General features: G+C 35.0%; 61 protein-coding genes (2 of these 61 cut by a window edge). 2 read left to right on the top strand and 59 right to left on the bottom strand.

Going from position 1 to position 57,671, the window contains the following annotated elements:
• The 38 genes from BUB45_RS00605 to BUB45_RS00790 all read right to left on the bottom strand — a co-directional run.
• A protein-coding gene (locus BUB45_RS00605) for a ReoY family proteolytic degradation factor (protein WP_073004838.1) crosses the window boundary here: on the bottom strand, positions 1–138 show its start. The gene continues 438 nt to the left of window position 1, outside the view; only the first 138 of its 576 coding nucleotides appear in the window; it begins with the start codon at positions 136–138; its stop codon lies beyond the left edge, outside the window.
• Between the two features lie 102 nt (positions 139–240).
• Complete coding sequence (locus BUB45_RS00610) at positions 241–1,509, bottom strand: tetratricopeptide repeat protein (protein WP_073004155.1); 1,269 nt, start codon at positions 1,507–1,509, stop codon at positions 241–243.
• A 439-nt stretch (positions 1,510–1,948) separates the two neighbouring features.
• Positions 1,949–3,238, bottom strand: a complete 1,290-nt coding sequence (aroA, locus tag BUB45_RS00615; RefSeq protein ID WP_073004156.1) for a 3-phosphoshikimate 1-carboxyvinyltransferase — start codon at positions 3,236–3,238, stop codon at positions 1,949–1,951.
• Positions 3,239–3,262: 24 nt separating this feature from the next.
• Positions 3,263–4,363 (bottom strand): prephenate dehydrogenase, encoded by a 1,101-nt coding sequence (locus tag BUB45_RS00620; RefSeq protein WP_073004158.1) that lies wholly within the window; start codon positions 4,361–4,363, stop codon positions 3,263–3,265.
• A 12-nt stretch (positions 4,364–4,375) separates the two neighbouring features.
• The gene (gene hisC, locus BUB45_RS00625; protein WP_073004160.1) at positions 4,376–5,467 is read right to left on the bottom strand and encodes a histidinol-phosphate transaminase; all 1,092 of its coding nucleotides are present in this window, start codon (positions 5,465–5,467) and stop codon (positions 4,376–4,378) included.
• A 2-nt stretch (positions 5,468–5,469) separates the two neighbouring features.
• Positions 5,470–5,850, bottom strand: a complete 381-nt coding sequence (gene aroH, locus BUB45_RS00630) for a chorismate mutase (protein ID WP_073004162.1) — start codon at positions 5,848–5,850, stop codon at positions 5,470–5,472.
• Positions 5,847–6,920: a 3-dehydroquinate synthase gene (aroB, locus tag BUB45_RS00635; protein ID WP_073004164.1), complete on the bottom strand. Its 1,074-nt coding sequence runs from the start codon at positions 6,918–6,920 to the stop codon at positions 5,847–5,849. The genes aroH and aroB overlap by 4 nt, the downstream gene beginning before the upstream one ends.
• Positions 6,921–8,090: a chorismate synthase gene (gene aroC, locus BUB45_RS00640; RefSeq protein WP_073004165.1), complete on the bottom strand. Its 1,170-nt coding sequence runs from the start codon at positions 8,088–8,090 to the stop codon at positions 6,921–6,923.
• Positions 8,091–8,427: 337 nt separating this feature from the next.
• On the bottom strand, positions 8,428–9,201 hold the full coding sequence (locus tag BUB45_RS00645) for a CheR family methyltransferase (RefSeq protein WP_073004167.1): 774 nt from the start codon (positions 9,199–9,201) through the stop codon (positions 8,428–8,430).
• Positions 9,202–9,347: 146 nt separating this feature from the next.
• Positions 9,348–9,794: a nucleoside-diphosphate kinase gene (gene ndk / locus BUB45_RS00650; protein WP_073004168.1), complete on the bottom strand. Its 447-nt coding sequence runs from the start codon at positions 9,792–9,794 to the stop codon at positions 9,348–9,350.
• A 73-nt stretch (positions 9,795–9,867) separates the two neighbouring features.
• On the bottom strand, positions 9,868–10,839 hold the full coding sequence (gene hepT, locus BUB45_RS00655; protein ID WP_073004170.1) for a heptaprenyl diphosphate synthase component II: 972 nt from the start codon (positions 10,837–10,839) through the stop codon (positions 9,868–9,870).
• A gap of 26 nt (positions 10,840–10,865) precedes the next feature.
• Entirely contained in the window at positions 10,866–11,582 is a 717-nt protein-coding gene (locus tag BUB45_RS00660) for a demethylmenaquinone methyltransferase (protein ID WP_073004171.1), read from the bottom strand.
• A gap of 3 nt (positions 11,583–11,585) precedes the next feature.
• Complete coding sequence (locus BUB45_RS00665; RefSeq protein WP_073004173.1) at positions 11,586–12,362, bottom strand: heptaprenyl diphosphate synthase component 1; 777 nt, start codon at positions 12,360–12,362, stop codon at positions 11,586–11,588.
• Positions 12,363–12,572: 210 nt separating this feature from the next.
• The gene (gene mtrB / locus BUB45_RS00670; RefSeq protein ID WP_073004174.1) at positions 12,573–12,794 is read right to left on the bottom strand and encodes a trp RNA-binding attenuation protein MtrB; all 222 of its coding nucleotides are present in this window, start codon (positions 12,792–12,794) and stop codon (positions 12,573–12,575) included.
• Between the two features lie 354 nt (positions 12,795–13,148).
• On the bottom strand, positions 13,149–13,421 hold the full coding sequence (locus tag BUB45_RS00675) for an HU family DNA-binding protein (RefSeq protein ID WP_073004176.1): 273 nt from the start codon (positions 13,419–13,421) through the stop codon (positions 13,149–13,151).
• A gap of 588 nt (positions 13,422–14,009) precedes the next feature.
• Positions 14,010–15,488, bottom strand: coding sequence for a stage IV sporulation protein A (spoIVA, locus tag BUB45_RS00680; protein WP_073004177.1), 1,479 nt, complete (start codon positions 15,486–15,488; stop codon positions 14,010–14,012).
• A gap of 314 nt (positions 15,489–15,802) precedes the next feature.
• Entirely contained in the window at positions 15,803–16,531 is a 729-nt protein-coding gene (locus BUB45_RS00685; RefSeq protein ID WP_073004179.1) for a hypothetical protein, read from the bottom strand.
• A gap of 18 nt (positions 16,532–16,549) precedes the next feature.
• Entirely contained in the window at positions 16,550–16,747 is a 198-nt protein-coding gene (locus tag BUB45_RS00690; protein WP_073004181.1) for a DUF2768 domain-containing protein, read from the bottom strand.
• 232 nt (positions 16,748–16,979) lie between these two features.
• Positions 16,980–17,240 carry a stage VI sporulation protein F gene (locus tag BUB45_RS00695; RefSeq protein ID WP_073004182.1) on the bottom strand — a complete coding sequence of 87 codons (261 nt, stop codon included), beginning with the start codon at positions 17,238–17,240 and terminating at the stop codon, positions 16,980–16,982.
• Between the two features lie 61 nt (positions 17,241–17,301).
• Positions 17,302–18,339: an NAD(P)H-dependent glycerol-3-phosphate dehydrogenase gene (locus BUB45_RS00700; RefSeq protein ID WP_073004184.1), complete on the bottom strand. Its 1,038-nt coding sequence runs from the start codon at positions 18,337–18,339 to the stop codon at positions 17,302–17,304.
• Positions 18,340–18,352: 13 nt separating this feature from the next.
• Complete coding sequence (der, locus tag BUB45_RS00705) at positions 18,353–19,663, bottom strand: ribosome biogenesis GTPase Der (RefSeq protein WP_073004186.1); 1,311 nt, start codon at positions 19,661–19,663, stop codon at positions 18,353–18,355.
• A gap of 410 nt (positions 19,664–20,073) precedes the next feature.
• Complete coding sequence (locus BUB45_RS00710; protein WP_073004188.1) at positions 20,074–20,259, bottom strand: capping complex subunit for YIEGIA; 186 nt, start codon at positions 20,257–20,259, stop codon at positions 20,074–20,076.
• Between the two features lie 92 nt (positions 20,260–20,351).
• Positions 20,352–21,236, bottom strand: coding sequence for a YIEGIA family protein (locus tag BUB45_RS00715; RefSeq protein WP_073004190.1), 885 nt, complete (start codon positions 21,234–21,236; stop codon positions 20,352–20,354).
• A gap of 378 nt (positions 21,237–21,614) precedes the next feature.
• Positions 21,615–22,751 (bottom strand): 30S ribosomal protein S1, encoded by a 1,137-nt coding sequence (rpsA, locus tag BUB45_RS00720; protein WP_084723496.1) that lies wholly within the window; start codon positions 22,749–22,751, stop codon positions 21,615–21,617.
• 162 nt (positions 22,752–22,913) lie between these two features.
• Entirely contained in the window at positions 22,914–23,498 is a 585-nt protein-coding gene (locus tag BUB45_RS00725; RefSeq protein ID WP_073004194.1) for a lysophospholipid acyltransferase family protein, read from the bottom strand.
• Positions 23,499–23,515: 17 nt separating this feature from the next.
• Positions 23,516–24,184 carry a (d)CMP kinase gene (gene cmk / locus BUB45_RS00730; protein WP_073004196.1) on the bottom strand — a complete coding sequence of 223 codons (669 nt, stop codon included), beginning with the start codon at positions 24,182–24,184 and terminating at the stop codon, positions 23,516–23,518.
• 271 nt (positions 24,185–24,455) lie between these two features.
• The gene (locus BUB45_RS00735) at positions 24,456–25,148 is read right to left on the bottom strand and encodes a flagellar brake protein (protein WP_073004198.1); all 693 of its coding nucleotides are present in this window, start codon (positions 25,146–25,148) and stop codon (positions 24,456–24,458) included.
• A 104-nt stretch (positions 25,149–25,252) separates the two neighbouring features.
• Positions 25,253–26,593 (bottom strand): germination protein YpeB, encoded by a 1,341-nt coding sequence (ypeB, locus tag BUB45_RS00740; RefSeq protein ID WP_073004200.1) that lies wholly within the window; start codon positions 26,591–26,593, stop codon positions 25,253–25,255.
• 16 nt (positions 26,594–26,609) lie between these two features.
• Entirely contained in the window at positions 26,610–27,437 is an 828-nt protein-coding gene (gene sleB / locus BUB45_RS00745) for a spore cortex-lytic enzyme (protein ID WP_116277049.1), read from the bottom strand.
• 181 nt (positions 27,438–27,618) lie between these two features.
• Positions 27,619–28,308: a glutamic-type intramembrane protease PrsW gene (prsW, locus tag BUB45_RS00750; protein WP_073004202.1), complete on the bottom strand. Its 690-nt coding sequence runs from the start codon at positions 28,306–28,308 to the stop codon at positions 27,619–27,621.
• Positions 28,309–28,481: 173 nt separating this feature from the next.
• The gene (locus BUB45_RS00755) at positions 28,482–29,456 is read right to left on the bottom strand and encodes an asparaginase (protein WP_240458796.1); all 975 of its coding nucleotides are present in this window, start codon (positions 29,454–29,456) and stop codon (positions 28,482–28,484) included.
• A gap of 192 nt (positions 29,457–29,648) precedes the next feature.
• Complete coding sequence (locus BUB45_RS00760) at positions 29,649–30,614, bottom strand: YpdA family putative bacillithiol disulfide reductase (protein WP_073004205.1); 966 nt, start codon at positions 30,612–30,614, stop codon at positions 29,649–29,651.
• Positions 30,615–30,844: 230 nt separating this feature from the next.
• Complete coding sequence (locus BUB45_RS00765; protein ID WP_073004207.1) at positions 30,845–32,125, bottom strand: Glu/Leu/Phe/Val family dehydrogenase; 1,281 nt, start codon at positions 32,123–32,125, stop codon at positions 30,845–30,847.
• A gap of 430 nt (positions 32,126–32,555) precedes the next feature.
• Positions 32,556–33,134, bottom strand: coding sequence for a genetic competence negative regulator (locus tag BUB45_RS00770; protein WP_073004209.1), 579 nt, complete (start codon positions 33,132–33,134; stop codon positions 32,556–32,558).
• Between the two features lie 234 nt (positions 33,135–33,368).
• A complete protein-coding gene (locus BUB45_RS00775; RefSeq protein ID WP_073004211.1) occupies positions 33,369–33,695 on the bottom strand; it encodes a hypothetical protein in 327 nt (108 codons plus the stop codon).
• Positions 33,692–34,276: a CPBP family intramembrane glutamic endopeptidase gene (locus tag BUB45_RS00780; RefSeq protein WP_073004213.1), complete on the bottom strand. Its 585-nt coding sequence runs from the start codon at positions 34,274–34,276 to the stop codon at positions 33,692–33,694. Before BUB45_RS00780 ends, BUB45_RS00775 begins: the two co-directional genes overlap by 4 nt.
• The gene (locus tag BUB45_RS00785) at positions 34,263–35,816 is read right to left on the bottom strand and encodes a RecQ family ATP-dependent DNA helicase (protein ID WP_139300071.1); all 1,554 of its coding nucleotides are present in this window, start codon (positions 35,814–35,816) and stop codon (positions 34,263–34,265) included. Before BUB45_RS00785 ends, BUB45_RS00780 begins: the two co-directional genes overlap by 14 nt.
• 1 nt (position 35,817) lies before the next feature.
• Positions 35,818–36,882: a YpbB family protein gene (locus tag BUB45_RS00790; RefSeq protein ID WP_073004224.1), complete on the bottom strand. Its 1,065-nt coding sequence runs from the start codon at positions 36,880–36,882 to the stop codon at positions 35,818–35,820.
• Positions 36,883–37,129: 247 nt separating this feature from the next.
• Between BUB45_RS00790 and BUB45_RS00795 the strand changes: the two genes are divergently transcribed.
• Positions 37,130–37,354: a ferredoxin gene (locus BUB45_RS00795; protein WP_073004226.1), complete on the top strand. Its 225-nt coding sequence runs from the start codon at positions 37,130–37,132 to the stop codon at positions 37,352–37,354.
• A gap of 79 nt (positions 37,355–37,433) precedes the next feature.
• On the opposite strand, the gene BUB45_RS00800 is transcribed toward BUB45_RS00795, so the two are convergent.
• From BUB45_RS00800 to BUB45_RS00860, 13 genes are all read right to left on the bottom strand, one after another.
• A complete protein-coding gene (locus tag BUB45_RS00800; RefSeq protein ID WP_073004228.1) occupies positions 37,434–37,949 on the bottom strand; it encodes an ECF transporter S component in 516 nt (171 codons plus the stop codon).
• Between the two features lie 8 nt (positions 37,950–37,957).
• Complete coding sequence (locus BUB45_RS00805; RefSeq protein ID WP_073004229.1) at positions 37,958–38,392, bottom strand: DUF4430 domain-containing protein; 435 nt, start codon at positions 38,390–38,392, stop codon at positions 37,958–37,960.
• Between the two features lie 283 nt (positions 38,393–38,675).
• A complete protein-coding gene (locus BUB45_RS00810) occupies positions 38,676–40,433 on the bottom strand; it encodes an ATP-binding protein (RefSeq protein WP_073004231.1) in 1,758 nt (585 codons plus the stop codon).
• Positions 40,433–41,149: a response regulator transcription factor gene (locus BUB45_RS00815; protein WP_073004232.1), complete on the bottom strand. Its 717-nt coding sequence runs from the start codon at positions 41,147–41,149 to the stop codon at positions 40,433–40,435. The genes BUB45_RS00810 and BUB45_RS00815 overlap by 1 nt, the downstream gene beginning before the upstream one ends.
• Before the next feature lie 201 nt (positions 41,150–41,350).
• The gene (ccsB, locus tag BUB45_RS00820) at positions 41,351–42,541 is read right to left on the bottom strand and encodes a c-type cytochrome biogenesis protein CcsB (protein ID WP_073004234.1); all 1,191 of its coding nucleotides are present in this window, start codon (positions 42,539–42,541) and stop codon (positions 41,351–41,353) included.
• 173 nt (positions 42,542–42,714) lie between these two features.
• Positions 42,715–44,358, bottom strand: a complete 1,644-nt coding sequence (resB, locus tag BUB45_RS00825) for a cytochrome c biogenesis ResB family protein (protein WP_073004236.1) — start codon at positions 44,356–44,358, stop codon at positions 42,715–42,717.
• Between the two features lie 31 nt (positions 44,359–44,389).
• Complete coding sequence (gene resA, locus BUB45_RS00830) at positions 44,390–44,962, bottom strand: thiol-disulfide oxidoreductase ResA (protein ID WP_073004842.1); 573 nt, start codon at positions 44,960–44,962, stop codon at positions 44,390–44,392.
• Positions 44,963–45,023: 61 nt separating this feature from the next.
• Positions 45,024–45,761 carry a pseudouridine synthase gene (locus BUB45_RS00835; RefSeq protein WP_073004238.1) on the bottom strand — a complete coding sequence of 246 codons (738 nt, stop codon included), beginning with the start codon at positions 45,759–45,761 and terminating at the stop codon, positions 45,024–45,026.
• Between the two features lie 392 nt (positions 45,762–46,153).
• Complete coding sequence (locus BUB45_RS00840) at positions 46,154–46,684, bottom strand: spore maturation protein (RefSeq protein ID WP_073004239.1); 531 nt, start codon at positions 46,682–46,684, stop codon at positions 46,154–46,156.
• Positions 46,684–47,274 carry a nucleoside recognition domain-containing protein gene (locus BUB45_RS00845; protein ID WP_073004241.1) on the bottom strand — a complete coding sequence of 197 codons (591 nt, stop codon included), beginning with the start codon at positions 47,272–47,274 and terminating at the stop codon, positions 46,684–46,686. Before BUB45_RS00845 ends, BUB45_RS00840 begins: the two co-directional genes overlap by 1 nt.
• On the bottom strand, positions 47,268–48,377 hold the full coding sequence (locus BUB45_RS00850) for a D-alanyl-D-alanine carboxypeptidase family protein (RefSeq protein ID WP_073004243.1): 1,110 nt from the start codon (positions 48,375–48,377) through the stop codon (positions 47,268–47,270). The genes BUB45_RS00845 and BUB45_RS00850 overlap by 7 nt, the downstream gene beginning before the upstream one ends.
• Positions 48,378–48,806: 429 nt before the next feature.
• Positions 48,807–49,397 (bottom strand): SMC-Scp complex subunit ScpB, encoded by a 591-nt coding sequence (gene scpB, locus BUB45_RS00855; protein WP_073004245.1) that lies wholly within the window; start codon positions 49,395–49,397, stop codon positions 48,807–48,809.
• A 2-nt stretch (positions 49,398–49,399) separates the two neighbouring features.
• Positions 49,400–50,134, bottom strand: coding sequence for a segregation/condensation protein A (locus BUB45_RS00860; RefSeq protein WP_073004247.1), 735 nt, complete (start codon positions 50,132–50,134; stop codon positions 49,400–49,402).
• Positions 50,135–50,275: 141 nt separating this feature from the next.
• Between BUB45_RS00860 and BUB45_RS00865 the strand changes: the two genes are divergently transcribed.
• On the top strand, positions 50,276–50,365 hold the full coding sequence (locus BUB45_RS00865; RefSeq protein WP_021291215.1) for a YjcZ family sporulation protein: 90 nt from the start codon (positions 50,276–50,278) through the stop codon (positions 50,363–50,365).
• A 79-nt stretch (positions 50,366–50,444) separates the two neighbouring features.
• On the opposite strand, the gene BUB45_RS00870 is transcribed toward BUB45_RS00865, so the two are convergent.
• The 8 genes from BUB45_RS00870 to sigF all read right to left on the bottom strand — a co-directional run.
• Positions 50,445–50,810 (bottom strand): GNAT family N-acetyltransferase, encoded by a 366-nt coding sequence (locus BUB45_RS00870; protein WP_073004248.1) that lies wholly within the window; start codon positions 50,808–50,810, stop codon positions 50,445–50,447.
• A 436-nt stretch (positions 50,811–51,246) separates the two neighbouring features.
• Positions 51,247–51,702 (bottom strand): M50 family metallopeptidase, encoded by a 456-nt coding sequence (locus BUB45_RS00875; RefSeq protein WP_073004250.1) that lies wholly within the window; start codon positions 51,700–51,702, stop codon positions 51,247–51,249.
• A 251-nt stretch (positions 51,703–51,953) separates the two neighbouring features.
• A complete protein-coding gene (locus BUB45_RS00880; protein WP_073004252.1) occupies positions 51,954–52,391 on the bottom strand; it encodes a peptidylprolyl isomerase in 438 nt (145 codons plus the stop codon).
• Between the two features lie 73 nt (positions 52,392–52,464).
• Positions 52,465–53,772 carry a diaminopimelate decarboxylase gene (gene lysA, locus BUB45_RS00885; RefSeq protein ID WP_073004254.1) on the bottom strand — a complete coding sequence of 436 codons (1,308 nt, stop codon included), beginning with the start codon at positions 53,770–53,772 and terminating at the stop codon, positions 52,465–52,467.
• A gap of 333 nt (positions 53,773–54,105) precedes the next feature.
• Positions 54,106–55,581 (bottom strand): spore germination protein, encoded by a 1,476-nt coding sequence (locus BUB45_RS00890; protein ID WP_073004255.1) that lies wholly within the window; start codon positions 55,579–55,581, stop codon positions 54,106–54,108.
• A gap of 183 nt (positions 55,582–55,764) precedes the next feature.
• A complete protein-coding gene (locus tag BUB45_RS00895) occupies positions 55,765–56,205 on the bottom strand; it encodes a stage V sporulation protein AB (RefSeq protein ID WP_280157276.1) in 441 nt (146 codons plus the stop codon).
• Entirely contained in the window at positions 56,165–56,827 is a 663-nt protein-coding gene (locus BUB45_RS00900; RefSeq protein ID WP_073004259.1) for a stage V sporulation protein AA, read from the bottom strand. Before BUB45_RS00900 ends, BUB45_RS00895 begins: the two co-directional genes overlap by 41 nt.
• A gap of 293 nt (positions 56,828–57,120) precedes the next feature.
• Positions 57,121–57,671, bottom strand: partial view of an RNA polymerase sporulation sigma factor SigF gene (sigF, locus tag BUB45_RS00905; protein WP_073004260.1) — the 3' portion only. 205 nt of this gene lie beyond the right edge of the window; only the last 551 of its 756 coding nucleotides appear in the window; its start codon lies beyond the right edge, outside the window; it ends in the stop codon at positions 57,121–57,123.

Below are 57,671 nucleotides of genomic sequence, written 5' to 3' on the forward strand. Positions count from 1 at the left end.
ATGAAGATGGTGAAGTATTTCATCGTGATTCATTAAATAATTTAAAATCCATACGCTCTCTCGCTTTTTTAGCTGGTAATGATTTAAAAACCATCGAATAAAACTTTTTTTATCTTCTACAGATACTGGAGTATGCACCATTTCTCACTCTCCTTTACAACCTCTTTTCATGGATAATTTGGTGTACCACGAGTCCATTTAAATAAGTCTAAGAAGTTGTTCAATCAAAAAGCCATGCACTTACGGCTCTTCACGATCAGATTGCTTTAAGCGAAATAGAAATTCATTTACTTCATCATCTATTGGTTGTTGCTCAAGGTATGCAGTAAATACAGGTATCGCCTCTTTTATCCTCCCCTCTTCTGTTAAGAAATAGCCATATTCCTTTAAAAAGTCACTATCGTCTTTGAGATTATTATATGCAGTTTGATAGTGTTTTAATGCATCATTATATACTTCCAATTCATTATAAGCGCGGGCTAGTTCCCAATTATACAAAGGATCCTCTGCACCTGTATTCATTATTTCGCTAACCAAGTCAACAATTCCTTTAAAATCAGCATTATTTTTTAGTAATTCAATTAAAAATAGCACTGCTTCTTTAAAATCAGGATCCATTGCTATAGCTTCTCGAACATGCTGTTCACTTTTTTCATCTTCTCCAAGTTGATGAGCAATTTTCCCAGCTAACAAAAATAAATCTTTATTAAAAGCATCTACATGAAGTCCTTTTTGACTAATTTCATACGCTTTCTCATATACCCCCTCTTCCTCATAAAGAGAAGCAAGATGATAATACACTGTATGGTAATACATATCAATTTCCATGACATGTTCCCACGCTTTTCTAGCGATGTCTTTTCTTCCAGTTTGGTAAGCAGTAAAACCATATTTAAACAACGTATCGGGATTTTTACTATCTTCATCTTGATAGTAAGTTAAAGCTAATTCAAACTCTCCAGATTCGGCATACGCTTCAGCTAGACGATCTGTTATCGATACATGAGCAATTTCTTTCGTCTTAGGCAAAATATTTTCATAATAAGTAGTGGCTTTTACATAATCTGCTGTTGAAAAATATAATTCTCCTAAAGCAAAATCAATAATTGGTTCATTAGGATCAAATCGTTTAGCCATTAATAACTTTTGTTCAGATACTTCAAAAAGCCCTTGCGCTTGATAAAGATCTGCTAATTGAATCAATGTTTGTAGGTAAGCAGGATCTTCTTCATCAATATCATTTAACAGTTGGATAGCAGCTTCGTCATCATCCAATTCCGTATAAATATTTGCAAGAGCCACTTTTAGTTCTCCTTCAGCAGGAAATTGATGCATTAAATCTTGAAAAATAGCTTTTGCTTCATGTAAGTAGCCCCATTGTAAATACAATTCTGCTATTGTATATCGCTCTTCATCATCAGCCATTGGTAAATAGTTATCCAATAATTCTACCGCTTTTTCTGCGTGCTGGGCTTCCATTAAACGAACAGCTTCCATAATTGTTTCCACATTGAACTTCCTTTCTTCACGTTCATCAGGTCTTTATCATAACGGAAAACGAGCAGATGTTCAAAATAAACGCATAGCCAATCATTTTAAAGGTTAACACCATAGAAAAACTTGGCTATCTCCAAAGTCTTTCTAACGATAACCGTAGTTTTTCTTATTCTATAAACCAAAAAATCTTGTACTCCCTTTATATACTAACGTTTTCTCTTTATAGCCAGGAGAGCTTGATAAACATCCGAATAGCAACAGCCGAACCATTAAATTATAAAATAGTTCGGCTTGCTTGTACTATATACATGTTATCATGTAGGAATTTTCCATGTAGCCTCTTGGATAGAGGCTACATAATTTGACTTCGCTAAAATAGCGTAAATAATGGGCTTTTATTAATCGTTAGCTTGATCGCTGTTGTAGTTTTGTCATGACCTTTTTTTTAGAATTACTCGCTTACCGATTTTAAATCTGCATAAAACGTTGGGTAAGATGTTGCAATTGGAGATATGTCATTGATTACGACTTCGCTTGTGGTGATCAAAGATGCAATAGATGCCATCATAACCATTCGATGATCATGGTAGGATTGAATTCTATTGCCGTGCAGTTTGGATCGTCCATGAATTAGTAGCCCGTCCTCTTTTTCTTCGACTTTTGCCCCTAAATTAGTAAGTGTTTCTGTCACAGCTTGAATGCGATCCGTTTCTTTGACACGAAGTTCTGCAGCATCCTTAATTACTGTCGTTCCTTCAGCTTGAGTAGCTAATAAAGCGATAATTGGTATCTCATCTATGAGTCTTGGAATCATATCTCCTTCAATAATTGTTGCTGTTAGCTCCTTGTAACGAATATGAATGTCACCAATACGTTCGCCACCTTTTGTTTCTTCCCTCTCAATGGTTATGTCAGCTCCCATTGCTTGTAAAACGTCAATGATTCCTGTACGAGTTTCATTCAACCCAACATGTAATAGTTTTAATTGACTACCTGGAACGATAGCAGCTGCAACGAGAAAGAACGCTGCAGATGAAATATCACCGGGAACGTAAATATCTGTAGCTGTTAATGTTTGTTGTCCACGAACGGAAATATCTAAACCGTTATTTAACAATTCCACACCAAAAGCTTGTAACATTGATTCTGTATGATTTCTTGTAGGTGATATTTCAGTAACAGTAGTAGTTCCGTTTGCAAATAAACCAGCTAAAAGAACAGCTGATTTAACTTGCGCGCTTTTTACAGGTAAATGATAATGAATGGCTTGCAATGTTTTCCCTTCTACAGATAAAGGGAGATAGTTTCCTTGTGAGCGCCCTGTAATGCTTGCTCCCATTAGACGAAGTGGTTCAACAACGCGATTCATAGGGCGTTTCGTTAACGAACGATCTCCATAAAAAGTAGTAAAAAGAGGTAAGCCTGCTAAGATACCTAGTATTAGCCTTGCCGTCGTACCAGAATTACCTAGATAAAGAGGCTCAACTGGCTCAGTAAATGATTGTGGACCTTCTCCATAAATAGTTAAAGTGGATTCTTTCTGTTCAATAGAAACACCCATAGACCGAAAAATATTTACTGTACGTAAACAATCTTCACTGTTTAAAAAATGTTCCACAATTGTAGTCCCATGAGCTAGTGAGCCAAACATAATGGATCGGTGTGAGATCGATTTATCACCTGGTACTTCTATCTCCCCATGTAAAGGGTTGCCTATCGGTTGTAATATTCGTTCTTTCAACTGTCTATCATCCTTTATCAAACATTATTTTTCGATCGTCGTTTCATAACCCGATTCATTTAGGGTGTGTGCACTTATTTTTTGGAGTTTTTCAGTTGCAAAACTTAACCTAAGAGCTCCCATTATCCCTTCCCTAATTTCTAATATTTGAATATTATTTATGCTAATGTTATTATCTGCCAACAGTTTTGTTACATGGGCTAAAGCTCCTGTTTGATCTTGAATATCTACATACAAATCGTAATATGAAGGAATGGCTCCTTTATCTTTTGTACCTAAACCATCACGGTACCGTTTAGCTGTTTCTAAATACGTAATCATCTCTTGCTTATTATTTTCTTCAACTAAATTTTTTACATGTTTCATTTCTGTAATCCATTCTTCTAAAAACAGCGACATTTTCTTTCGATTATGATAAAAGATATCCTGCCAAAGTATTGGATTGCTAGATGCAATCCTTGTAATATCACGAAATCCACCAGCAGCAAGGCTGGGTAAATAAGCGTGCGTCTGTTCCCAATGCTTTGCCTGATGAACGAGAGAAGATGCAATTAAATGCGGGAAATGAGAAATCACACCAGTCATTTCATCATGTTCCTTCGCATCTAGTATGAGAAATTTGCTACGTGTCGGTTCAAGAAGCTTTTTTAATGATTGAACATCACACTCTTTACTATGCTTCGTGGGAGTCAATACATAAATTGCGTTTTCAAATAGATGCGCTTTTGCAGCCTGCACCCCTTTTTTATGGGAACCTGCCATTGGGTGTCCGCCAACAAAAGATATATCCGTGTTTTGTAACTGATTAGCCGCTGTTATCATGGACTGTTTCACGGAAGAAACATCAGAAACGATTAACTTTTGGGATAATTGTATTTCATCTAAAGCTGCTAGTAATTCAATTGACTTAGATATTGGAGCTGCCAAAATAAGATAGTCAACTTGACATACTGCGGCTGTAAAGTCTGTTTTTGCTTCGTCAATGATACCATGGGCCTTGGCGTATTGTAATGTTTCTAAGTCAATATCATAACCGATTACATAATTATCAGCTATTGTTTTTAATGCTTTTGCTATCGACGCGCCGATAAGACCAAGACCTGCTATAGCTATTTTTCGCTTCACATATACATCTCCTTAGCTGTTTTGGTGCTGATAGAGCGAGAGTAATTCCTGCATGCGATACATATCATCCTGTAACCCTAACGTAAATCGTATCGTATTTGGTATTCCCAACAGCTCACCAGGGCGAACGATAAAACCATGTTGGATTAAATAATCAAACACTTTTGTTCCGCTAGTAGGTGTAGAAACAAGCATGAAATTTGTTTCAGAAGTGTAATAATGCCAGCCGATCCTATCCAAAAATGCTTGGAAATCAAGCTTTACTTTTAGGTTTTGCTGACTGGTTTTTTCAATAAAAGCTTCATTAGCAAGCGCAATTTGTGCGATTTGCTGAGCGATGGAAGTTGTATTGAAAGGTCCACGTACAACGTTTAATTGATTAATAATTTGTTTATTTGCTACCCCATACCCAATACGCAATCCTGCAAGTCCGTATGCCTTTGAAAAAGTTCGTAAAATTATAAGATTGTTGTATTTTTGAATCTGTTCCATTGCATGAAGGTCTTTCGTTTTGTCTAAATACTCATAATATGCCTCATCTAATACGACTAAAACATGTTGTGGACACGTATCCATAAAAGCAATAAAATCCTGCTTCGTTATTGGAGTGCCAGTTGGGTTATTAGGAGAACAAAGCCAGATGACATTTGTATCTTGATCGATAGCTTCAAGCATACCATTTAAATCATGGTGGCCTTCTATAGTTGGTATCTCTTTTATTTTTGCTCCTTCAATGATTGCGTTATGCTTATATTGAGGAAAAGTTGGTGTAGCCATCACTGTGTTAACTCCTTGAAATAAATAAGCTCGGCAAATCATTTGAACAATTTCTTCAGAGCCACTCCCAAAAATTATTTCTGACTCACTTACTTTTATTTTATAAGCTAGATCTTTGCGGAGTTGTGCTGTATGGCCATCTGGATAAATATCAAAAGCAGGCTCGTAAGAAGCTAAAAACTGTCTAACTGTATCTGCATAACCATATGGATTTTCATTTGAAGATAATTTCACAATTCTATCTATTTGGTATTGCCTCTTAATATCTTGGATCTGCTTTCCTTGTTGATATGGTGCAATCTGCTTTAACGAAGATTTTGCTTTCATTTTTATTTATCCTCCTTATTCCATTTTGCTAAATCAGGGCGCAAATGAATAGCTTCATTTTGAAAGACATGGTGAATATTTGATTGTTCTAGTTCTGTATTTACAACCATCATTACACGTATACAAAGCTCTAAACTATTCGGCACATCTATTTCTGTCATACACATTACTGGAACATATGTCCAACCCGATAACTCACGCAAACCTTTAGCTGGAAAGGTTGCAGTAATGTCTTTTGTTACAGATATAAAAACATGAGAAACATCTTCTGGTAATACATTATTTTTCTTGATCATTTCCTCAATTAAGTTTTTTGTATTATTTATAATTACATCGGCTGCATTAACAGCTACCGTCGTTGCACCCCGTATGCCTCTAGTCACTTATTCACCAACTTTCTTTTAAAAGAAGATAAGTAGGAAAGCATATCTTCATCCGTCATCTGCTTTATAATTGGTTTACCAACTTGTTCTAGCAACACCATTTGAATACGATGTTGTTTATTTTTTTTATCGTTTTTCATTTTAGCTAATATAGTTTGTTGATCTCCAGTTAGGGAATGAAGCGGGTAGTGGTTTGTTTCTAACCATTGCTTTAGTTGTAAAAAAGGCAATGTCGTATCAAAAACTGATTCGCTAACATGTAGTGCAAATAGCAAACCTATAGCAACCGCCTCACCATGTGCAATAGATCCATATCCTAAATGAGCTTCCAAAGCATGACCCAACGTATGGCCAAGGTTCAAATACTGTCGCATTCCATTTTCTTTTTCATCTTGTTCTACTACTTGTGCTTTAATTTGAATCCCTGAACAAATATGCTCTTGTGTTATAGATGGTGGTAAATTTTGTAAATTTGTAGTTAAAATGGATCGATATATAGCTTCATCAGAAATGAGTGCTTCTTTTACTAATTCTGCGTATCCAGAGCGGATTTCCCGATCATTTAACGTAATTAGCGTCTCCATATCATAAAAAACTCCTTGAGGTGCATAAAAGCTACCAATCAAGTTTTTCCCCAACGGATGGTTAATAGCTACTTTTCCACCAACACTACTATCATGCGCTAATATTGTTGTCGGCATTTGGATATAGTCAATGCCACGCATATAAGTAGCTGCTACAAAACCTGCTAAATCACCAATAACCCCTCCACCTAAAGCAATTAACAAAGAATGACGGTCTAATCCATACGCAATTGCTTCTGTCATTAATTGATTATAGTAATCTATACTTTTCGTCTGTTCTCCAGCAGGTAATATTGTGTGGTGGGCATGAAAATCTGAGAGTGTTTCTAATACGTCTCCCAAATATAATTTAGCTACATTCTCATCTGTTATCACCCAAATAGATGAATAACTATTAGTGAAGTAATCCGTAATTTGATTTCGGATGCCTTCTCCAATAACGATAGAATAAGCGTGTGTACTTGCTTGAATGTTTAGTTCTTCCATTTAAAAACACCTGATTTCTTCACGATATGCTTCAATCGCTTCTTTTAACTTTGCAAATTGATCATTTGTAAATTGCTCTGTTAAAGCTTTTGCTAGCTCGAATGCAACAACATGCTCCATAACAACTGAAGCGGCAGGAACTGCACAAGCATCAGATCTTTCAACCGTCGCTTTAAACGGTTCTTTTGTATCGATATCTACGCTCGTAAGTGGTCGTTTCATTAATGTAGGTATAGGTTTCATTACTCCTTTAACCACGATCGGCATTCCTGTTGTCATACCACCTTCAAACCCCCCAAGGCGATTCGTAGTTCGGTAATACCCCTTCTCTTCATTCCAAGCAATCTCATCATGGACTTGACTACCATTCCGTTTTGCCGCTTCAAAACCAATTCCAAATTCGACCCCTTTAAAAGCATTTATGCTTACTACACTTCCAGCTATTCTACTATCCAATTTGCGATCATAATGGACGTAAGAACCAACACCTGCTGGCATTCCTTCCACATAAACTTCACAAACTCCTCCGATTGAGTCTCCAACTTGTTTTGCATCGTCAATTGCCTGTATCATAGGCCCTTCCACTTGTTTATCCAAAACGCGAACGGGTGACCCATCAGCTATTTGCTGTCTTCCTCGTACAGAAAGTTGTTCTTGGTCTTCTGCAACAATACCTGCAATTTCCTTCACATAACCAACGATTTCAATACCCAAATGCTTAAGCAACGTTTTTGCGATAGCCCCTGCAGCTACTCGTGCGGCTGTTTCTCGGGCTGATGAACGTTCTAATATATTCCTTATGTCTCGATGTCCATACTTAAGAGCACCATTAAGATCGGCATGCCCAGGTCTTGGCCTTGTTATAGTTCTACGAATTTTTTGATCTGTTTCTATTGGATCTGCGCCCATAATGTCTTCCCAATGTTTGAAGTCATCATTATGTACAACCAAAGAAATAGGTGATCCTAAAGTTTTGCCATGCCTTACACCACCTGTAATGTCTACAACGTCTTTCTCAATTTGCATTCGCTTTCCCCGCCCGTGCCCTTTTTGTCTACGAGAAAGGGACTGATTAATATCTTCCTTTGATAATGGCATTTGGGCAGGAACCCCTTCAACAATCGTGGTTAATTGTTTCCCATGTGATTCGCCTGCTGTTAAATAGCGCACGTTACATTCTCCTTTTATAGAATTTTTCTAATTACTATACCATACCTTAACATGTTTTTGACAATAAAAACTGAAAAAAACAAAGAATTAGTTAAATGAAGCGCTAACATTTTTAAAGAATTACGACCATTTTGTTTAACCATATATTATAAACTTACCTTATAGCGAAATCTTAACCGTAGCTTCACTTATTCTATAATCCACCATGATATACTTGCTTGAATGTAAAAAAGCTCGTAGTGGACCTATAGATCTCTACAAGCTATGTATGGTTATTCTATTGATTTAAATGCGATTCATACTTGTAAATTGTTCGTTCTTTAAATTTCATAAAACATCATTCTATTTTTTGATAGAAGAATGTGTCTAATAAACGTAATTGATATTTTTCTGGGTGAAATATTTGTTCCGTGCTACCGACAAATAAAACACCATTTGTGTTTAAGGATTCGCTAAAATGTTGATAAACGCTTTCTTTTGCTTCATCAGTAAAATAGATGAGAACATTTCGACATATGATTAAGTCAACATTATTTGGATATGTATCGGCTAGTAAATTATGCTTACGAAACGTAACTTTTTCTTTTATGTTAGGAGATAGATGATAGAGCCCATGTTGATTCGTAAAATACTTTTGAATAGCTTTCGCCGGTAATTCTTTTAAAGCCTGTTTTTGATAAATGCCTTGCTTGGCCTTGCTTAAAGCAGCTTCATCTATATCTGTTGCCATAATTCGATAGGAAGCTCTAGGAAAATGCTCTGATAGCAATATAGCAAGACTGTACGGCTCTTCTCCTGTAGAGCATGCTGCACTCCAAATTGTAAACGATGGTTTTTTCACCAATGCTGGCATAACTGTAGTTTGTAAAACTTCCCAACGCTTAGGATTACGATAAAATTCAGATACATTTATTGTTAACCGATCCACAAATTCGTTCAGTAATGCTTGCTCTTGATCTAGTGCACGATAATAACTTGAAAAGTCTTTATATCCCCGTTTATTTCTAAGAGATGTGAGTCTTCGTTTCATTTGTGTTTCTTTGTAAAGGTGTAAATCAATGCCTAATTTTATTTTTATTTTATTTATAAACTGGTTATAATCCTTTTCCAATAACTTCTCCTTCTCCCTCTTTCAATGATCACCGGGCTGCCTTCAGTCTATGGTGATAAAGCCGTCGTTTTGCTTATACTTTTTCTGTAGTATAAATTACCGCGAGGCACAATATCATCCTCGCGGCAACTTAAAGCCTTGCTATGTTAGTAGATCCAAGTTGCATCTTGCTTGGAATAATCGATGAGTTCTTCAACTTTAAAGAATAAAGAAAGCTCCCTTTTAGCACTTCCAACAGAATCAGAGCCGTGTATAATATTCTTTCCAACAGTCATACCATAGTCTCCACGGATTGTTCCAGGCGATGCTTCTGTAGGGTTAGTTTTGCCCATCATTTCTCTTGCGGTTGCGATTACATTTTCTCCTTCCCAAGCCATAGCAAAAACTGGACCAGATGTAATGAAATCAACCAGTTCTCCAAAAAAAGGACGTTCTTTATGCTCTGCATAATGCTGCTCAGCTAATTGCGTTGAAATGGTCATCAACTTTGCACCAACTAGTTTGAAACCTTTCGCTTCAAATCGGCTTATAATATCGCCAATTAAATTACGCTGAACACCATCCGGTTTCACCATCAAAAAAGTCTTTTCCATGTCACAAAACCCCTCACCTTATGTAATTTGTCTCACCGATAAAATTCTATCAAAACTATGTAAAAAAGACAAATTAAGTACGACGCTTGCCAATATATTTTCCAATTTGAAGTAAAGTTTGTTTTGCACGACTATCAGAAAAGCCTTCTAATTGTTGCAGTGCTTTTTCTAAATACCGATTACTAATTTGATAAGATTCGTCAATAGCGTTTGTGTTTTTTATATCTTCAATAATTTCTTTTATATGCTTCTCACGAATTTCAGAAGGAGCCTGTAATCCTTGAATGACTTTCTCTTTTAAAGCGGGTTTTCTCATCGCTAAAAATACAGGCAATGTTAAGTTTCCTTGTAATAAATCATTTCCTGCAGGCTTTCCTAGCTCTTTTTCAGAACCCGTAAAATCCAAAATATCATCGATGATTTGATAGGACATACCGATATTGTATCCATAAAGATATAATCTATGGGCTTCTATTTCTGGTAACCCTGAAGCAATGGCGCCTAGCTTACAACTCGTAGCTATTAGTAAAGCTGTTTTACGCTTAATTCGTCGCAAATAATTGCGAAACCCCTGACTCGAATCAAATTTATCTTTAATTTGTTCAATTTCACCTTTACACACTTCAACGATCGTTTTAGAAAGTAGATGATGTATTTTCGCATCTTGCAAGAGTGTAATTTCTTCTAACGCTCGTGCTAAAATATAGTCGCCTGCATACATGGCAACACGATTACCATACGTTTGTCTAATTGTTGGCATGCCTCTTCTAATATCAGCATCATCAATTACATCATCGTGAACCAATGTAGCAGTATGAATAAGTTCTAATGACACAGCGACAATTTTTAGCCGTTCTAAGTCATAGGTCCCCATCTGTCCTGATAGTAACACAAATACCGGACGAATCCGTTTTCCACCTGCTTGAAGTAACTGGGTTGAAGCTTTTCTTAAAACAGGATGTTTAGCCTGTACAACTTCATTAATCGTTTGTTCAATTTCATTTAGGTCTTTTTTTAAATATCCATAAGCTTTAGCTAATTTCATTCATGTCACCTTTAATTTTCGCTTTATTAACTATTCGGTTCTTTCTCGCCCATATGCATGGCTGCAACCCCGCCAGTATAGCTCTTCACTTGAACATTAGTAAATCCAGCTTCTATAAACATTTGTTTTAAACGGTTTTTATTAGGAAAATCTTTAGCAGATTCGTTCAACCATGCATACTCTTGTTTGCTTTTGGCAATTAATTTCCCAAGCAGCGGCATAATGTATTGGAAATAAAAACGGTATAATTGTCGATAAATGGGTATAGTAGGTTGTGATGTTTCTAAACAAACTACTTTCCCACCTGGTTTTACAACACGGTACATTTCTTTTAATACTGTCATATAATCTTGAACATTTCGTAAGCCAAAACCGATAGTTACATAATCAAAGCTATTATCTTGAAAAGGTAGTTGCATTGCATTACCTTGTATGAAATCTACATGTTCTAATTCTAATTTTCGCTGTTTCTGTTTCGCAATGGAAAGCATATTTTCACTAAAATCAAGGCCTGTAACTTCACCTTTAGCTCCAATCTCTTCTGCCATTACCAACGCCCAATCTCCCGTTCCACAACATACATCTAATGCGCTTGAACCTACCTTTACGTCCATACGCTTCATAACATCTTTTCTCCATGTTTTATGGCGTTGGAATGAAATAATGGAATTCATCGAATCGTATTTTGAATATATTTTTTCAAAAACGTGATGAACACGTTCTTCTTTAGATGGATATGCCATAGTTTAACCTTCTTCCCCCATAGTAGATATGTAAGCTTTTTTTATAGAAGTAATTTCTGTTTCTAAGTAGTTTGATAAGCTAGAATAAATAGACGAGAGCTTGTGCACTTCATCTTCTAATTGTTGCAATAATGCTGTCAGCTGCTTGCTTAATTCACTTTTATCGAAAAAACTTTTCACCCAAGAATGTACTTGCATTTTTCTTGCATTAAAATGTTCGATATCATTTATCAGCTTAATAACCAAAAGCCATTTTTCCACAATCTTTCCCATCATAGAAATATTCAAAAACGAGGCCACTTGTACGAGCAAATGTGTATCAATAATATTACGAATAAGCATATAATCCTGCAAAGAATCTATTTCATTATAATAGAGTTTCATTTTATACTCGTTAATTTCTTTAATTGTGGAGGCAAGTAGTTGAATAAACTCAAAATCACTGATCTCGGCTAGCACTAAATAATAAAGACCACTATAATAATCTCCAGCAAGTACATGCAATTGTTTCTGTAACTTGACGTCTTCATTTTCATTGGGTGAAGTTAAACTCGGAACTTTGTCATGTGTGTCTAAAGCCATCTGTACAAGCATAGTTGTAACAATATATCTTTGTTTATGGGACTCAGGTAAGGAACTATGATTCATCATTTCCATTAATAAAAACAATTTTTCCTCATCGATAGCGGGCTTGTCAATATATTTTTCCAAATAGGAATGCTTTATTTTCTTTTCTATCTCTGCTTTTACATAGTATATGTCCTTTGCTGACCTATTCAAAGAAAATCACCTGAACCCTTCATCCATTCTATTCGCTTTTGCTATTATAGCATATTTTAAGTCTAATCAATAATCAAACATTCTAGAAAAGCAACTGAGATCTCATAAAAATAATTAATCTGCGAGTGAGCCGGCTGTGAAGGGAATGGATGATAAAACTTAAGCTAATAGATAGAGGTAGTAAAGTATAAAAACAACTGTCATCTAATCTTACTCACTCTCAATCTCACCGTGACTTGTTTGAACTAAAGCTTTACCTCTTACTTTAACCGCTGAGGTATGCTCTGTAAACTGGGCGATCATAATTTCTCCTTGATCAAGTTTTTCTGAATGATGAAAACGCGTATCATTTCCTCTGGTTAATCCAATTACTTGTACACCATCTTCCAGTGCTTTGATAACAAAAAAATCTGAAACACTTGACTTATCCATTTCTTCAGCCTTTCCTTTCTTAGAATTAATTTTTTTAAAACAATATGTAGATTGTTACGCTATCGTTTAAAGCGTATAGTATTAAAAAAATAACAGCTTCCTCCATAAAGATTTGGCGTTAAGCCCAATTTCTATAAAACGGTTGTTCCTCGTTCTATTGAATAAAAATTCAATTAAATTTCAGGAATGGAATCTTCATCCCTAGAGAATAGGTTCTACTTAGATTCATAAGCTAGACATCTTCCGATTTTTGAAGTGGAGGTCTTACAGCACTTTATATCCTCTATAATTTATTTTCTTATAGTGTAAAAAAGGATACGCAAATCGCGTATCCTTTTGCCCTATGTAAAATAATTATTTTACACTATCTTTTAGGGCTTTACCTGGCTTGAATGCAGGAACTTTGCTTGCTGGTATTTCGATCTCTTCTCCTGTTTGAGGATTACGACCTTTACGAGCAGAACGTTCACGTACTTCAAAGTTACCGAATCCAATTAATTGTACTTTTTCACCATTTTTAAGTGAATCCATGACAGATTCGAATACTGCATCTACTGCTTTCGTAGCATCTTTTTTAGAAAGATAGCTTTTTTCAGCTACAGCATTAATTAGGTCTGTTTTGTTCATGACATTCACCTCCTCCCATTTATCATCAATCGACATTGGAACAAATTAAACAACTATCTTCATTTGTTCACCTTTTTGCCAGTTTTTATACTTCATGCCACATAATAGTAATGTGACATGGCTTATATTAACCGAGTTTGCAACAAAATTCAACAGTTTCCACCTAATTTTTATTATTTTCTTCGGTTTTCATAAGTTTTTATGGATTATATGGTACAATTTTACATTTAGCGCAGAAAGCTTATTAGAATCATGTTTAGCAATACTTCGGCTATATTAAAGTTATACGACACAATGAGCAAATATCCTGCCGTTTCCAATGAAGTTTTTTATTTAATTTATATAGTTGGCTAAAAGCAACTAAAAAAATAGTAAAACATAGTTACTTTTTTTCTTTTACTAAAGAGATTCTCAACACAAAAATGCTCGCTAATCGTACACGAGCATATAAAAGCATATATCAATAATTTTTTCGTGATAGAACGCCAAAACTTACGTCACTTTAGTATTGTGAGAACCATGGTTGAACGTTGTTTTACAGTCTTATCCATATCATCCCCCAAAAATAAAAGCAGCTACATACAGCTGCTATAATATAATAGCTATTAGACCACCAGAACCTTCATTTATGATTCGTTCTAGTGTATCCTTTAGTTTGTAACGTGCGTTTTCAGGCATAAGTGCAATTTTTGCTTGTATACCTTCTCTTACTATTGAGCTTAGGGAACGCCCAAAGATATCTGACTCCCATATGGATAATGGATCCTCTTCAAAGTCTTGCATCAAATAACGCACTAATTCTTCACTCTGCTTTTCCGTTCCTATAATTGGTGAAAATTCGGATTCAACTTCTACTTTAATCATGTGAATGGACGGAGCGACAGCTTTTAAGCGAACACCGAACCGAGAGCCTTGCCGAATAATTTCAGGCTCATCCAAAATCATATCCTCTAGAGCCGGAGCTGCAATTCCATATCCTGTTTGCTTGACCATTTGTAACGCGCCTGATACTTGATCGTATTCTCTTTTCGCATGAGCAAAATCTTGCATGAGCTGTAATAAATGATCTTTGCCCCTAATTTCTTCACCTACAATTTCTTTTAATATTTCGTCATATAAATAGTCAGGTGCATGGAGGTCAATTTCCGCTATCCCTTCCCCCATTTCCATATCGGCTAATTTTGCTTGCTCAATATGTTCATAAACAGCAAATTCACCAACAATTTGATCCACATCACGCAAGCGTTTAATGTTTTTCACAGTCTCTTGAATGGCTTCTTGATATTCTCTTCTTAACCAGTGATTTTCTTTTAGCACCATTACCCAGCTTGGTAAATTTACATTAACTTCTAAAACCGGAAATTCGTATAATGCCTCACGTAAAACATTGGTAACATCATGTTCTGTCATAGATTCAATACTCATTGCTATAACAGGTATATCATATTTATCGACTAAATCTTGGCGTAACAACTCTGTTTCTTGACTGCTAGGACGCTGGGAATTAAGCACCATTATAAAAGGCTTTCCTACTTCTTTTAATTCATCAACAACCCTCGCCTCGGCATCCACATATTCATGTCGATTAATTTCTCCAAACGAACCGTCAGCTGTTACAATAACCCCAATTGTTGAATGCTCTTGAATTACTTTTCTTGTTCCAATTTCTGCTGCATCGTGAAAAGGTATTGCTTCTTCGTACCAAGGGGTGTGAATCATTCTGGGTCCATTTTCGTCTTCAAACCCTTTTGCTCCCTCAACGGCGTATCCAACGCAATCCACTAGACGAATGTTTACATCTAATCCTTCATCGACATGAACAGAAACCGCTTGATTAGGTACAAATTTAGGCTCTGTAGTCATAATTGTTTTTCCAGCAGCACTTTGAGGCAATTCATCAAGTGCACGAGCCCTCTCGCTTTCTTCCTCCATGTTTGGCAGTACAACTTGCTCCATGAATTTTTTAATAAATGTTGATTTTCCAGTACGAACCGCTCCAACGATACCTAAGTAAATATCTCCATTTGTTCGTTTAGAAATATCATTAAAAATATCTACTCTTTCCAAAAGATCCCCTCCCGATCTCCGATTTCATTTTTACGCACAAACTATGAATAATTGACATTACAAGTCTATGATGTTGTCCTATCAAAATATGCCTTATTCATGTGTAAAAGTTTAGAAAAACTTGGCTTTGCAAGTTTTTATGGCGATGGGACGCCGTAGATGTCATATGTTCTAAAGATAGCAATAATGAACTGTATGTTTCACATTATGCATAAATAAGAATTTAATCCTGTAATGGAAATTTGTTATAAATTTGCTACGATCAAAAACCCTTGAAACAATATATTGTTTCAAGGGTTCGAATATGATACTTTTTATTTATTTTCGTGTAAAAATACAGGTTCCTCATTCTTAATAGTATAAGGAAGAGAGTACACTGGAACAAAAGGAGTATTATTAGCTAACAGATAGCGAATATCATCCCCTGTTTCGTACTTATGGTTTTTTGTTTTTAATGCTTGATTCAAATCAATTCGGTAGTCTACATAGAGTTCGCCTTCCGTATTCATCACAATTGGTAAGTTTTCTTTAGAATATGGACTTACAACAGTAGGTGGGTTTTCCAAACCAAGTTTTTCATAATCAATCGTATAAATCCCATCTGCTATTTCTTCTTTAAATGGTGGATACATATGTTCATCTCGATATATATCCAACTTTATATTTACACTACGTATTACTTCAGATATACGTAAATCAATTAGTTTTACCCGTGGGTTTTTTTCTGGTGTAATTAAAGCATATTGGTAAACACCACCATTTTCAAAAGCATTAGCAGGAATTTCCGTTAATACATTGGCTTCCTTTAATTTGGGAAAATCAATTAAATATTTTTGGAAAATAGGTGTGTCGTTGTCTTTTGTTCGAATTGGCACAAGACCGCCCTCTTGTTCTCGATATTGCTCTACTGCAGATTGGACTGCTTCTAATTGGCCTTCATTGGGAACCTGATTTTTTGATAATTCATTATCGGGATATAAGCAACCGCTTAACAGGATAGTAAATAATATAAAAATGGCTATTTTTCCATATGTAGTATACATGATCAACCCCCCCTTGTACTAAGCCGATGGGCCGCTAAATACAATGTAAAAGATAATAAGACTCCCAAAAATTAATGATATGTATGCGAGTAACGACACTACTCCAGCTAACCACCCTTTAAGTTTATACCTTGCCAATAAAATAAAACCGATTGCAACGAGCAAAAGAGCCATACCCACAAATGATATATACATTTTCAGCATTGCTTGTGACACGATTTATCCACCCCTTGAATACAATTCTTCACTGCAACACGTATTATAACATAAACCATTGACATACGTGATAAAAGACTGATAAAACCATAATAAAATCCGGAATGAAGGGGGGCTTTCTCCATCCCGGTATGACTAAATAATTATCCACAGCAACTCTATTCATGAATGCTTGTGCGATTTATTCTATGCGTAAATGAGGAGGATTGTATCCTCACTTGCCCAAGAACGTTTATTTTTTAAACATTTTATTTAGTGAATTCATATCCATGGGCATATCATTTTTTACAATAGACTGAACAATTTTGTCTTCTTTTTCTTTGGAGATAGGTTTATTCGCTAGTTTGCTTAATTGGCGAACAAGCTTACGTACGGTTCTTTCATCCGAAAAATCTGCATGTTTCACAGAATCAGCCACTTTGTAAACATCATCTGGATTAATGCTCGACTTTTGTTGAATTTTGTCAAAAAGTCCTTTTTGAAAATTATTCACGAACTCGCCTCCCTGCTCTTAGTAAACTCAACCACAGTATATGCAGGCAGGGCTTTTCATGTTATTGCGAATACCTTTCCATCAATAATTGGGCGAGGTCGTCCATTTCTTGCCGCTTGCTTCGATTCATCAATTGACCAACAATGTCTTTTGGTGATTTATCTTCAAATAACAATTGAAAAATGCCTTCTGTTATTGGCATTTCAACCTGCTGTTCTTTTGCGAATTGATAAGCTGCTTGAACGGTCCTTACACCTTCGACCACCATCCCCATTTGCTCAAGAACATCGTCTAATTTATGCCCTTTTCCTAATAAGTTTCCAGCACGCCAGTTTCTGCTATGCGCACTTGTGCAAGTAACAATTAAATCGCCAACTCCTGGTAAACCAAGAAAGCTTAATGGGTTGGCTCCTAATGATGTGCCTAATCTAGCTATTTCAGCAAGTCCTCTTGTCATCAAAGCTGCTTTCGCATTATCACCATAACCTAGTCCATCAGAGATCCCCGCTCCTAAGGCGATAATATTCTTTAGAGCGCCGCCGAACTCAATTCCTATTACATCAGGGCTAGTATAAACGCGAAATGATTCATTTATAAACAAATCTTGTGCAATTTTTGCATGTTCTGGTTCAATAGAAGAAACAGTTACCGTTGTTGGTTGTCGTAGAGCCACTTCTTCTGCATGGCTTGGGCCGGAAAGAACAACTATTTCTTCTTCCGTAAACTTAGATAATTCTTCACTAATCATCTGTGAAACACGTTTTAAAGTAACAGGTTCAATCCCTTTTGAAGCATGGATAATTGTTGTATCTGGTTCCACTAGCTGATCTAATTGCTTTGCGACCTCACGGATTGCCTTTGTAGGTACTACAAAAACAATCGCAACAGCATCTTGAATTGCTTGCTTTAAATCAGAATAAGCGATAACAGATGCTGGTATGTCTGTATCTAAATATTGCTCATTTCTTTTTGTATTATTTATTTTTTTTGCTTGCTCAGGTCGATGTGTCCATAAGCGCACGTCATGTCCATTATCAGCTAGTACGATACTTAAGGCTGTCCCCCAACTTCCAGCGCCTAATACAGCTACTCTTGCCATCTTATCTTCTCCTTTATTGTCTTTTTCTAGCTATTATTTTAATAGGTGTACCTACAAAGCCAAAAGCTTCTCTAATTCTATTTTCTACAAACCTGGCAAAAGAAAAATGAACAAGTTCTGGTTCATTTACAAAGATAACAAAACGTGGAGGTTTTACATTCACTTGTGTAGCATATAGAACCTTTAATCTTTTCCCTTTTACAGTTGGTGTCGGGTTCATAGCAAGGGCATCCATAACGACATCATTTAACACATTTGTTGGCACTCGCTTCGTATGATTTTCACTGGCCAATTGTATAGCAGGAAGTAATGTATGCAGGCGCTTTTTTGTTTTAGCAGATAAAAACACAATAGGAGCATAGTCTAAATATTGAAAATGAGCTCGTACTTGTTCTTCAAACTCTTTCATTGCTTTTTCATTACTTGTAATCGTATCCCATTTATTAACTACAATAACTACTGCCCTACCAGCTTCATGAGCATAACCTGCGATGCGTTTATCCTGTTCACGTATGCCTGTTTCTGCATCAATTAAAACTAACACAACATCCGAGCGGTCAATCGCTTTTAATGCACGTAACACGCTATACTTTTCTGTCGTTTCATACACTTTTCCACGTTTTCTCATTCCAGCTGTGTCAATAATAACATAATCTTGGTTATCTCTATGCAGTTTTGTATCGACGGCGTCTCTTGTTGTTCCTTCAATATCACTAACGATTACACGTTCTTCATTGAGTAGCGCGTTCACTAATGAAGATTTACCAACATTTGGACGTCCGATAACACTGAAATAAATTGTATCTTCATCTTTTTCACTTATATCCAATTCAGGGAAATGGCTTACCACTTCATCCAATAAGTCTCCTAGCCCTAATCCGTGGGACCCTGAGATTGGAAATGGTTCGCCAAACCCTAGTGCATAGTATTCATAAATTGTTTCTCTCATTTCTGGATTATCCACTTTATTAACACCTAAAACAACAGGCTTGTTTGATTTATATAGTAATTTTGCAACTTCTTCATCTGCAGCGGTAATACCTTCTCTACCATTCACTAAAAAAATAATGACATCTGCTTCATCAATTGCAACTTCAGCCTGCTGGCGCATTTTCACTAAAAGTGGCTCGTCTCCAACTTCAATCCCTCCTGTATCAATAAGGTTAAAGTGGGTAGTAAGCCATTCCGCTTCAGCATAAATTCTATCCCTTGTTACCCCAGGAATATCTTCAACAATGGATATGCGCTCGCCAACTAATCTATTAAAAATAGTTGATTTACCAACATTTGGCCTTCCTACTATTGCTACTGTTGCTTTCCTCATGAAAGGAACACCCTTTCTTTCACATCTTTTTTGCGTTTTTAATTTTTATGTTTGTTTTCATGGCAAATGGTTGATTTATAGTTGTAGTAAAACTTCATTTAATAGTCGCTTTTTCTACATCTCCTACAAATTTTTCCCTAATCCGGTAAATTTAAAGGTCTTTGTACGTATAAGGTGTTGAGGCATTTTTCACTCTTACTTTAAATTATTCTAGACGAAGTTCTTCATTTTTTGAAATAAGAGTGTCACATCACCTTCTATGTAACGCTAATTCATAAACCAGCGTTTATGTAATAAAGCTCTTACTCTAAGTCGTTGCCCTACAAATCGTGTATCTTTTTGCCAACTGCTTTGAACAATCTCTATCATAGCAAAAGTAGAGCATACGCACAATTATAATTATTAGCCTATCAATGTTTTACGATAATAAATAACTCTTCACTTAATTCATGAGCAATTCCGTCCGTAATTGCTTCTAAATTAGCAGATATATCTTCTGCTTCTTTTCGAGTTTCACAGATGAAAATTGGTGCGCCACCTTCAACAATGGAAGAATTTGTTGTAATGACAGCTAATATAGCCTTTTCGATCTCCATTTATTCGTCTCCCTTTCGATGTACTTAGTTTTAGGATAATAGTATAAGTAATAACGGCAGTGTTCTTTCGCCATAAAGAGTTGGGCGATAAGTCAAGTTTTTCTAGTGAAAGTGGACTCAGATGGCATGCGTATGGCACTTTCCAGTATAGGGACAGATCCAATGACTTTTATTGCTTTGTTAACATCTCTTATTTGTGGGAGAATAAATATTCCAATTCGTCCATCATCTAAATCCCGCTTAATTAACGGAGTCAGTGCTGGAGTTCCTGAATCTCTAAATACGCCTAAAGTTACAGAAACGTCGTGCAATATAGCTTGTCGTTGTCCCAAGTTCGCAATAGTAGTTATGGTATTAATATTATTGGGGGTGAGAACAAAGCCTAAACCGTATTTTAAAATTTCTTCCTGCCTTTCAGGTAAACCAATATTCATAATATATATATTGTCCACATATAAACCAGCACCTTTAAAATGGAGTGGGTGATGATCTATTTGTACAATATTTTTCATTGTTTTACCGCTCATTAAAATCATTGAAACAGTAACAGAGCATATCGCTGCAAATAATGCAACATAAACATTAAATATAATAAATGTTAATGTAGTTATAAAGGAAGTAAAAATTACTAAGTAATTCCTACTTTCAAACGAAATAGCGATACCCTCAATATAAGTCTTTCCCCTTGGTACTAATTCAAAACTATCAACTTCCGTTAGTGTGTTTCTTTCCATATTTCTTACTTCCCTAAATTGCGTTGCAGCAACAGTCAAAAATGTAACCGCCGTAAATTCTAACTCCATAATGGCTGGAATGGCAACAGAACCTAGTGATGCAGCAATAAAACCTAAAGATACGTGAATCACTTTTCCATGTAAATAAGTAGGATATTGCCTATAATCGGTTCTTAACATTAAAATACGTGCTAAAGTTCCAATAATTACTCCAAATAAAATTGGCATCGTATACTCATTCATTAGCTTTCCTCCCGTAGTTTTCCCGTTTATCAGCGATTAAGTTCTCTATATTTTCATCCTATTAGGACGATCTCTAAAATCCGAATCGATTCATAATAAAAAATGTATATTGTTAGTATGTCTCAAATTTATTGTTTTACTATATAAACAGTACAGAAGAATTAATGAGGACTATAAAACTGGTCAGCAAAACGCGTAAATTTTTAGGTGAGTACTTTATTTGGAGGAAAACTTTTTTGCAGTAATTGGAAGTTAAAATTTATTCTAAGCAGGCGTAATAACATATTTAACAATTTAAGCAATCTCATTAAAAAGACGCTTCCATAGATAGAAAGCGTCTTTTTAACTAGTTAATATGTTACCACAGACATTTGTTATTTATTGTTTATATTTATCTAATTTATCACCAATAAAATCACTTATATGAAAGCCAGATTGGTCATCATCTTTTTCATATTGACTATATTCTTTTTCTTCTTGTTCTTGTTCTAATTCTCTAATACTTAAAGAGATACGTTCTTCTTTTTCATTAACATCAAGTACTTTTACTTTCACCTGTTGTCCAGGTTCAAGAACTTCCTGCGGTGTACCAATATGACGTGTGGCAATTTGTGAAATATGAACTAAACCTTCTACTCCTGGCTCAATTTCCACAAAAGCACCAAAGTTTACTAAACGTTTTACTGTTCCATCTAACACATCTCCTCGAGAGATACGTGTCCCAATTCCAGACCACGGACCAGGCAAGGCATTTTTTCTTGATAGAGAGATTCTCTCACTATCCGGATCTACAGAAAGAACTTCTACTTCTATGCTGTCGCCTTCTTGTACGACATCAGAAGGATGTTTCACATGCTCATGAGCTAATTGTGAAATATGAACTAAACCGTCTACCCCGCCAATATCCACAAAGACTCCAAAGTCGGTAATACGTTGTACGGTACCTTGGATAATTTGTCCTGGTTCTAATGATTGAAGCAATGACTGTTTCTTTTCTTGTAATTTTTCTTCTTCAACTGCTTTATGAGATAGAATAACCCTATTTTGATCACGAACAAGATCAACAACTTTAACAGTAAGTGTTTTATCCTTATAATCATTAAAGTCTTCAACATAATATGTCTCTACTAAAGAAGCTGGGATAAACCCACGTAGTCCGACGTCAACAACTAAACCGCCATTTACAACTTCTTTTACCTGTGTCTCAAAAACTTCTCCACTTTCAAACTTCTCTTGAAGATCCTCCCAAGCTTTCTCAGCATCTACAGCTTTTTTTGATAAGATAACATCATCATCTTCTACTTTCTTTACTTTTAATGTCAATGTGTCTCCTTCACTTACAACATCACTAGCAGCCTCAATATGAAGATTAGAAAGTTCACCGATTGGTAAAATCCCTTCTGTTTTGTATCCGAAATCAACGAGTACTTGTTTATCTTCCACTTTTACTGCTGTTCCGGTTACTGTATCTCCTACAGCTACATTGATTTGTTCATTGTTTGCTTCTTCATTCATATCCATAGCCCTCCTAAAATCTTATGAAATCCCAAATAACTTTTATGCAATAAGTTACTTAAGCTTTCTACCAACTAAAAATAACTTAAAATAAATGCAGTAAAATAATATCCCTTTTTTATAACTTCTAACAATTATAATTATTTGTCAAGTAATGTAGTTTTATTTATTAACATCTAATAATTTTTGAATTTCTTCCATAATCAAATCTGCTGTTTCTTGAGCGGTTGCTTTTTTCGTTTTTCGACATTCATCCATAGGGATAGGCTTTCCATAGATAACCTTCAATTGTTTAAACGGTTTATAGTTCCCGATAATGGCACAAGGAACAATAGTTGCATTAGAGCGTAAAGCAAAAAAACCAGCCCCAGCAAGTGGTTTACTTAATTCACCAGTCCTACTTCTTGTTCCTTCTGGAAATAACCCTAGTGTATGGCCTTCTTTTAAAATTTGCAACCCTTTCCTTAAAGCATTTCGATCACTCATGCCCCTTTTTACTGGAAAAGCCTGAATACCTATTAACAATTTCCCTAGTAAAGGATTATCAAACAACTCCCCTTTAGCCATAAAATAAATACTTCTTGGGGAAGTGATTCCCACGACTGGAGGATCATAATTTGAAATATGATTGGAACAAATGATTACAGGACCTGTTTTAGGAACATTTTCTCTCCCGATTACTTGAATACGAAAAAGTGGAAAAAAAATAATAGAGACAACCCATTTTGCTATACGATACAAGTTCATTCTTTATTCTCCTCCTACTAAATATCTTTCGCTATGAGGAGTATGCGTTCAGCAACTTCTTGAATGGACAAAGAAGTTGTATCAATTTCAGTGGCATCCTTTGCTTTTATTAACGGCGATGCTTCTCGTTTTGAATCGATCTCATCTCTTCGTTCTATTTCTTTTTTTAGTTCGTTCAAGTCAGCATGAATTCCTTTTTTAAGATTTTCTTCATATCTTCTTTTCGCTCTTTCTTCAACAGAAGCAATTAAAAATATTTTTATATCTGCATTAGGAAGTACATGCGTTCCAATATCACGTCCATCCATTACAACTCCTCTATGTTTGGCAAGCATTTGTTGACGACGTACCATTTCTTCTCTGATCTTAGGATGTTTTGCAACATATGATACGTTATTTGTTACTTCATTTGATCGAATATCATAGGTTACATCTTCCTCATCGACAAAAACAAGTTGCCCGCGGCTACTTTGCTTTAACATGATATCCGTGCTCTCTAATAATTCAATAAGCTCCGCTTCGTTATTAACATTAACAGAATTCTTCAACGCTTTCCAAGTTAGTGCTCGATACATTGCTCCTGTATCAATGTAAATACATGATAACTTCTCAGCTACAATTTTTGCTACAGTACTTTTTCCTGCTGCTGCAGGTCCATCAATGGCAATAGTTATTAATTTCTTCATAAATGGTACCTAATCCTCTCCAATACATTTATCCTGAAAAAACTTGGCTATGCCAAGTATATGTAAATAATTATAATAAAAAATGCACATTAATAACACGTCGATGTTCCAAGTTTAAGAAAGAAGAATTTTCACCAAGACCTTTATGGCACATGCTTATACTAGAAACCCTATATCCTTTCATCATCTTGTATATTATAAAAGATTACCTTTATACATATTTTGAACAAGCCCTACTAAATAATAACATATTCATTTCAAAATGGTCTATTCAAACCTTATTTTTTATTATGCCATAAGAACGATCAAATAGTTGTTTTTTTCTTGCTTCTCGTTGCTTTTCAAAACAAAATTGTATCAAAGATTGCTCCATTTTAGTATCTAATGTTAAAAATTGAAAAGAGGCTATAGTAATTTCGTTCCTTTCCTTCTCTTGATGCACAAGCTTAGCACGTATATTTGGATACAAAAAAGACCCTTTAGATATTGGTAAAACTAGCCATAATTCTACTAAATCCCCAATAATAGGCTGGTTTCTAGGTACGATTAAAGATAAACCTCCTGCACCAATATCATTGGTTACTGTAATAAACGGAGAGAAGAGGTTTTGATCTGAATGTACCGCAACATCAACAACTGTTTCCACTCGAATAAAATTTCGTCGCTGAATACGATGAACGTTGACAGGTTTTTGAATTGCTAAAGAAGGAATCTCACCTTTTATTTTGGTTATTAATTTAGAACGAAATTTATAAATCACTTCATCATCTCCAACAAAAGTGATGTCAAATACCGTTCCTTTTGCAAAGACAGCTGTTTTTTTTGATTTTATATTTACTGGGAAATCAATAAAAATACATTGTTCATTTTTATCAATTAATTTACACCGGTATTTGTTATCCTTATCACTTCCTTTTTTTCTAGATTGTATGACTTCTAATTGAAGCATCGTTCCTAATTTCATTATAACACTCCTCGTATCGTATATTAGGTGATATAGCGGTCTATTCGAATAGTTCTTTATACCTATTATTACAGAAAAATAAAAAAAGAGGAAGACATATTTTGTCAACCTCTAGCATAATTAACTTCTGAACCACTCAATTTTTCTATTTGTTCTTCTCGTCCATCATTAGCATTAATAAAAATACGGTATGTTTCATTTCCCATTGTTCCTAAAAATTCATACGTTAACACTTCTTCGCCAAGATCATTGTCAATAACAGCTAAATATTCTTCTTGAATATCAACATTTGGATTAACCATTTCTTTTGCTTCATCTACACTAATCTTAGGTTCAACTTTTTCCCTGTCAACATGATTCATAAAGTAATCAATAGCAGTTAGACCGAGTATTTCTCCATTATCCAATGCTACTTTGACCTCTAGCGCATCAGAATAATAGCGGATACCGTCTTTATTATATAAGAAAGAAAATGCTCCAATATCTCCATACTGAGCGCTTTGGAAAACGGTCATATCTTCAAATTGGTTGGTTTTTAAATATTTTTCTGCTTTCCTCATAGCTTCATTTAAACTAATCTTCTTTTGATTTATAGGCCTATTAATTAATAGGGTTAATGGATGGCCTCCTTTTTGGGATAAATCTAAATAGCCACTTTCTTCTTCATTATGATAGGAAACACTATATACAGGGGCATCTGCTCCCTTGCCGCTTTCAGTAATTCGAAGTTTATCTTTATTTTTTACGCCTAAAAGTTTACTTGCTTTTGTAAGAGCATTTTCATTTGTCATTTGATTGCCTGTTAAAAATTTAAATTCGTGGTCTCGTACTGATTTATTTGATGTAGATGTATCACCGCCTCCTTTAGTAAACCCATCCACTTTTTTCTCTACCGTTTTAAAACCATCAATTATCGTATTATCCAACTGCTGATCTTCATTAGCTAAAGCTAGCTGCACATCCATCCAGCGTAAGTTGTTTTCTAGTGTTGTATGTTGAACTTTTCTTAGTTCATCTTTAATCTCACCTGATTGATTGTATAGCTTTTCTAAAGCTTTTGTTTCTTGATCTGATAACGGTTCTTTTTTTAAATCACGCACTGCCGTACGATAGGTAAACTCACCAATATTAGCTAAAAATTCTTCTGTCTTATTAAATGGCAATAACCCTAGTGGTAATTGCCCAACATCAGATAATGCTTCCGAGGTAATTCGCCAAATTTCAACAAGTTGCGGTGATAATTGTTGATTAGAGTTCATAGCTAAAGCAGAGCCAATCTTATCATTTAATACGTCAACTCTGTAGGTTAAATCATGAAATGCTCGCTGATATGTGTTTTCAGCTTGAATGAGAACCGCGTTTTTTTCTTGATGCTCCTGATACCCCCAAAACCCTGTTCCTATAATACCTATGGCAAGTACGGCAATTAGTATCCAGCGGATCATATCCTTTCACACCTTTCTATTTTGCAAATATATGCTTTCCGATTTTTTTAATTTGTGGCCTTGTCCAAATCCAGCCTGATGTTGCAGTATCTGGATTAAAATAATATATTGCATTTCCAGATGGATCCCAACCGTTAATAGCATCTAATACTGCTTCTTTCGCAGTCTCATTAGGCGTTAACCAAATTTGTCCATCTGCAACAGCAGTAAAAGCCCGTGGTTCAAAAATAACACCCGATACAGTATTTGGAAATGTTGCACTTTCTACCCGATTTAGAATAACAGCTGCTACAGCTACTTGACCTACATAAGGTTCCCCTCTTGCTTCTCCATGCACAGCATTTGCCATTAACTGTATGTCATTTTGCGAGTACCCTTGTGGAACATTGACAGCAGTGCTACTTCCTTGATTGCCCTGCCCTTGATTTGCTCCACCTTTGTTTTTACTAGTAGATTCTTTATTTCTCTTTTCACCGCCATAATGCGTGAATTTTTTCCCTTGTTTAATTTGTTGCTTTACATAGTTTTCATCATATTCACTGGCCTTTGTAAGTTTTTGTTTTGTATCTTGTCCAGCTAATCCGTCTATCTCAAGCCCAAACTCATATTGGAAATTGCGTAACGCCCAATACGTCCCCCATCCAAATACACCATCTATTGTTCCGTTATAAAAACCTAAATATTGTAATCTTGCTTGTAATTCAATTACATCATCACCAACAGCGCCATGTTGAATTACTTGACTACTAAATGCATGCGCTGTTTTTTCCGTTTGTATTACATTCAATCCAAGAAATAAAAAACTGATAAGGCAAATTGTAATTGTCAGCTTTTTCTCCATCATACACTTCCTCCTGCTATTCAAGGTTTTGTGCTGTTAGTTTCCGTTATAATAATCATTTTATTCATCTGCTACTTTATATTTGGAAATCAACTAAATAAAAGAATAGCAAGGATTCATGGACAATAAAAAACCTCTATCACTTAATGGATAAAGGTTCACTGTTTACTTTCATGATCTATCATTAAATTGCGTGGTTTTCTTTCTTTTTTTCGCAAGTTTTACGTAAAGCATGTGGGGACAAATTAGCAATTTTCATTCTATGTAATGCGATAACCCATAAAAAAATCATGAATGGTACTAATACAACAACCCAATTACTAGAAACTATTGTAAGAATATAGTGATATATGGCGTGTAGTACATACGGTATAAAAAATGCTAAGAAAATATTGCGGCGTTTATGTAAAGAATATATTTTAGCTTTTCCGAAGTAATACCCCATAATTACACCAAATAAAGCATGTGAAGATACGGGGAAGAAAGCCCGAATAAAGGCATAATTAATTCCGTTAGTAAATAAGTATAAAATATTTTCTAACGTTGCAAAACCGAGACTTATAGCAACAGCATATACAATACCATCATAATGCGCATCAAATTCAGCATGATGATAAATAGCATACATGAAAATAAACCATTTAAAGAATTCCTCTAAGAGCCCAACAAGCAAAAACGATTCACTAACTGGATGATTAATAATACCTTCTGCTTGAAAAACATATTGGATAAACATGATAGGGAAAACTAACAACATTCCAAAAATAAAGTTTCTCGCAATTAGAGTTATTGGTTCAGAGAAACGGTCTTTTAAATAAAAAAATGACATTAAAGCCAAAGCTGGCGCAACACCAGCAGATAATATAGAAAACATAGCTCCCCCTATCCTTTCCCGTTAGTAAACCTATATCATGTGTGAGCAAATATCAGTCATTTAAATTCAATTATTAGGCTCTATTTCTATAAGACTAGTATGGCCTATGCAAATTACAAAGCAATAAATATATAAGTGCTCACACAAATGATATGCATATGATTAATTTGGGATTAAACAGCAAACAATGCAGCTATATCTCTCTGTTCACTAGCTAATCCAACCATTAATTTTATACGAGCTTTTTTACTGTCATAATCTCTTCCTAAAATAACACCAGCTTGTTTTAAATCAAAGGTGCTTCCTTTATAATCATACGTGGTGTATACTTCACCTTCAACTGCAGAAGTTGTAATAACTACAATGATTCCTGATTTAACACAACGTTTAATTTCGGTCATCATTCCAGGCGATACTTGCCCTCTACCAACACCTTCTAAAATAATGCCATCTACCTTAGCTTCTCTAGCTGCTCGGATATATTTGTCACCTGCTTGCATATAACATTTAATAATATCAACTTCAGGTATCACATTTGTCAATTTATAGTATTCATTTCCTATTGGTTTTTGAAATATATGTACAGCTTCGTTATCTATAATGCCTAAATATCCAAAGCCAAACGAATTAAACCCCTGTACATTGGAAGCATGCTCTTTTTTTACATAACGAGAATGAAATATTCTTTCATTAAATACAACAACAACACCAACATTGTATAAATCATTACTAGACGCAGTTAAGACAGCATGTTTAATATTAATAAAAGCATCTGTTCCAACTTCTCTCGGTGATCGCTGTGAACCTGTAAACACAATAGGCTTTTCATGATCTGTAATTAAGTTCATAAAATAAGAAGTTTCTTCTAATGTGTCTGTTCCTTGGGTAATAACAACCCCTGAAACTTGATCATTCGCTAAGTGCAAATCTATTCTTTCTTTTATAGCTAATAAATCGTCAAACGAAAGATGCATGCTGGCTTTTTGTAGCATAGATTCGACTTGTAAGTCAATGTGCTTAGGTATATCACAGTACTGAACAATCTCTTCACCTGAGATGACACCAGATTGCAAAAGTCCAGTATCTTCTTTTTTTTCACTTGCGATGGTGCCCCCAGTAGCAATTAGTACCACCTTTTTATTTTCCAATGATTTACACCTACAATCTAGCATATTCTAACTAATCTAATAGTAGCATTTTCCTCTTATTTTTTACAAGAAAACATATAACTTTTCGGGTGAAACGTTCACATAGAGCCAAGAAACGAGCTAAAGTGGATGCTTAAAAAATGAACTTTAGGAGCAGTATTAAAAATGCATGAAAACAAGTGAACAATCATGTTAGTTTAATTTTGATGAAATAGACTGAGCAATTGCTTCTCCATGAAAACGCCCATTTTCAATAAAAATTTTGTTATTATTAAAACCAGCAGCTACCACTCCAGCAATGTAAACGCCAGGTATATTTGTTTCATATGTTGTTTCATCATAGTTGGGCACACCTGTCGTATCATTCACTTCTATACCTGTGGAAGTAAGTAATAAAAAATCAGGATGATAGCCTGTCATTGCAAATACAAAGTCATTTGACAAACGATATGCTTGTTGATTGACTTCGTAAATTAATGAATTATGAGTGATTTCACATATATGTGCATTAAAAATCATATTTACTTTTTCTTTTCTTACAAGCGAATCAAACTCAGGTAATATCCACGGCTTTATACTATCTGAATATTCACTCCCGCGATAGAGTACAGTTACATGCGCACCAGCTTTGTAAAGCTCCATTGCTGCATCTACAGCTGAGTTTTTCCCACCAATAACCGCTACATTTTTACGAAAGTATGGGTGAGCTTCTTTAAAATAATGTGATACTTTAGGAAGTTCCTCACCAGGTATACGCATCATATTTGGTTGTCCATAATAACCAGTAGCTATTACTACATACTTTGCTTTATATGCTTGTTTTGTCGTAACAACACGGAAATCATCATCCAATGGTTCCACTTTTGTCACTTGCTCAAATGTATGAATTCTCAACTGTTTACGTTGTGCTACAGCACGATAGTAAGAGAGCGCTTGATTACGTACTGGTTTATGTTCTTCTGTAATGAATGCAACGTCTCCAATTTCTAATCTATCACTTGAACTAAAAAATGTTTGGTGTGTAGGATAATGATAAATAGCATTGACAATATTTCCCTTTTCAATAATTAATGGTTGTATACCTAAATTTTGCAATTCAATTGCGGCAGACATTCCGCATGGTCCTCCACCAATGACTATCACTTTTTCTTGTTGCATAGCATAAAACCCTTCTTTCTATTTTGCAATTATACTTATTTTTATATGTATTAAAATGTTGTAATAATGATTAATAAAAGTAGATTAAAAATGAACGATCGAATATCCTTCACTCAGGAAATCCCTTGTCTGAACACAGTATCTATAAGCTTGTAGAGAAAAAACTCTTATCCTACTATACAAGATAAGAGTTTTTTCGTCATTTGTTATGCCTAACATCGGACTACGATTTAAACCCAACCGCGGAATCTGGATGCTTCAGCCATCTTTCGAACTCCAATCATATAAGCAGCTAAACGCATATCCACACGTCTCGTTTCAGCAGTGTTATAGATTGAATTGAATGCTTTAATCATTGTTTCATGAAGCTTAACATCTATTTCTTCTTCTGACCAATAATAGCCTTGATTATTTTGCACCCATTCAAAATAAGATACGGTGACTCCTCCAGCAGAAGCTAGCACATCTGGTACTAACAAGATGCCACGTTCTGTTAGAATTTTGGTTGCTTCCATTGTAGTCGGTCCATTAGCAGCTTCAACTACAATACTAGCCTTAATCTTGTAAGCGTTTTCCTCTGTGATTTGATTCTCAACCGCTGCAGGTACAAGAATATCACAATCCATTTCTAACAATTCCTTGTTTGTAATAGTATTGTTAAAAAGTTTGGTGACGGTTCCAAAGCTATCCCTGCGATCTAATAAATAATCAATATCTAGTCCTTCTGAATCGTAAAGACCGCCGTAAGCATCGGAAATACCTACTACCTTAGCTCCTGCATCGTGCAAAAACTTTGATAGGAAACTTCCTGCATTTCCAAACCCTTGAACGATTACTCTCGCTCCTTTTACATCAAGCCCTTTCTTTTTAGCAGCTTCATTAATGCAAATTGTTACACCCTTTGCAGTTGCAGATTCTCTTCCATGCGATCCACCAAGAACTATTGGCTTACCAGTAATAAAACCTGGACTGTTGAATTCGTCAATGCGGCTATACTCATCCATCATCCAAGCCATAATCTGTGAATTCGTAAAAACGTCTGGTGCGGGTATATCTTTTGTTGGCCCTACAATTTGACTAATTGCACGTACATACCCTCTACTAAGTCCTTCTAACTCCCGAAATGACATTTCACGAGGATCACAAATAATACCACCTTTTCCCCCACCATAAGGTAGGTTGACAATGCCCGCCTTTAAACTCATCCAAATAGATAATGCTTTCACTTCTTTTTCAGTGACATCTGGATGGAATCTTACACCGCCCTTTGTCGGGCCAACAGCATCATTGTGTTGAGCGCGGTACCCAGTAAATACTTTAATGGATCCATCATCCATGCGCACTGGAATACGAACTGTCATCATCCGAACAGGGTCTTTGAATAGTTCAAAGACTTCCTCAGGGTAACCCAGTTTCTCCAATGCAGTTTTTACAACAGCTCGTGTTGAACTTAATACATCCATTTTTTCATTTACTTCTTTGGTAGAATCTGCTGCGTTATCGGCTACCATGAATTTACCTCCTAGTATATCTCTAAATAATTTATTGACAGAGGATGTTCAAAAGCTTATGGAAAAGAACAATGGAACTTTTCTCCGTATGGCAAGCAAATGATTAAACATGTTGAAGTTAGATACTGTAGAACAAATCTTTACTGTTCTTTTTGATTTTTTTACTATAACCCCTACCAAAAAGTTTCCCATAAACAAATGGTCCTTTTTCCGCTTTAGTGAACATGCGCTAATAGCTGTACTCAGACATTAGTATACACTTTCGTTGTAAATATGCAATATAATTACTCGCAATTTCTGCTTCTCCTATTACATGAACTTTAAAAAATATATGCTTTAGTCTGAATACAAGATTTATCCCAATAGATATCGTAACATTTTATTATACAAGGTGCTAGTCCATAATCTTTTTTTAGGTAAAAATATCGATTTATGCAAATAGAGCACGAATTTGTTTTACGGCATCGGTAGCGAATATCAATTTTCCGTATTCTTGTAAACGATAAGTAGTAACAATGCTTGGATTAGCAAATTCGGATAAAACAGCTATGACATCTTCTCGATTCGCACCATTTAACTCCGTATCATTTAATAACATATAATAATAAGGATCCATATAATATATTTTTCCGCCGGTAATATTCATCGAAGCTAAAGAAGACGCAACACCAATAACAGCTTCCAAATCACAAAAAGAAAACAACAGTTTTTTATTTTCATCAAGAGTAACCTTCATTTCCACAAATTCATCATCATAGTCCACATCTTCTAATTTTTGCGTTACAATAACATGCATACCTTGCGCTTGCATTAAATGCACTTGCACAAGCAGTGCCCCTTCTAGTTCAAATCCTAATTCAGAACTGGCTTCATACATCATATCGCTAAACAATTTCCGAACATTTGAACCATCATACCATAAGTCATCTTTTGTAAATCCTCTTTCAATTAAATCATCAAAAGTCAAAAAGATCGTAAATTGGTTATTAGACACTCTCTCAATTCGCATATTGTAACCTCCTTTAAACATCTATCATTAAATAAATCATTTATTCGTAAAAACATCTATCCATGGTAAAAGAACTGTGCGTTTCGTGACAGAACAGCATAAAAAGATGGAACGAATTAAAGTTCAAGTGGGTATTTACTGATTTTCTTATTATACTATATGCTACAAATACAATTGTTGAACAATTTCAATTACATTTAACTTACAAATATAAATGAGGTATAAGAAAACTTTTTACAGCACTTCAAAATCAAAGCTATAAAATGAAATAGTAGTAAACAACTTATCTCCTATAATAAAATAAGCACCAACGATGATAAGTAGGATAAAAAAAACAATGAATAAGAATCTTTGCGTAGGATTACTTATTCTTAATCGGATAGTTTGCTTTTTCTGCTGATGAGTCTCTTTCCTTGGTGGTAAATTCAAAACATCTATATCCTTCTCCTGTTTGGAATCTGGTACTTGTTCCATAGTATTACTGTCCGCTTCATTTACTTCTTGAACTTTGCGTCGTAATTGTTTTGCTTGATCTCTTGTAGGGTTGTGTTCTGTGTTCATCGCATCCACACCTCTCTTTTAAATCGAATGAAAAAGCCTAATAAAACATCAACGATAAAATGCGCTGTAATTGTAACTACTAGATTGTCCGTTATATGGAATAAATATCCTAAATAAAAACTAACAAGCAACACGGATACAAGTAATACAGGCTTTTTTAAATAGCGGAAATGTACAAGCGCAAATAGAATACTTGCCACCCAATAACCAAAAGTAGTCTGAATAACGCCACGAAACAACATCTCTTCAGACAGAGCAACTAAAATGGAAATAGTAACAATAAACCAAACGGGCTGGTTAGCAAACAATTTTTCATTTATTCCTCCATCATCGTAATATTTAGCGGGTAACGTATATGTTAAGAACCAATCAACCATTACAATGATAAAACCAGGTAAAACTCCATAATAAATTATTTCTTCTATATTCCAAACAAACATTTCCTTCCAGCAAACGAAAAAGGATTCAAAGAATAAAACACTTCCGCCAACGCTAAATAGGATAAGAATGAATTGTGAAATGATCATTTGCTTCCGCAACTCAGCACGATCCATTCGTTTAATATAATCAATTTGTTTCATAAGTATCCCCAATGAGTAATTTTTGCTTTAGTTTTTCCCGCCAGGAATAGTTCATACAAGACGGTGTTTTCTTTTGTACAGGATGCCAGTTGTCCCACAAAAAGCCACAATTACTACAACATTGGTCAGTAGTAGGAGGTAATATTGATGGCGTAAATTCTTTATATAAATGTTTTCTCAAACATTCGGTGTGGTGAATCCAATTTAGTACTTGATTCAATCTTGATTGTTTTGCTTTGTTTCTTTTTTCAATATAGTTGCTAATATATTGATAAGCTTTATTCCAAGTGTCTATATGAAAGTAAATATTGCTTTGCCTTATAATTGCATACCTTTCCAATTGATAACGTATGAATCGCCACTGTTGACTAGAGATACCTAGCTGCTCAGATAATTCTTCTTCCTGTAAAGGCAAAGGTTTTTTTTGGTCATACCATTGCTTTAACTTTTGGAAGACGGCGACCAATTCATCTATTTCTGGCAGTTCGCGACGAATAATAAACTTAGGTAAATGTATATCTTTCCTGCAGTAAAGCAAAACACTCACACTTGCTTTCCCATCTCTCCCTGCTCTACCAATCTCCTGAATATAACTTTCCAATTGTGTTGTTAAATGATAATGGATAATTAACCGGATGTCTGCCTTATTAATTCCCATACCGAAAGCACTCGTACAACAAACCACATCAATTTGATCGTTCATAAACTGTTGCTGAATAGAAATACGGTCATTTTGTTCCATTCCCCCATGATATACTGCAACACGCCGGTTAATTCTTTCAGCCAACAATACAGCTATTTCTTCCGCTTTTTGACGGCTTGAGAAATAAATTAAAGCAGGTACATGGTATTTCTTGAAAATAGCCGTTAATACTGTCATTTTATCATGTTCATCGTCTACTTTTTGAATGCAAAGGGCAATATTGCTCCGATCTATGGGATAAACATGTTTTTTAAAAGCTAAATTTCCTAACGACTGAATGATATCAGCTTGTACTTTAGATGTTGCTGTAGCACTGAGTGCTAGTGTAGGTGGATAGTTACAATATGTAATAATGTGCTGTAAACGCATATAATCAGGCCTAAATTCATGTCCCCACTGTGAAATACAATGAGCTTCATCAATTACAAACAAGCTTACTTTCAATGTTTTTAATTTATTTTGTAACATTTCCTGTTGTAGTAGCTCTGGGGATACATAAATTAAACGATACGTATGTAATGTTTGTAATACTTGTTCTCGTTCTTTTCGATCCATAAAACTGTTTATTGCTGCTACTTGCTTCCACTGCTTTGCTTTTAATTGCTTTACTTGATCCATCATTAATGAAATAAGTGGCGATACAACAATAGTTATCCCATCTTGCAACATTGCAGGCAATTGATAACAGATCGATTTTCCTGATCCAGTTGGCAACACACCAAGTACATTTTTTCCTGCTATAACATCTTCTATTATTTCTCGTTGCCCACGACGAAAGGACGTATAACCAAAAAATTGGTTTAATTTTTGTTCCAAATAATCTACAGGCTGCTCCACTCTAATCACCTACCTTCTGCGTGTTGGTTAGCATTGTTAAGACTAAACGAATGTGAAAATAAGTAATATGCTCTGGTACTTTTTGCTTTATTAGCTTAAGCTTGTAGACATCCACTTCGTTATATGCACGAACAATAATCTTTTGATCATACTTTGATACATAAGCATCAATTGGGAACGCAGAATCATGCAGTGCAATTTCTACTACGTGGTCATAGATCGTATTCACCCTTAATTTTCTCCTCTTGGCAATCTCCTCAATAGAAAACCCTTTAAGCAAATATTGATAGGTAGTTATAGCTGTATTTGATAAACGACGAGGTTCCGTTGTTTGTATGATATCATTCAATAATGAATAAGTTTGTTTATATGACTGAATGATATTAATGATTCGGTGCAAAGCTGCTATTAAGGTTAGTTCTAAATCGATTGTTGTTAAATAATGACTACTAGCCAGTTGATGAACGCTTTTTCCATAATCTTTAAAGCTTGTGAGTCGATCTACAAAAATTTCCGCCATATAAGTAGGAAGTTTTTGTAAAACCTCTTGTAATTCCTCGTATAATTGTTGTAAAAACGACGAAGTGTCAAGCTTAATTCGTTGATAATAAAGCTTTACCCAAGTTTCAATTGCTTTATCTTCCACAACTGGTATAAAATGAAATTCATTTTTGTGTACATTCGTAATTGTTTGAATCAATAATTGTAATCGCGACCAAAATACACGGCTACTTTCTCCATTTTGCATCCCAGAATAATAAGAAAGAGGTAATATTGATTTATGATCTCTTAACCACTGAAGCCCTATAGACGAAAGTATATAAGTTTCTTTATTACCATCTGTAATTTCAATCAATTGTTCTTTTTTCAATTCATAAATTACCTTGTCAAAATAAGACTTAATAAGCTTTGGGTATATAGAATAAAATTGTTTTAATCCATACATATGTATATCTTGTACCGTTTGAATCGATTTTCTACCTGCTATAATATAGTAGGTTGCTGATGTGGATCGTTCTCCTTTTAATCTATGGATACTACTTAGAATAATCCCTTTCAATATCAATCGTTCTCAGCCCCATCTACTCTTAAGTTTTTAATTTAAAGCTAAGACATAAACTGTGAAATTTATATAGCATTACGTTCAGCTAGAACACATAGTACCTAATGCAAAAACTATTTATTACATTATAGCATTTGAAGCACATTACAGCATTGAATTTTCATTTTTTTAAGTATAAACTTATATAGGTGAGTTTATAAGTTACTTGAATAATCTAGGAATGTACTACTATGCTAAGGAGACTTGAAAGATGTGTTATTATACCAAAGTTGATAGAGAGACATGTATTGCCTGTGGAGCATGCGGTATTTCAGCGCCAGATTTATATGATTGCGACGATGATTGTATTGCTTATTTTCTAAAAGATAACAACCTAGGAGTTACACCTGTTGAAGGTGATCAAATTAATGCAATGTTTGATGCATACGAAGAGTGCCCTACAGGTTCTGTGAAAGTTTCTAAACAGCCATTTTAGTAATACTTATGTATTTTTTATACATTCTTATAGCATAAAAAACTTGTAGAAAATCAAAAGATTCTCTACAAGTTATTAATCAGTCGGTATCTTTTACTGCAAAACGGTGTAACGCATAATTTTCCATTAAATAAGTGATAAGAGGATAAAAGAGCACTAAAAAAACAGCGTTGCCAATAGCATGATTTGTATCAAATGGTAATCCACTTATGTAATAAGGCCAAAATGAACCAGTAATTTGATAAGTCGTCAGTGAGATAATAAAGCCATAAAAATAACCGCTAAAAACAGTAAAGATCAACAACAGCAAAAACGGTGGTCGTGAAAACATTTTCCCTATCCAACCACTTATAATGCCTATCACTCCCCATGAGATCGTTTGCCAAACTGCCCATATTCCCATGCCAAGTAGCATATTGGATACAAATACAACGATAACCGTTAACAATAATGCGCTCCCCGGTCCTAAGATTACTCCTGTAATAATTATTATTGCCGTAACTGGTTGCACATTTGGTAAAAAAGCAAACCAATACCTTCCAACAACTGCTAGTGCCGCTAGTATCGCTATAAGCGTTAATTTATACGTGTTCATTTATATACTCATTCCCAAGCTTGAAAATCAAAAACTACTTTATCACCTGGCTTTAATTCATATTCTGTAGCACCAACATTTGGCATCTCGCCGTTTACAGTATAAATCCACCCTTTCTTTTCACCTTCTTTTGCTGATAAACGTTCGATTGAGGTAATAAATTCTCCATTCTGTTCCGTTTCAACATAAAAATTTTCTTCCATTATATCCATTAAAATATCGCCTTCTTCAATGGGTATCTCTTTTTCATGTAAGTATTCCGCGCCATCGTCTTTAGATATTGTAATCAATACTGTTTCTTCTGCTTGTTCTTCCTGTGTTACTTGATTTTCAGAAGGTTGATTGCTTGATGGGGCAGTAGTTCCTGAATCCTCATTTCCACACCCTACTAATAGAGCAATAGCGACCAAAAATGATCCAAATCGGAATAACCATTGTTTCATAAAAAAACATCCTTTCTATTTCCAATTTTTCATTTATGATATCATAAATACCTGTTTAAAACAGTGGGATAAAATCGTACGATTACTATAAAACGAATCTTCAATCAGTAGCAACTTTTAACCACAATGACTATTTAGTACCTCAAGGGTATGACCTTAAAACCCTTCCAAAAAAGGGGATGCTATTATCTCCTGTTTAGACTTGTTAAGCTCACATCCACTAATCTTTAAAGTGGTAGCCTACAGCACGTTTTACCCTGGATAAAACGTGCTACTTCTAATCTTATTGCCTTGGTATGCGGAAATAAAATGCTGTCCCTTGATTCAACTTACTATTTACATTAATCGTACCTTGATGAGCGTCAATAATATTTTTAGCAATTGCAAGTCCTAGTCCAGTACCTTTTTTCTTTTTATCTCTTGTTCTTGACTTATCAGCTTTGTAAAAGCGTTCAAAAACAAATGGAAGATCTTCTTCTGGGATTCCACTTCCACTATCTTGTATTTCTACTTGGAAAGCCTCATTATCATTGATCACTTTTATATTTACATAACCTTCTTTACTAGTATGACGAATAGCATTGTCAATTAGATTTGTAAAAACTTGTTCAATTCGATCTGGATCGAATACAGCAGTCGCTTCGTAAATCGACTTCTCTAGATGTAAAGATATTTTATTTTCATTAGCGAGTCCTTGAAATTTTTTATAAATTCGTTCAACATATGGGCCTACCTTCACTTCTTCTGTATTCAGGTGAATATGGCCTGCTTCCATTCTAGCTAAGTCTAATAATTCGTTGACTAGCCGTCCCATACGGAGCGATTCTTCATGAATAATTTGGGCTAATTCATTTTTGTCTTCCTTGGATTCTGCAATATCATCGACAATTGCTTCACTATAACCTTGGAGCATGGAAATGGGAGTTCTTAATTCATGAGAAACATTAGCAATAAAATCTTGACGTAGCTTATCCATTCTTCTTTCCTCTGTCATATCTCTAATTACCGCTACTGCTCCACGAACGTAGGATTGATCATATAAAGGTGTCATTACCATTACCCAATTCCTACCTTGTAGGCTAAGTTCATGCATAGCTTCCGTCTCGCCATCAATGACTTCTTGCAAAATGGTTTTTAATTCATGTGGTAATTTTCGATCTTCAGCACGGTATGGAAAATTATTCTCATAATACCAATCTTCAATAAATCGATCTGCTGGGGCATTGGTAACGATCATGTCTCCTGAACGATTTAAAGTTATTACACCATCTGCCATTGAACTAACAATACTAGATAATTGCTCTTTTTCCTGTCTTAGTGCGTTTAAATGGAATTTTAACTGTCTTCCCATACGATTAAACGCTAAAGCGAGTTCTCCTATTTCATCATGGGTTAAAATAGGCACTTTCGTATTAAATTCACCTCTAGCTAAATCGAAAGCAGCTTCCCTCATTTTAATAAGTGGAGAAGTTATACGTGTGGATAGAAAAAACGCAAATATTGTAGTCAAAACAATAGCAATTCCTGCAGCAAGAAAAATAATTTTAGTCGTTTCTGCTTTTGTTTGATCAATAACATTCAGTGATTGATACACATAAATAGCTCCATCTTGATGGTTCATAGGAACGCCTACAATCATCGCCTCTCGTTCGGTACCAGGTAACTTCATTTGCTTACGTACTTGGACATTGTTAGTGAGAACCGAAGAGAGCTCCTCTTGCTTTAGCCAGTCTAATTCTAACTTGGATAACTGATCATCCTCGCTATTAGAAACCCATAATTCGCCATCACCTGAAACAATGGCTACTCGGCTAGCTGGGTCTTTAACTCGTTCAGTTGTTTCTTCAATAATTTCATTTTCATCATGAGTATCCACAAGCATTGAGATTTTTTCAGCTGTTTGTAACATATCTTGCTCTGCTTCCTGAATATGGAAATCTTCAAAAAACTGTAAAAGTAAAATAGTTAAGATAAATAACACGAAAGAAACTAGCAATAGAATCGTTATTGCTAGTTTACCTACTACACTCCGCCAAAACATTAGTCTTCATCCACCTCGAACTTATAGCCAACTCCCCAAACAGTGACAATCATTTTCGCAGCTTCTTGAGATACTTGGTTCAACTTTTCACGAAGCCTTTTAACATGCGTATCCACCGTTCGCAAATCTCCAAAAAATTCATATTGCCATACTTCTTTTAACAAATGCTCACGGTTAAACACTTTATCCGGTGATTTAGCTAAAAAACATAATAATTCATATTCTTTTGGTGTTAAGCTCACTTCTTCTCCATCCGCAGTAACACGGTGCGCGTCATGATCAATGGTTAAATGAGGGAAAACTAAAACGTTCTTCGCAGTTGTATCCGTTTCCTGAAATGTTGCACTTGAAACACGACGAAGCAAGGCTTTAACTCGCAACACCACTTCTCTAGGACTAAAGGGCTTCACGATGTAATCATCAACACCAATTTCAAAACCTTGCACACGGTTAGCCTCTTCGCCTTTTGCTGTTAACATAATAACAGGCGTATCTTTTTCTTTTCGTAATTCTTGACAAACCTCAACGCCATCCATCTCTGGCATCATAATATCAAGTAAAATTACATCGTAATGGTTATCAAGAGCAAGCTTTAAAGCATCTGCTCCATTCTCTGCTTCTTCAACGAGAAAACCGTCTCGTTCCATATACATACGTAGTAGTCTTCGAATTCTTTCTTCATCATCGACTACTAACACTTTTGACTCTTTGTCCATTTTTGTTCCCCCTTGTATCCTATCTTGCTAATAAGAGTATAAACTAAGTTGTTTGAAATGTATAAAGAAAACTTGGATAATAAAAAGGCTAGACAAACTGTAGTATTTCCTTACATAACACTATACTAAAAACCATCTAATAATAACATAAATAAAGAAAAGGCACCACTATGACCATAATGATGCCTTGCGATTAGCTACTTAAGCATAGGAATGTAAACCAGCTAAAACAAGGTTTACAACAATTAAATTAAACATAATTATCGCAAAACCGACCGCAGCGAGCCAAGCAGATTTTTCGCCATGCCAACCTCTTGACAAACGTAGATGTAGAAAGGCAGCATAGAAAAACCATGTAATTAATGCCCAAACTTCTTTAGGATCCCAGCCCCAAAATCTTCCCCAGGCTTCTTCTGCCCAAATAGCAGCAAATATAAGACCTCCCAAGGTAAATAAAGGAAAACCAATCGCTACGGAACGATACGTAATTTCATCTAATAAATCAGGATTCGTTTTCTGAAGTAATGGCTGAATCGTAGCACCCAGTCTCTTTCTGAATACGAGCCTTAACAGTATATAAAGGCCGGTACCAAAAATAAATGACCATAATAATGTATTAAATTTTCGTCCAGCATCTGCGCCATGCATCCATTCCGGAATTTCAAACCAAGGATTCATAACTTTATCTGTTAGTAATGTTCCGTCTGTTGGTGCAGCAATTGCTGGCATATGATATTCTGTTTCTACCGTGCCAGTTCCGGCATTATTAGGATACTCAAAAACAGCTTGATAATTCATGACATTGAATAAAGTTGTGGCTAGTATAAATCCAACAAAGAGAATTAACGAATAAAGTGTTATTTCCAACCAAGTCGTTCGTTTTGTTGTCTTTGATTGGTCTATTTGCCTAATTAAATAGATTAATCCAGCGACAAAGCTTATGGTTAAAATCCCTTGTGATAGAGACACTGTAGTAACATGAATGTATAACCAATGACTTTGCAACGATGGGACTAGAGGGGATACCTCAGTTGGAAACATACTTGCATAAGCAATAATAATTAAAGCGACTGGCAATGCAAATAATCCCAGCACCGTTATTTTATAAATAAAATACAAGATAATGAATCCCAACACTGTTGCCATACCAAAGAATGTCATATATTCAAATAAGTTACTGACAGGAGCATGCCCACTCCCTATCCACCTTGTTATAAAATAGCCTAGTTGGGTGGAAAAACCAATGATAGCCAATGTAATTCCTATTTTAGCAGCTTTGCCATCTGATTTTCTCTTACTCCCTATTGTAAATGAAAAAAATAAAGTTGCAACTAAATAGAGAAAGAAAGCAGTATATAGAAGTGTACTACTTAATTCAATTAAGTTATTCATGAAACCCCTCCTAATGAAATGAAAACGTGAACCAACGGATGTCTTCCATCCTAAATCTTTGCCCTGAACAAATGGGATGTAGTGTAAGGAAACATTTCGTCCGGCATTATACTCTATAAGTCTATTGTACTAATGTTGCCGGACTTAGAAGCATAACATAATAGATTATACTCTTATTTATCCAGCTCTTGTTGATCGATTACCATTTGAATGTGTGTCCCATCAACGATTTTTTCAATATCCTTTTTCACACCATACCAGTTTTTATTCGTATGAGCGGCTAATAGAATTCCACCATCTTGAGGACGAACCCAAATTCTTCTATGGTGCCAATACATTCCCTGAATAACACCGATCATAAAGATAATAGCGCCAACGATAAAGTATGGTAAAGAGTAATCGCGACGTATACTTAACCCGCTAACATCACGAAGTTCAAAGTTTGTAATTCCTACATTATAGTCATTTTCTCCAGTCGCATCTATGTTTTTGCCAATTCCTAAAAAGCTCACTTCTGGTTCACTTCCATCTGGCGGATAAATCATCATCACGAACGCTGGATTTCTAGGGTAATCTGTCTCTGAAGCAGGCTCTCCATTATCATCCAAGAAATAATCCGGATAATAATTGTTAATTTCTACTTTAAACCCACTATCAAGCTCATACTCCGATTTAGGAGAAGTTAAATCAACAGTAAAATCTCCTAATGATTTTTCTTCCCGATCATTTGTTTCATGAATTTTAAATGACATGCTAGAAAATTCATTTTGCTGATACCCCATTTGGTACACTGCATAGTCGTCAAAATTTAATGGTTCGTTTAACCGAATATTTCCTTCTTCAATTTTCTTTAATTCTGGTTCTGCACCAGTTACTTCTGGTTCCATCGCTTTATAAATAACCGCATTGGTTTGGTAATTACTTGCAACAGGCGCACCTTCTTGTTCTAAAGCATCTTTGTACAACTCATCTTCCGGGTCATAATTTTCCAAGACAAAATCTTTATTTTCAATGTAGTACTGTTGTTCCGTACCGGGGATCACTTTTTGCTCCCCTTCACGAATCCAGATATATTCATCCATATAAAAAACCGAAGTTTGCCTTAATAAAGCGGCAAGCAAAATAATAATCAACCCAATATGGTTTACATAAGGCCCCCATCTTGAAAATCTACCCTTTTCAGCAAGGATATGCCCATCTTGCTCTTTAATATTATATCTTAATTTTTTTAACCTTTGTTTTATAGTATCGATATCTTCTTCATCAACTTGGTCTGTTTGACTAAACAGACGTTGCCTTTGCAAAAATGTTGCATGTCGCTTTGCTTTTTGATTCCGTAAAGCACGAAAAAGTGGCACAAAGCGATCAAGGCTACAAATAACGAGTGATATACCTATCAAAGCAATTAAAATCATATACCACCAGGAACTATATAAATTATGGAAACCTAATTGATAAAAAATTTGCCCTAATATTCCATAACGTTCTTCATAAAAAATAGCCGGGTCTCTAGAGACTGCATCTGCAGGTATGTATTGTTCTTGCGGAAAGATGGATCCCACTGCAGAAGCTATAAGTGCAATGACAATAAGCCAAATTCCCACTTTAACGGAAGAAAAAAAGCTCCAAACCTTATCAACAATCGATTTGTTATACGTTTGTGAGCGTCGTGCAGTACCATCATATCGCATATTTAACAATTTCTTCTTGTCGTTGCCATCAATATGTTGATTTTCTTCTATTGGTTTACCACAAGATTCACAAAGGACGGTACCTTCTGGATTAACATGCCCACACTCACATTTTATTTTATTCATTTCATTCCCCTTCCCCATTACAAAAAGACGTTTACTTCGGCGTTATTTCTTGTAGATAACCATCTAATCTTTCTAAGCTTAATGCTCCATTTACTACCTCTACAATTTTACCTTGTGGGTCAATAAATACAGTGCTTGGAATAGGGCCCACTTTATATAAGTCTCTCACTTGACTATCTTTGTCGTGAGGAATAGGAAAAGTTAAGTCATATTCATCGACGAAACGATGAACAACGAGTTCTGTGGAATCAAGACTAACTGCAACTATTTCGACCCCTTTTTCTTTATATTGTGGGTACAATTTTTGCATGTAAGGCATTTCTTCTTCACAAGGCTTACACCAAGTTCCCCAAAAATTAAGCATTACCCCTTTTCCTTCTAAATCGCTAAGCCGAACTGTTTCTCGTTCATTGTATTTGTTTATTTGCTCCAGTTGAAAATCAGGGGCATTGTCGCCAACATCGTAAATAATCTTATCATCTTGCAGATTTTGGACGACTGCAAATACAACTGCCCCAACTAGTATAAGTAAAATAACAGATCGAAATATAAAGCGATTTCTTTTTTTATTCTTTTTCTTCTGTTTTATTTCATCTAAACTCATCATGAATCAACTCCCAACAACCATTATAACATTTTGGAAGAATTTAAATTTTGAATATTATTCAACAATTTTGTTCTGCCAAATGCCGCATTTGCTTTACTTCTTTCGGGGTTAATGGTCGATATTCTCCTGGTTTTAGACCATTAAGAGTTAAAAAACCATATTTTTCACGCTTTAACTTTAAAACTGGAAAACCTAATGCTTCCATCATTCGACGCACGTGTCTATTCTTCCCTTCTCTTAAAGTTAGTTGTAAAATAGTATGATTTTTCTTTTTGTCCGTTTCAAGAATACGATATTGTACGGCTTTTAATATATCCTGCTCCGATCGAACGCCTTTTCTCAACCTTGCCAAGTCAGCTTTTTCTGGAATTCCTTTTATTTTTGTAACATACTCTTTATCTATTTGGTATCGGGGATGCATGAGCAAATTAGCAAATGCACCATCATTTGTTACAATCAATATACCAGATGTATCATAGTCTAATCGACCGACAGGGAAAACACGTTCGTCTACTTCACCTAGTAGATCGGTAATTACTTTTCTACCTTTATCGTCTTTTAAACTGGATATTACACCACGAGGTTTGTACAACAAATAGTAAACAGGAGCCTCTTTTTCCAAAGGAACACCGTCTACTTCAATAAAATCATCATGTTTTACTTTCGTACCAAGTGTTGTAACGACTTGTTGGTTTACCTTTACCTTTCCATCTAAAATTAATTGTTCTGCTTTTCTTCTCGATGTTATGCCACTTTGGGCAATCACTTTTTGTAGTCTCTCTTGTGTGTTTGTCATTTTATCACCATTACCTTTATATGTGCAATATATAGTGAAGCCTTCATGGTTATGAAAAATTTAATGCTAGATTAAATGGGGCTTCTACACCTAAATTATTTTACCCTTTGTATTCGATTCTTACAAATGAATATCAATTATACTATACGAATAAATAGCTTAGATAACAAATCTTACGCCTTTATTTTATTTTGATATCCCGATTTCACATCTAATTCATTATAAACATGCAGAACAAATAGTACGGACGGTAAAATTCTACCTTAAATTATAAAACTTGGCTTATCGCCAAGTTTTCATGACAAGCTTATCTTTTTTTATAAGATAAAGCAACTTTTATCTTTTTTCTAGTCTCAAAGAACCCCCTACATATTTAAACTAAAAAACTATTGTTACCCAAACAGAATAGATACAATGATAACGGAAGCAATAATTCCTATTAAATCGGCTAATAAACCAACTTTTAAAGCATATCTCATCTTCTTAATGCCAATAGCCCCAAAATATATTGTTAAAATATAGAGTGTCGTATCTGTACTCCCTTGCATAACAGATGCTAGCCTACCTATAAATGAATCTGGGCCATGCGTGTGTATTAACTCGGTTGTCATCCCGAGTGCTGCTGTACCTGATATCGGTCTAACCAATGCTAGTGGAATTATATCTGGCGGCACTCCGATCGCTGTTAAGATTGGCGCCAATAAATCAATAAACGCCTCTAATGCTCCAGAACTTCGCAATATAGCTATTGCTACAATCATACCGACTAAAAAAGGAAGCAAGGAAAAAGCCATTTTTACTCCTTCCTTCCCGCCTTCCACAAATACTTCATAAGCAGGCACTTTTTTAATTATTGAAGTAGCTAAGACAATTAAAATGAAGCAAGGAACTAGCCATGCGCTCACTATTGTTACCAGTTCCATTAAGATGCTGCCTCCCATTTATTTTTGTGATAAAAAATCCGATCAATTATTATGGCGCCCAATGATGATATGAACGTCGCTAAAATAGTTGCCCCAACAATTTCAGTTGGAGATGCAGAGTTATATTGCATGCGTATAGCAATAACCGTTGTTGGGATAACCGTTAGACTTGATGTATTTAAAGCTAAGAAAGTAATCATAGATCTAGAAGCAGCGTCATTTCCACTTAACTGCTTCATTTGCTCCATAGCTTTAATCCCCATAGGTGTTGCTGCGTTACCTAGTCCAAAAATATTTGCAGTGACATTGGACAGGATGTAACCAATAGCTGGATGATCTTTTGGAATATCTGGAAATAATCTAACAATAAGCGGTCGAAAGAGTTTCGCCAAAACAGATAGAATCCCAGCTTTTTCAGCAACCTTCATAATTCCGAGCCAAAATACGAGCACACTAATTAGTCCAATAGATAAAGTAACAGCTTCACTTGCGCTAGAGAAAATAGCTTCATTAACTTGATCCATTGTACCGTTTAACATAGCATAAATAATGCCGATGGCTGCCATAGATACCCAAATTATGTTTACCATAACACATCAACTCCGGAAATATACTTAAATAATTGATAAATATTGCTGGAAAATGGTTTCTTATTAACAGATTTCGGTGCTTCATTTAAAACATTTGTCGTTGCAATGGCTTTGCCATTTAAATAAAATATGTTTTTTCCAATTATGTTGTTATTAGAAATGGTCTCATCAATGAACAGCTGGTTAGATACTTTACTTTTTTCTTGCTTCGTTAATGGGTATTGAATTGCTTTATCTATATAAGCAGTATAGACTTCATTACTTTCAGGTAATCGATAAGCAAGTCTTTTTGGTTTAGTCAATGTTTCTATATTGTATTCTTCAAAACCCCACTCAAACATCGTAATATGGTCTCTCCAATCATCAGGAGCATTTAACGTTACTGCTATTAAATTCATATCATCTTTTTCAGCAGTAGAAACCAATGTTCTTCCAGTTTGTTTCGTATATCCCGTCTTTCCTCCAGTACTATGGTCATAATATTGGGTTAATAATTTGTTTTTATTTTGCCAAGAATAGATACGCGTTTCCGCTAAATAAGATGTTGCGCCTGTTACCTTTTGAAATGTAGGGTTTTTCATAGCATAGCGCATTAGTGTCGCCATATCATATGCGGTTGAATAGTGACCTTCTTCATCCAAACCATGTGGGTTAGCAAAGTTTGTATCGTTCATACCTAGCCACCTAGCTTTTTCGTTCATTAAGTAAACAAAACCAGCTTCACTCCCTCCAACATGCTCACTAATTGCTACAGCTGCATCGTTTCCCGAGCGCAACATTAATCCATATACTAGATCTTTTAAACGCATCTTTTCCCCTTCCTCTAAGTAAATCGATGAGCCTTCTGTATAAATAGCTTTTCGACTCACTTTTGCTTTTTCATGCATCTTACCAGATTCAATCGCAATAATAGCAGTCATTATTTTTGTAATACTTGCAATGTTAGCCTTTGAGTAAGCTTGTTTTTCAAATAATACACGACCTGTGCTTTGCTCCATTAAAACTGCATGATTTGCAGAAACTTGTGGTGCAGCATGTCCTTTTACGGGAAATAAAATAGTCAACAAAAATATTGAGCAAATGGTAACTAAAACAAATCGCATACGCTTGGTTCCTCCCGATCTTGGTCTCTTTACAATCTATGCATGTCCTAATAAGTTATGCAAACACAATAGGAAACCGTAAAAAGATCGCCATATAATCACTAGATCACATAAAACATTCTGTATGCAAAAACCACTCTATAATAAACACTTTATTATTTTTCTGCCTTTAAAGTTTCCTATAGCAACAAAGGCACAAGCCCCCGGTTAGCAACGTAACGAGTGGAACGAAGCAACTAAAGTTTTAGGAATTATGGTGAGACGGTGTTGCACGAACCAATGATGACTTATCGTAGGGCAATGGAGCGAAGTCGCCTAGTCGCTGGCGATGAAGCGGCATGTGGCTAAATAGCTTAGTGAGTTTATCCACAGCTAAAAAATTTTGTAATTTCCTAGACCACAAAAAAGTTGGCATTTAGCCAACTTCCATTATGAATGGTCTTCATTTATTTGTTCATTAAAACGCTCAAAAAATAAATCTGCTTCCGTTTCTACTTCTTCATCATTTGCATCTGGTAGAGGTGGTAAATCTTGTAATGATGTTAAACCAAAATAAGTAAGAAATTCTTTTGTAGTAGCAAACAAGATCGGTTTACCTACTGTATCTTTCCTCCCTACTTCTTCAATTAAAAGCCGAGAGAGGAGAGTTTGTACTGGTCGATCACTCTTTACACCTCGTATTTCCTCAATTTCAGTTCGTGTTATCGGTTGATTATAAGCAATAATGGCTAACGTTTCTAACGCTGCTTGAGACATCCTTGTGGTTTGAGGTGTCTCTAGTAATTTCTTGTAATAATGACTATGCTCTGGTTTAGTTGTTAAATGGAACACTTCATGTGCTTGCATCATTCGTATACCGCGATCTGTACTTTCATATTCTTGCTTTAATTCGTCTAGAACAAGTTCAATCGTTGCTTCTGTTACTTCCAAAACATCTGACAATTGCTTTATTGTTATTCCTTCATTCCCTGAAGCAAACAACAAACCTTCTACAATTGCTTTTAATTTATTTATTTCCACCTTTATTCCTCCATATTAAACACGTATAATTCGGATAACTGCTTCTCTTGTTTACAATAAACTTGATTTTTTTTCATTAATTCCAAGAGAGCAATAAATGTTACAACAATATGAGGGCGAGTTTGTATTGTGAATAAATGATCAAACAAAACCCCTTCTTTCGCTGATTTCACTATCTGTAGTACTTCCTCCATTCTCTGTTCAATCGGTATGTCTGATTTTTCAACTTTTGTTTTTAGTGGAGCATTCCATTTTTTCCGTTCAAACATTTGACGTAATGCTTCCAACATATCATAAACCGATGTTTCACCTGGAACGATTTCTGAAGATTTAGATATACTTTCATCGAACATTAAAGGTGATCTCGTATAGATTTGGTTTGCCTCTTTTTCTATAACCTGCAATTGCAAAGCAGCTTCTTTATACTTTCGATACTCAATTAATCGTTGCATAAGATCTTCTCGTGGATCTTCCATATACTCTTCAGCATCTAAATCTAATTCCGGTTTTGGTAAAAGCATTTGACTTTTTATTTCTATGAGAGTTGCTGCCATAACTAAGTATTCACTAGCAATGTTTAGCTCTAACCGTTTCATAGTATGGATGTATTGCATATACTGTTCCGTAATTTGCGCTACGGGTATGTCATAAATATCAATTTCAAATTGATTAATTAAATGAAGTAATAAATCAAGTGGACCTTCAAAAGCGTCCAATTTCACCTGGTAAGCTTGCATTTTATTACCTCCTTTCCGTAAAAATTATATCATTAATTACAAACGCCTATACACGATTTTAAATTCTAACATATGTTATTACTGTAAGATAAATGTTATTCGAAACATTTAAGGCTAAGTACAAAAAGGAGGTATATTATTATGAGTGGCGGATATGGTTACGGTGGAGGATTCGCGTTAATCGTTGTACTATTCATACTATTGATTATTGTTGGTGCTGCATGGCTCTAAATCAATATCTTCTACATGGCTAAGCAGTGCAAACGAAAATAAAAGCCGGCCCTTTTAGGCTGGCTTTTTTTCTTACACTTCATTCAAAATCATTTGTTTCATCACACCTTTGATAAAACTCCTGAATTTCTTTTGTTGTAGAGACTGTATACTTATTACGGTAAAGTTGATCAACCTCAATAACCATTCTTTTTCCTATCCCTTGATTACGATGTGAAGGATTAACCGAAACATGCTGAATAATAGCATTACTTTCGTTTTCAATCCGCAAACCAATTGCTCCTAGAACGTCATCTTCTTCCTTCCATAAATACAAATGCCAATCTGGGTTGGCTTCATATTCTTTAATGGTTTGCTGTAGCTTCTTAACATCTTTTTCTTCAGGCATAAAAGAAAGCAAACCCATGGCTATTTTTTCTAAATTTTTCTTAAAGCGAATTAACATAGATACCCCTCATTAACAAAATAGCTTATATGTGAAATTTATTCAATAGGAGTTTTTCATTTCAAACTAGATGTTTGTATCTCCTGCAATCAACTTATCTCCTTGTTGTGGATGTTTAAAACGCCCTACATTGAGATAAAACAATACACAATTAAGCTATTGGTTTTAAGCGGACAATTTAATTAGTAACTATATAATATAGAAATTTTAAACTAAATGCTCGTAATTATATTTATGCACGTTTCCCTTGTTTTGTCAAATATGTATGTAAAACAAAGCTCAACTGCACGAATAAACTAGACTACCATAAAGCGTTTTTATTTACCATTCATAAAAGTTGGCTAATTCATTTAACTTGCAGCATGAATTACAATTCATCTGTGTAATCAAATTTTTCAATAAGTAAAACAACTTCTGTTAGTATTAAGATCGTCTTCTAGACATTTTTATTTCGTAAAAGTTGCATAATGATATGTCCATCTGTTTTCTTTCCTTTCCACTTAAAAGGAATTAAATTTACGAGCCCTACCCAAAGGTTGAACCAAACAAACAGGTGAAAGGAAATGGCGATAGTCATGACATCTATTTTCCAAAATATAAAAGCCATGAAAATGCTGAATAAAGGGCCAGAAATAGTTATAATTATTTTTTCCAATCTGCTATAGTCGGGTTGCCGATAACTTGTTGCTAAACCCCCAATAAAAAACAACGGAGCAATAGAAATAGTAAACCTACCTACGTGCATTAATGTTTTTACAGTTCCTGCTCCAATTGATATATCCACTTTTTCGGCTTGAAAAAACCAAGCAACTATAGCATGACCAAATTCATGAAAAAAAATACTAATTGGTGCTACGAAAACGAGGAGGTAAAAAAGCAGTAAAACATCCATACTCCCACCTCAGTTTCATGTGAATCCTTGATTAGCAGGCTCTTCTCCTACACTAGTTTGTGCCCGTACTGACTAATTATTAAAAACGAATGGTTAAAAAACAGAGATGGCTAATCTTCTTTATTACTTCTCCGTTTTTACTATTTGTACATTAACTCAGAAAATCTAGTAAATTTATTAAAGAAAGGCTCTTACTATAAAGTTTATAACTTCTGTCACCCTTATGTTACCTGACTACATACCAATGAAAATTAAGCCGTATAAACTTTAACTTTCTTCATCACATCTCCATTTTGCATTGTTTTTGCAAATTGAATTCCTGATGTTACTTGTCCAAATATAGTGTGAACGCCATTTAAATGTGGTTGAGGTTCATGGACAATAAAAAATTGACAACTTCCTGTATCTTTTCCAGCATGAGCCATTGAAAGAGATCCTTCTTGGTGTTTATGCGGATTCCCTTCTGTTTCACATTTAATTGTATAACCAGCTGATCCTGTTCCGTTACCTACTGGACAACCACCTTGACTAACAAAGCCAGGAATAACACGGTGAAATGTTAATCCATTATAAAAGCCATCATTGGCAAGTTTTTCAAAGTTTGCCACTGTATTTGGTGCTGCTTCTTCATATAAATCAAACTCAATTTTATTATCATTTTCCAATAAAATATACCCTTTTTTAGCCATTCTATAAATCTCCTTTTTGTAATAGAACTAAGCTCCATTTTATCATGTAATGAAGTCTGTGCAAAGAATTTACTTATTCAAAACTAAGGTCATGGCGAGTAACATCTTTATAAGTCTCACGTCTGACAACGAGTTTATCCTTGCCATTTTCCACAAAAACCACTGCGGGTTTTGCAAATCGATTGTAATGGTTTGCCATAGAATAACCATAAGCCCCCGTTGAAAAAACGGCCAAAATATCATTCTGTGAAACAGCAGGCAAAGGTAAATCCCATATAAGCATATCCCCTGATTCACAACATTTACCAGCAATAGATACTTTTTTTTCTACTAACCAATCTGCTTTATTTGCTAACACCGCTTCATATTTTGCTTGATATAACGAGGGTCGTAGATTATCTGTCATACCCCCGTCAACCGCTATATAATTTCGAATTCCTGGAATTTCTTTCATCGAACCTATAGTATATAAAGTAATCCCAGCATTGCCAGCAATTGCTCTACCAGGTTCTATCCAAATTTCTGGCATTGGAATCGCTATAGATTCTGCTTGTTTTTGCACTTCATAAATTAATTCTTCTATAAATGGGGCGTATGATATAGGAGCATCCTCCTTGGTGTAACGAATTCCATAGCCTCCCCCCAAATTTAGCACATTAGGTACATAATTATACTGTTGTTTCCACATTTTTAATGATTCAAACAACATATTTGTAGCTAATATAAATCGATCTGTTTCGAATATTTGAGAACCTATATGGCAATGCAATCCTTGAAAACAAATATATGGATCATCAATCATCTTTAAAAGTGCATTCTCGGCTTGCCCGTTTTGCAAGTTAAACCCAAACTTAGAATCTTCATGTCCTGTCATAATATACTGATGTGTTTTGGATTCCACCCCTGGTGTTACTCGCATTAAAACATCCATTTGTTTATTGTAATCTTTAAGTAAAGAATGAATATGTTGAATTTCTTGAAAGTTATCTACCACAATACATCCAATATTATTTTCAATTGCCATCCTAATTTCTGCAATACTTTTATTATTTCCATGAAGGTGAATTTTCTCAGTTGGAAAACCAGCTTGTAATGCTGTGTACAATTCTCCTTCCGATACCACATCCAAATACATTTCCTCTTGCTTCATGACTTGTAACATAGCAATTGATGAAAATGCCTTGCTAGCATAAGCTACTTTCGCAGGAATACCCATTTTTTTAAACGTATTTACAAAAGCGCGACAGTTGTTTCGAATTATTTGCACATCATAAACATATAAAGGTGTTCCATACTTTTTTGCCAATGTTACACTATCTATACCGCCAATTTCTAAATGTCCTTGTTTATTTACTGTAAATGGATGATTATCAATTATCATAGCATTAAAAACCTCCGTAACATATGAAAAACTTGGCTTGTCGCCAAGACTTCATTTAGCTTACACTATACACCATAATATTTTATACTTTTCTAAACGTAAGTTATAATTAAAAACTTTACCACATCAACGTATAAATGAAAAGAGACTTATTTAAAAATTCAGGTCTTATCTTATACATTTAACTGTAGCTATATGCCTAAGTGTAATATTTTTCTACAACATGTAAAAGGTAATACAACCTCTAACAGCTATTCTTAACAAATCATTACGTTTAAATATAGTAGTGCGTATCCAGCAGGAGACACGCATAACTCCTACTGAATAATACCATCATTTTTCAGGTTGACGATAATTGTTTTTAGGGTGAACAATGCTTGGTCTACTATTTGTATATGGTACAGGGATACGAATTAAAGTGTGCAACATAGCTCGTGGATTAAAAGGGATAAATGGCCATAAATAAGGTGTTCGTAAAGATTTAAGGTGCATTAAAAATAGGAGATGAGCTAAAAATATGGTGATAAAACCAACTAATCCAAATAACCCAGTAACCACCACAAATATAATATTCACTATTTTATTAGACACGCTTAACTCATAACTGGGAGTAACATAGCCACCTATAGCACTAACAGAGACATACAAAATGACTTCAGGACTGAACATCCCAACATCGATGGCAATTTGCCCAATTAAAACCGCTGCAATTAAACCCATTGCGGTTGATAAAGGGGTCGGTGTGTGAATGGCGGCCATTCTAAGGAATTCAATACCAATGACAGCCATTACTATCTGGACAGGAATCGAGATATTCCCCTCTTCATTCGGTCCAATAAAAGCCAGTTCTTTAGGCAATAAATCCGGTTCCATGACAAGTAATAGCCATAATGGTAGTAAATACATAGATGCAAAGATAGCCAAAAATCGTATCCAACGAATAAAAGTACCAATTGCTGGTGTTTGACGGTATTCTTCTGCGTGCTGTAAATGGTGAAAAAATGTGGTCGGTAAAATAATGACACTAGGTGATGTATCCACAATGATTAAAACATGTCCTTCTAATAAATGATTTGCCGCAACATCTGGACGCTCTGTATAACGTACTAGTGGATATGGGATCCACTTGCGATCAATAATAAATTCATCAACGGTCTTATCAGCCATTGAAATACCATCAACTTCAATGTCTTGAATTCGATCTTTAATTAATTGAATCAGCCCTTCATCCGCAACATCATCAATATAGCTTAAGCAAACATCTGTTTTGGATCGTTCTCCTACTTTCAGCATTTCATTACGCAATCTTGGGTCTCTTATTCTTCTTCTGGTCAAAGCTGTATTTTCAATAATATTTTCAGTATACCCATCTCTAGAACCACGAACCACTCGTTCAATATCTGGTTCTTCAGGTGTTCTACCTGGATAATTTCGTACATCTATGACGTAAGCAAACCGCTCTCCGTCAATAAATAAAACAATTAAACCCGATAGCATCTGATCTACAGCCTCATCCATTGTTTTTACTTGCTCAACTTGTTGATGTATAAGTCGGTTTTTAATGATTTCTGGAAGCTTTTTACTATTGGCTTCATGATCATTTAAATTAACAAGCTCTTTTAATAAGTCTTGGATGATGATTGAATCGCATAATCCTGTCACATAATAAATTTGAATGTCTCGTTTTAATAGTACAAGCTCACGAAAGCCTAAATCAAAGGAAACACCAATTCCTAATCTTGTTTTCATATAGTTTTCAGTATGTCTTAATCTAGGATTCACAGGTATTTTTTGATCATGTTGTACCATATGTACGGTCCCCTTTTAAATTACAATAATAATGATGCTGATGGAATGTTTTTCCGTAAATAGCCACAGGGAGCTTGGTTAGAAAAACGGAAACAGGTAACAGAACCTACCTTGCACATTTAACTTTGCTGGGAAACCCAAATAAAATGGGAATAGCAACTTAGATAAATGCGGGTAAGCAGATTAATGCTTTACAAAATATAACCACTGGAATAAAGAACCTGCTATTTTTCCAAACACAATTGCCATAAGCAGCCATAACAAATATTTTTCAATACCAATCCGTTTATATAATATAGGAAATACATTAAGAACTTCTGCTAATGCAGCTGCAAGCATTCCATTAAAAATACCTTGTAATAGCCCCCATATAGCTATAAAAAATACTGAATTGTTCCAAACTACAGACGTAAATGATAAATAGGTTCCGAATAAACTTCCCACAAGAATACATGCTGTATAGATAGGTAGAAACATTTCTGTTTTACTTAATTGTATAAGTCTAGGAACAATTCCTAAAATGGTAATAAACGCTACATAACCAGCACCTACAGCAAGCCCTGCACTAAATCCAATTAAAGCTTCAAGAAGATGAGTGAGGATGGTCAGCATCGTTGTGTGCATTTTCGTATTGAATTACGTAATCATCTAAATTTCGCTGGTAATTATAAATTTCTACTTCTAATGGGCTCGGCTCTTCATTAAAGCGTTTATTAAACCAATGATTAAAGAACAACAGCATACCAATTCCTAATCCTAAAGAATAAGGAATTTGCAACCATAACGGATATTCTTTTTTCTCTCCAGTTAACAAAAAGTGAACTTTTTGATGTACTTCTTGCATACTTACATCATAATGAAAATTCATAATTGTCATTGCTGTTCCAACAAAGATTAGTAACCAAACACTAAGAGCAACAAGAACAGAAGGAGACTTTTTGCGCTTATTAATCCGAATTATTGTTTGATCTGGGCCAATTAATTGAAAATCCAGATCTGGAAAATTACAATTCAAATGTTCAATAACTAAAAAACTGTCAATTACAACAATATTTTTATCTTTTTTACCCAATCGATATATTGGTGTGTATTCAATTTCCTTTTTATTTGTATTATTTGTGGATATCACTGCAATATCTTTTAGTTGTAACAATTGATATGCAGTTAATTCCAGGGTTTTTTTCATTCTTACATAAACTTGGTTGGGCAATTTTCTCCCTCCAAACGCTTCGGATACTTGTATCATTTAGTATTTACTAAAACCTTAAAATTTACACAGGTTAATTATATTGAAGAATTTTCTATATTTAATTTGCTATAAAAACTGAGAAAACATCTTCTTTTTTGCTTGTACTATTTTCTGTAGCCCAAAGATTTATTAGGATATATTTCCCCCTCTTAAACTTATCCAACTCGCATCTATCAATTCTTGCGAAAGCACCTTTATATTTTGGAAAAAATCTTCATTCATATTTCCTATAGTACAAAAATGATCCCATCTACCGTATTTGGCAAATGGGATCTTACAACTAATTTTATTTAAACATTAATGTATAGTTTCATTTCCTCTAATATTTTCTTCTCTAATCGAGATACTTGTACTTGCGATATACCTAAACGTTTAGCTACTTCAGATTGCGTTTGATCTTTGTAATAACGCAAATAAACAATGAGTCTTTCTCTTTCACTTAGGTCGCGAATAGCCTCTTGTAAAGTGATCCTTTCAAACCAATTTGTATCTTGATCGGAAATTTGATCTAATAACGTAATTGGGTCACCATCGTTCTCAAATACCGTTTCATGAATAGATTGTGGCGATCTACTTGCTTCCTGTGCATGGATAACTTCTTCCGGTGAAATTTCCAATGCCTCTGATAATTCATTTACTGTTGGTGATCTACCGTTTTTTTTCGTTAATTCATCTTTTTTCTTTCGAATTCGGTTCCCAGTTTCTTTTAATGATCGACTAACTTTCACAGTTCCATCATCTCGAATAAAACGTTGAATTTCACCAATAATCATTGGCACAGCATACGTGGAAAAACGGACATCATAGGATAAATCAAACTTATCAATGGATTTAATGAGAC

The organism is Virgibacillus chiguensis (assembly GCF_900129865.1).
GTDB classification, from domain to species: domain Bacteria; phylum Bacillota; class Bacilli; order Bacillales; family Amphibacillaceae; genus Virgibacillus; species Virgibacillus chiguensis.

Excerpts from the sequence above, each read along its gene's own strand:
- hisC (WP_073004160.1), bottom strand. The coding sequence starts at position 5,467 with ATGAAAGCAAAATCTTCGTTAAAGCAGATTGCACCATATCAACAAGGA.
- aroB (WP_073004164.1), bottom strand. The coding sequence starts at position 6,920 with ATGGAAGAACTAAACATTCAAGCAAGTACACACGCTTATTCTATCGTT.
- ndk (WP_073004168.1), bottom strand. The coding sequence starts at position 9,794 with ATGGAAAAGACTTTTTTGATGGTGAAACCGGATGGTGTTCAGCGTAAT.
- hepT (WP_073004170.1), bottom strand. The coding sequence starts at position 10,839 with ATGAAATTAGCTAAAGCTTATGGATATTTAAAAAAAGACCTAAATGAA.
- BUB45_RS00660 (WP_073004171.1), bottom strand. The coding sequence starts at position 11,582 with ATGGCATATCCATCTAAAGAAGAACGTGTTCATCACGTTTTTGAAAAA.
- mtrB (WP_073004174.1), bottom strand. The coding sequence starts at position 12,794 with ATGGATAAGTCAAGTGTTTCAGATTTTTTTGTTATCAAAGCACTGGAA.
- BUB45_RS00675 (WP_073004176.1), bottom strand. The coding sequence starts at position 13,421 with ATGAACAAAACAGACCTAATTAATGCTGTAGCTGAAAAAAGCTATCTT.
- BUB45_RS00685 (WP_073004179.1), bottom strand. The coding sequence starts at position 16,531 with ATGTATACTACATATGGAAAAATAGCCATTTTTATATTATTTACTATC.
- BUB45_RS00700 (WP_073004184.1), bottom strand. The coding sequence starts at position 18,339 with ATGGCAAGAGTAGCTGTATTAGGCGCTGGAAGTTGGGGGACAGCCTTA.
- der (WP_073004186.1), bottom strand. The coding sequence starts at position 19,663 with ATGAGGAAAGCAACAGTAGCAATAGTAGGAAGGCCAAATGTTGGTAAA.
- BUB45_RS00710 (WP_073004188.1), bottom strand. The coding sequence starts at position 20,259 with ATGGAGATCGAAAAGGCTATATTAGCTGTCATTACAACAAATTCTTCC.
- BUB45_RS00715 (WP_073004190.1), bottom strand. The coding sequence starts at position 21,236 with ATGAATGAGTATACGATGCCAATTTTATTTGGAGTAATTATTGGAACT.
- rpsA (WP_084723496.1), bottom strand. The coding sequence starts at position 22,751 with ATGAATGAAGAAGCAAACAATGAACAAATCAATGTAGCTGTAGGAGAT.
- BUB45_RS00725 (WP_073004194.1), bottom strand. The coding sequence starts at position 23,498 with ATGAACTTGTATCGTATAGCAAAATGGGTTGTCTCTATTATTTTTTTT.
- cmk (WP_073004196.1), bottom strand. The coding sequence starts at position 24,184 with ATGAAGAAATTAATAACTATTGCCATTGATGGACCTGCAGCAGCAGGA.
- BUB45_RS00735 (WP_073004198.1), bottom strand. The coding sequence starts at position 25,148 with ATGAAATTAGGAACGATGCTTCAATTAGAAGTCATACAATCTAGAAAA.
- ypeB (WP_073004200.1), bottom strand. The coding sequence starts at position 26,593 with ATGATCCGCTGGATACTAATTGCCGTACTTGCCATAGGTATTATAGGA.
- sleB (WP_116277049.1), bottom strand. The coding sequence starts at position 27,437 with ATGATGGAGAAAAAGCTGACAATTACAATTTGCCTTATCAGTTTTTTA.
- prsW (WP_073004202.1), bottom strand. The coding sequence starts at position 28,308 with ATGTTTTCTATATTATCTGCTGGTGTTGCGCCAGCTTTGGCTTTAATG.
- BUB45_RS00760 (WP_073004205.1), bottom strand. The coding sequence starts at position 30,614 with ATGCAACAAGAAAAAGTGATAGTCATTGGTGGAGGACCATGCGGAATG.
- BUB45_RS00765 (WP_073004207.1), bottom strand. The coding sequence starts at position 32,125 with ATGGTAGCCGATAACGCAGCAGATTCTACCAAAGAAGTAAATGAAAAA.
- BUB45_RS00770 (WP_073004209.1), bottom strand. The coding sequence starts at position 33,134 with ATGCGAATTGAGAGAGTGTCTAATAACCAATTTACGATCTTTTTGACT.
- BUB45_RS00775 (WP_073004211.1), bottom strand. The coding sequence starts at position 33,695 with ATGAACACAGAACACAACCCTACAAGAGATCAAGCAAAACAATTACGA.
- BUB45_RS00780 (WP_073004213.1), bottom strand. The coding sequence starts at position 34,276 with ATGAAACAAATTGATTATATTAAACGAATGGATCGTGCTGAGTTGCGG.
- BUB45_RS00795 (WP_073004226.1), top strand. The coding sequence starts at position 37,130 with ATGTGTTATTATACCAAAGTTGATAGAGAGACATGTATTGCCTGTGGA.
- BUB45_RS00800 (WP_073004228.1), bottom strand. The coding sequence starts at position 37,949 with ATGAACACGTATAAATTAACGCTTATAGCGATACTAGCGGCACTAGCA.
- BUB45_RS00805 (WP_073004229.1), bottom strand. The coding sequence starts at position 38,392 with ATGAAACAATGGTTATTCCGATTTGGATCATTTTTGGTCGCTATTGCT.
- BUB45_RS00810 (WP_073004231.1), bottom strand. The coding sequence starts at position 40,433 with ATGTTTTGGCGGAGTGTAGTAGGTAAACTAGCAATAACGATTCTATTG.
- BUB45_RS00815 (WP_073004232.1), bottom strand. The coding sequence starts at position 41,149 with ATGGACAAAGAGTCAAAAGTGTTAGTAGTCGATGATGAAGAAAGAATT.
- ccsB (WP_073004234.1), bottom strand. The coding sequence starts at position 42,541 with ATGAATAACTTAATTGAATTAAGTAGTACACTTCTATATACTGCTTTC.
- resB (WP_073004236.1), bottom strand. The coding sequence starts at position 44,358 with ATGAATAAAATAAAATGTGAGTGTGGGCATGTTAATCCAGAAGGTACC.
- resA (WP_073004842.1), bottom strand. The coding sequence starts at position 44,962 with ATGAGTTTAGATGAAATAAAACAGAAGAAAAAGAATAAAAAAAGAAAT.
- BUB45_RS00835 (WP_073004238.1), bottom strand. The coding sequence starts at position 45,761 with ATGACAAACACACAAGAGAGACTACAAAAAGTGATTGCCCAAAGTGGC.
- BUB45_RS00840 (WP_073004239.1), bottom strand. The coding sequence starts at position 46,684 with ATGGAACTGGTAACAATAGTGAGCGCATGGCTAGTTCCTTGCTTCATT.
- BUB45_RS00845 (WP_073004241.1), bottom strand. The coding sequence starts at position 47,274 with ATGGTAAACATAATTTGGGTATCTATGGCAGCCATCGGCATTATTTAT.
- BUB45_RS00850 (WP_073004243.1), bottom strand. The coding sequence starts at position 48,377 with ATGCGATTTGTTTTAGTTACCATTTGCTCAATATTTTTGTTGACTATT.
- BUB45_RS00860 (WP_073004247.1), bottom strand. The coding sequence starts at position 50,134 with ATGCAAGCTTACCAGGTGAAATTGGACGCTTTTGAAGGTCCACTTGAT.
- BUB45_RS00865 (WP_021291215.1), top strand. The coding sequence starts at position 50,276 with ATGAGTGGCGGATATGGTTACGGTGGAGGATTCGCGTTAATCGTTGTA.
- BUB45_RS00870 (WP_073004248.1), bottom strand. The coding sequence starts at position 50,810 with ATGTTAATTCGCTTTAAGAAAAATTTAGAAAAAATAGCCATGGGTTTG.
- BUB45_RS00875 (WP_073004250.1), bottom strand. The coding sequence starts at position 51,702 with ATGGATGTTTTACTGCTTTTTTACCTCCTCGTTTTCGTAGCACCAATT.
- BUB45_RS00880 (WP_073004252.1), bottom strand. The coding sequence starts at position 52,391 with ATGGCTAAAAAAGGGTATATTTTATTGGAAAATGATAATAAAATTGAG.
- lysA (WP_073004254.1), bottom strand. The coding sequence starts at position 53,772 with ATGATAATTGATAATCATCCATTTACAGTAAATAAACAAGGACATTTA.
- BUB45_RS00890 (WP_073004255.1), bottom strand. The coding sequence starts at position 55,581 with ATGGTACAACATGATCAAAAAATACCTGTGAATCCTAGATTAAGACAT.
- BUB45_RS00895 (WP_280157276.1), bottom strand. The coding sequence starts at position 56,205 with ATGCACACAACGATGCTGACCATCCTCACTCATCTTCTTGAAGCTTTA.
- BUB45_RS00900 (WP_073004259.1), bottom strand. The coding sequence starts at position 56,827 with ATGATACAAGTATCCGAAGCGTTTGGAGGGAGAAAATTGCCCAACCAA.